The following is a 57,671-nucleotide window of genomic DNA, read 5'->3' as shown; positions in this document are numbered from 1 at the left end:
AGTGAAGCCGCCGAGGCCGACGATCTTCGCGCCGAGTTCGTGAGCCAGCTTGCAGGCCGCGCGCACGGTTTTGCCGGCGGCGGCGAGGCCGCGCGGCGAGTTTACCTGTTCGGGCAGAAATGAACAGAGGATCATCTTGCCACGAACAACCGAGCCGTCGGCCAGCGGCACGACGATGTCTTCTTTCGCGGCGCGGGCAGGAGTCATTTCAAAGAGTTTGGTCAGCGCCGAGACACCTAGTGTTCGCTTCGCGGAGACACCAGGTGTCTCGGCGCGTTCAATCGCGGCAAGATGTTCGTAGCTGGCCGGGTGGCCGAGCAAGGCGAATGTAATGCTGGACATTTTTTGGACAATGGACGCTTCGCAAGCGGATTTAGTAGATGATATTTTATCCTTTTATCTGTTCAATATGTTCAATCCGTTGACCCAAACTCCCCGGCCAGGTAACGCGCTTTGCAGTCGAGGCGTTTGAGTTTGCCGGTGAGGGTGGATTGGATGGATTTGGGTTTGAGCAGGATCACGTCACCCGCCGGGTAGCCTGCCGCCACTAAAGTTTGGCGGAGGCGCAAGCGTAGAGCATCTTGATCTTCATCAGGATCAAATTCGGCTAACACAACCAATCGCTCGGATGCCGTCCCGGCATCTTCAACACCAATGGCGACTACGCGCTCGGCGCGCACGCCTGGCACGGCGCTGGCAATTTGCTCCACGTCGTCAGGATAGTAGTTGCGCCCGCCGACGATGATGACTTCCTTCTTTCGGCCCGTGAGGTAAAGTTCGCCGTCGGCGAGGTAGCCGAGGTCGCCGGTCCAGAGCCAGGTATTGCGTAGTGCGTATTCCGTTGATTCTGCGTTTGCATGGTAGCCGCTCATTAAACTCGGACTGCGGACGATGATTTCGCCGGTTCGGCGTTCGGGCAAGGTTGAGCCGTCGTCGGCGACGATGGCGACTTCGACGCCCGGCAGTGGCGGCCCCACCGAGGCCAAGAGGCGGGTGTCACCGGAGTGAGCAGGTCGGGCTTCGCCATCGGCCAGTTTAGCAAAATCCACTTCATCAAACTTTGGGTCGCGATCCAGCGCGGGCATCGTCACTGCCAGAGCGGCCTCGGCGAGTCCGTAGGTGGGCGTGAAGCTGGCGGAGCGAAACCCGGCGGCGGCAAATTTTTCGCCGAAGGTTGCGAGGCTGTCGCGGGTCACGGTTTCTGCGCCGACGAGGGCGACGCGAACGGCGCTGAGGTCGTAGCCGGTTGCGTCTTTGAGGCGTTTGGCGCACAGGGCGTAAGCCGAAGGCGGGCCGCCGGTGATGGTGGCTTTGGTTTCGGAGAGTGCTCTGAGCCACGAGGCCGGGCGGAGGACGAATTCTTCTGCCGGGATGAGGTTGACGAGGCCGCCGGTGTAGGCCGGGGTGAGCAGGAAGCCAATGAGGCCCATGTCGTGAAAGAGTGGCAGCCACGAGACGGCCCAATCTTTGAAGCGGTCGTAGAGGGCGAGCGAGGTTTGGAGGAGGGCGGTTTGGGCGAGGAGGGCCCGCTGGGTGAGGAGGACGGCTTTGGGGTCGCCCGACGTGCCGGAGGTAAATTGAACGAGGCCGAGATCATCGGCGGTGGAGTGGCTGTCGTAGTTCGGCGTCATTGCTTCGGCCTGCCCTTCGGCGAGAACGGCAATGTGGCTGAACTGTGGAAGTTGAGCGAGTTTGGCTTGGTCACTTGGCACAACGAGAGCTTTAGCGTTGACGAAGCGGATTCGGTCGGCGAGCGTGGCAAGATAAGGATCGTCGGCGGCGAGGCGACGAGCGGGAGCAACCGGAGCCGGGACAACGCCGGCCATGAGCGCGCCGAAGTATGCGCCCACGAAGGCGTCGCAGTTGGGCAGGGCGATGATGACGGCCTCGCCGTGTTTGAGGCCGCGCTCGGCGAACAAGGCCGCCCACTGCGCCGACCATGTCCACGCTTCGGCGAAAGTGCGCTGTTTTTCGACAACCCCTTTTTTCAGGATTCGGGTGAAGGGCTGGTCAGGGATGGTTTGGGCGTGGCGGGCGAGGGTGGAGGGAAGAGTGCCGGGTGTGGCGTGGGGCGTGGAGCGTGAAAAGGTCATTCCAGCGATTTGCTTTGAGTGAGCAGGCGATGATAGCCGGTGAGGATTTCAGGCTTCTCCAGTGCTTCGGCAAATTGGCTCACCCAATTCTCAATGTAGTCTTCGTCCAGTTTGCCGCGATGGGCGATTAACAATTCTTCCAAATCTATCAAGTCTTTGCCACGCCCGGCGTAAGATTTTTGGATGATCAGATCTTCTATCGAGCAAACCCAGGCTTTCCAACCGCCCAGGTCGCGTTGAGAAGCTCGCTCTATGATCAATTCTTCGTATCCAGGCAAGGCCAGAAGAAAATCTACGATCACGCCTTCGATGACAACATCAACGATAAAGGTGTTTTCCGGGACATGTTTTCTGGCGCGATCAGGGAAAGCGGCTCGCAAAGCGGCGCGAATGGCAGGGTAGTTGGAGTTGGGGACGAGCAACTTTAGATCAACATCATCGGTAGTGCGCATAAAGCCCCATTGCGAAACCGCAACACCGCCGATAATTGCATAACGGTAGCCGCGTGCTTCAAGCCAGTCAATTGCTTTTCGCAGGGAAGGTTCAAGCCCTTTTTCCATGCGCCCGCCTCCAGGCCTCGAATTTTTGCATCTTAGCGTAGTATTCGACCCACTCTGTGAAAGCTTGTGCCTGCTGTCGTTCACTCTGAGGCGGGGCTATCTTCTTGGCGAACTCCCAGAGATCAACATACCGGTGCCAAAGTTCGGCTGGCGTCAATTTGTCGGCGTCTCGCACGCGGTCAAGCAATTTGGCATCATTCCATTGCTTGAAGGATTCATAAGTCTTGCGATAAAGCTCTTTGTCGAGTTGCATGCCGTGATTCTACTCCTGAACCCTCACTTGTACGACTCAGCCTGCAACGTGAACAGCCGCGCATAAGTCCCGCCCAGCGCCAGCAGATCGCCGTGCGTGCCTTGCTCGGTGATGTGGCCGTTTTCGATAACGAAGATGCGGTCGGCCATGCGGACGGTGGAGAAGCGATGGCTGATGAGAACGGCCATCTTGTCGGCGGTCAGCTCGCGGAACTGCTGGAAGACCTTGAATTCGTTCTCGGCGTCGAGGGCGGCGGTCGGCTCGTCGAGGACAATTACTTCGCAGTCGCGCATGAAGGCCCGGGCCAGGGCGATCTTCTGCCACTCGCCGCCGGACAGATCGCGGCCTTTGGAGAACCAGCGGCCCAGCATGGTCTCGTAGCCTTCGGGCAGGGCGGCGATAACGGGATCAGCGCCGCTCTTTTCCGCTGAACCGACGATGCGCGGGCGATCTTCCAGCGATTCGATCTGGCCGAAGCCCACGTTCTCGAAGGCGGCCAGGTGATAACGCACGAAGTCCTGAAAGATCACGCCGATTCGCTGGCGCAATTCACGCAAATCGTAGTCGCGCAGGTCAACGCCGTCGAGGAGGATTTGGCCCTCAGTGGGGTCGTAGAGGCGGGTGAGGAGTTTGATCAGAGTCGTTTTCCCGGCGCCGTTCGGACCGACCAGAGCGATCTTCTCGCCGGGTTGAATCTTCAGGGTCACGTCGTGCAGAGCATAATCGTCGTGGCCTTCATATTTGAACGAGACGTTGCGAAACTCGATGCCGTGCCGGATCTCAACCGGGGCCGGTTGGGGATTGGCGGCAACCACCATTTGTGGCTCAAGCTCCAGAAAGGCGAAGAGGTTGGACATGAAGAGGCCGTTTTCATACATGTCGCTCAGCCCGTAGAAAATGGCTTCGAACATGCCCTGGCTGGAGCGGGAGATAGTCAGGTAAAGAGTCATGTCGCCCAGGGTGATCAGCCCGCCCACCGCCCGCCAGACGATCCAGGCGTAAGCCGTGTAAAAAGAGAGCGTCGCCAGCAATCCCCAGCCGAGCGAGGCCACGCTCCGCTTTTGGGCGATGGTCTGATCCTCGCGCAGGAACTTCCAGAACAGGTCGGCGTAGCGGCCCAGCAATGGCTCGCCGAGGCCGAAGAGTTTGACCTCTTTGACGGCTTCGTAGTCGGTGAGCAGATGCTCCAGGTACATGAGCTTGCGGGCTTCGGGCGCGCGCCACGACAGCACGCGGAAGTTAAGTTCGGCGTAACGGCTTTGGGCAATGAAGGCCGGGATGGTGGCGGCGAACAACAGGAGCGCCAGCCACGGGCTAAAACGGAACAGGAGCGCCCCAAACGAGATCAGAGTGATAACGTTTTGAATCAGGAAGAAGCCGCCGTTGACGATTTGCAAACTGCGCCAGTCGGCCTCGCGGCGGGCGTTCTGCAGTTTGTCGTAGAACTCGGCGTTTTCGAAGTGCGAGAGGTCGAGGTCGAGCGCTTTGCGAATAATGCGCGAGTTGATGCTCAGGTTGATGCGGGCGTGCAGAATGTGCTCGGCCAGACTACGAGCCTGGCCGTTGGCGGCCTGAATGAAGAGCAGGATGAACTCGATGATCAACAACGGCAAGACGGCTTGCAGACCCACTTGAGGGTCGGTACGCAGATTGACAGCCGTCACCACCGCATCCACGATCAGCTTGCCCACCCACGCTTGAGCGGCGGGGAGCGCCGAGCCGATCAACGAGCAGGCCGCCATCCCTAAAGCCGAGGCCGGGTGCGCGCCCCACACCACCCCAAACGCCCGGCGGACGTTGAACGCCGCATCCTTGATTTGCGTCCAGCGGACTGTTTTTTTGTTTTCGTTCTCAGAGAAGAAGTGGATCATGCGGAGATTGTAGCATGAGGGTGCCACATTGCCCGGCTGGACGTTTGGAGAGGAGATTGGAGGTTAGAAATCGTCCGGCGGCTCGCCGAGCATCATCAGGTAATTGAAATTGCCCTCCCCGGCGGTGCGTATCAGTTGGCGGACGATGGCTTCGGCGTTGTCATACGGCCCGGAGATGAACAAGGGCTTGCCGTCTTTGCCAAACTCTACCTTGCCACTCCGGGGGTGCGTCTCCGGCGGGTCAAGCACCCATTGCGAGTCCCGGAAGTCGCGCTGAGGCTGGAAGCCGAATTTGGCCGCATACTCAATGCCGCCATAGACAATTTCGTGGGCCAGCGCGGGCGAGATGCTCATCGGCGGCCCGGCGCTGCGATATATGTGAGGAAGAGCGTCGTGGCGAAATTCACTCGCTGGAATATCGGCGTTGCAATAGGTGTCCTTCAATCCCAGGCATAACACGTCCACCAAGTAGTTGCCAAACACGATGTTGCCGTTGGGCTGGCGGCGGGCGACGACGACAACCGCCAAACCGCCCTCCCCACTCTGCCAGTCTTTCTGGGCCCAACAGCCTTCAATGGGGTAATTGCGCGCGTGGCGGACTTGGTACAAGGCCGTCACCGCCCCAAGCGCCCGCTCTCGCTTGTGAGAAAGTTTCTCCTTTGTGCGCTTCTTGAGCGCTTTATCTTGTTTTTTCTTTTGGCCTTTTTTCATCGGGTTATCTCCTGAAGCGAGTTGAGCGCTTTCGGCTCGCAAGAAAGATAACACGGATTTGGCGAATTTAGCTGAGTGCGCTCCCTTTAATGCAAAAACCCGCTGTTTTCGCCCCTAGAACATCCGGCCTACAAAATGCCCCCCCGCTAGCGCATTCCCGCATTTTAGAGTATAGTTTCGGCCACTTTCGTATCCGAACCACTTTCAACAAAGGAGCACAACAATGGCAAAAGGAATGAATAAATCCGAATTTGTGGCGGCGCTGGCCGAAAAAGCCGGGCTTGAGAAAAAGCAGGTGAATGCTGTACTTGAGGCAATCTCCACGATTGCGACCAGCGAACTCAAAAGCTCGGGCGAAATGACCCTGCCCGGCCTGGTCAAACTCACGGCAGTACACAAGCCCGCTCAACCCGAGCGACCAGGCGTCAATCCATTCACCAAGCAACCCATCACAATCAAGGCTAAACCAGCCACAACTGCAGTGAAGGCCCGCCCCATCAAGGCCCTCAAAGACGCAATCGCCTAACTCAGCAAAAACGCCCCGAAATTTCGGGGCGTTTTTGATTCCAGTCTTTGATTTGCCCGCAGTTGCACTGCGGGCGACAGTGCGACTGTCACCTAAACACAAAGTTTCTGGTGAAGCCGTCACTTGTTCCCCGGCCCGTAATCTTCGATCACCATTTTCGCTACGTTCCGCCCGATTTCGACGGCGAAGTTCGTGCCGCGATCCCAGGGGTAGACCTGACTCATGCTGGCAAAATACAGGCCTTTGAGCGGCGTACGAATCGCCGGGATGTTTTGCGAGTGATTGACCGGCGGCACGGGCTGAGCGTACGGCGTTTTCCAAACCCAGAAACTTTTGATCCAACTGCGATCAAAGTTAGGATTGAAGCGTTTGAGGGCGGGCAGGAACCGCTCCAGCAGTTCATTGTCCGCCAGGCGGAAATACTCGTGGTCGGAGTCGAGGTAATCGCCGCAATAAACAAGGTTGTCGCCGCCGTAATGAGTGGGGCCGATGTAGTTAGTGTGCTCCACCAGCGCCAAAAATGGGAAACCGGCTTCTTTGGGGATGTTGTGCCAGTAATACTTGGTGAGCCGCCGCGTGAGCGACAGCACCATCACTACCGCGCCCATTGATTTCAGGTTGAGCAGTTTCTGGGCATATTCGCTAGTCAGGTCAGGGGCAAGCCGGGCCATGGCCGCCGGCGATGAAGTGGAGATGACCAGGTCAAACGTTGCCCCGGCAGAGACGGTTTCTACGTTGAAGCCGCCGTCAGCGCTTTTCTTGATTCCCGTCACTTGGCTGTTCAACCAGATTTGCGCGCCCTGCTTCTTCACCACTTCGGCGAGCTTATCTAAAAACGCTTGAAATCCGCCGATGAAGGTGCCGAGGCGAGTGGTGCGGCTGTGCAGGCGCGCCCACAGCCAGGCCATGTTCACCACCTTCAGGTTTTCTTCGCCAAATTTGCTTACCAACAGGGGCCGCCATAAAAGCTTGTAGACGTTTTCGCCGAACCAGCGGCGTGTCCACTCGTCGGCGGTCACTTTTTCCAGCGGTTGCCACCAGGGCGAGAAACGCAGGTAAGCGCCAGCCAGGCCGAAGCGGATCACGTCGGGAATTGAAAAGTGCCGCAGGAGAAACAGCGGCATGTTGGTGAACATCGAGTCGAAGGGGTGGAATTTGCCGTCGTAGTAAATGACGGTGTACGGGCGCGGAAAGACGACTTGGTCGCGCCAGCCCAATTCGTCAATCAGGCCGAGGATGCTTTTGTCTGATTGAAACCAGTGATGGTAGAACTTTTCGAGCGACCATTCCCAGTGTGAGGCTTTGAACCCGGCGGCGAGGCCGCCGACGTTGGGCGCGCCCTCAAAGAGAGTGACGTTGTGCCTGGCTTTGGTGAGGTCGTAGGCGGCGGCCAGCCCGGCCGGGCCAGCGCCGACGATAGCGATTTTCATGATTGACGCATCTCTCTGAGCAGGCTTATAATCAGCCTTGTAAGCTTGCTTTGCAAGTTCCCCCCGGTGAAGTCGTGCCCGACAGATGGGCGCGGGTTGGGTTTCAGGTGCTAGGAGCCTGAATAAAAGCATCCCCAACTAGCCGGGGCGGTTTTATTTCCCCGTGAAGTCTATCAGTTTAGCCTTGTCGTGCAAGTAGCCAAGGAGGGCATTGTCGCCAATGTGCTCGCTTGCCGTCGCGCCTGCCAGCATATCGGCTACTTGCAGGCCGTCTTCTTCACGCGCTGGCCTCACCCGGATATCTTTGAGCAGGGTTGAGCCAACGCGTCGCAATTTGTCTGATACGGCAATTCGTATTCTTTGCTGCAGAGCAACTTCGTCTCGACTTCCGTCAATGAGCAAGACCGCGTTATCAATCGACTCGGCAGGCATTTCGGCAACAGTTTCGGCGACGAAGTGCGCTACCAGGTCGTCGCCCCGCATTTTGCGCCAATCCTGCCCAAGAGCAGGTTTGTCAACTCGCAACGCAACAGCCGTAATATCTGTTTGAGCCAGCAAAGAAAAAAAGGCGGGCTTGATCAGTTCTGAAGCGTTCTTGAAGTGGAAATAGAAATTGCTGCCAAGCCTATAGTCATCGCGAAGCTTTTTCAAAGGTTCCGCAAAACCGGCAGTAGTAGCAAGACAGGCAAAAGCAAGAAACTTGGACGAACCTCGATTGAATTTGAAACCGGGGTCGCCTGACCAATCCATGTAAAGTGTCTTCATCGCAGCCTCCTGATAAGATAAACAAAATAAGGAGGCAAAAGTTGACTACGAACTTGCTCCGACAACTTCACACCTCAAAACAGGCGGCTTTCAAACCCCTTCTTTGGCCTCTCTCACCTCGGCCAGTTCTGTTTCCAGATTGCTCCACGACAAGCTCTCTTTGCCAAAGTAATACAGCCCCAGCGCGGTGATGGGGAGCCAGAGAGCGGCGTGCAGGACGATGGTGTAACTGGCGGCAATGTCGCGCGGCACGCCATAAGCCGAAAGCACGGCGATGCCCGGCGCATCGAATGTACCCACGTAGCCGGGCGCAGACGGAATCGTGGTGGCCAGGTTGACGATGCCGTTCATGAGCATGAGGGTGAAGAAGGGAACGCTGAAGCTGAAGGCGTGCATGACAAACCAGTATTTCACCGTTTCCAACAGCCAGATGACGACCGAGGTGGCAAAGACCATGAAGATGTTGACTGGCGAGCGAAGCGATTCCAGGCCAGTCCAAAAGCTGACGACCATTGCTGGATACTGCCCACATAGCCCGAGTCGCCGGAGACGGCGGCCAGGGCCGGCAGGTTGAAGATGACGAAGCCCAACATGACCACGCCGTCGAACACGCGCTCGATGACGACGGTGGCCAGGCTGGCGCTGACCGGCACGTCTTCTTTGCGCTTGAGGATGTAGGCCCGCAAAAGCTCGCCGATGCGGGCCGGGTAGATGTTGTTGCCCATGTAGCCGACGACGACGACGGGGAACATGGCGCGGAGTGAGATGTGCTTGAGCGGGCGCAGAAGGTAGTGCCAGCGCCAGGTTCGCGCCCACACGGCCAGGAAGTACACGACAATGGCTGGAACGAGCCACCAGTAGTTCGCGCTCTGCAGGGCGGCCCAGGCCTGGCTCAGGTCAATGCCCTGAAGCGCAATCCAGACAAAAACGGCGCTGACGGCCAGCCCGAGGAAGAATTGCCAACGTTTCATTGAAAGTTACCACGCGCAAAAAAGCGGGGCCAAGCCCCGCAGGATGAAGAGATTATACTCCACGATTAAACAAAACGGGCGAGGTTGTGGAACCCCGCCCGGTCTGATGGTTGTATTCAGTTTTTAGGCGGCTTCAGCCACCAGTTCAGGCAACATTTTGTCGAGCAAACGTTCAAGGGCCATTGTGTGGCTGCAACAATTGTGCATCAAAAAGTACTCGCAGTCGCAATGCCATTTCCCATTATCGAAACTCACGGCGTGGTCGTTGTTGTCGCCGTGGAACTTTACTGAAAAACTTTCGAAGCGAAAGCGGTGGCGCTCCTCAGCATAGCGTTTGGCCTTCTCAATTTTAGCGATCCGATTGTCCATCATGTGAATTTTCTCCTTCCGTAAAGTGTGAGGTGGGATAGAAACAAAAAAGCACGCGGATACAGAACTCCCGCGTGCTTTTAGGTTGCAGCAAACTCCAGTGAGGCTTTATCTCCGGGCATAGGCTTTTTCCTTGGCTCCTTTGACAGTTTGCAGTATAAACAAAGTGACCCCAGGTGTCAAATGACGTTTGGCCTACGCCGATAAGTATTTCATGAGCAATCTTTGTTCATTCAGCAACTACCTTTGAGATAACGGCGCCAGCCCGACAATGATGATGACAATTGCGCCCAGAACGGCAAACAGGCTGTTCCGATAACGGATTGTGTCGATCTCCTTTTTCCAGCGCGAGGGCAGGTGGGCGGCAATGGCGGCAAAAATCATGGTGATGGCGTGCTGGATTCGGTAGGGCGCAAAGCCGGCCCCGGCAAACCCCGTCCAGAACATGTAAATCAGGCCCAGGGCGACTTGCAAATCCATCATTCCACTGAAGACGGCGGCTAACCCGTTGTCCAGCCGGTCGAACCGGGCCGCCCGCCGCCAGCCCGCGAGGAACCGGATCACGGCGGCCAGGGCCGCGATCAGGATCAGCCAGCGCACGAGGGAATGAAGAACCAGTAAAAAGTCGGGCATAGAACCTCCTGAGAATAAGGCCATTGTATCCAGATTCGGATGGAATGATAGAAAATTGCGTTGTCCGACAACTCGTTGACTCTACTAGTAAAATCACTATACTTGTTCTCATCCTCATCTAATTTATACCAAGCGAAAACGAAAGGCAGGTGATACGGCCAAGATTTCCTGCGCAACGCTCACCCAAACGGCAAGTCGGATGTCACATTTTATCTACACCCTTAGGAGGAGCAAGCAGTGAACACCAAATTGATTCATAAAGTATTGGCCGGGTTGGCAATGGTCAGCCTGTTGCTGGCCGCCTGCGGCCCGACGCCCACCCCGGAAACTGTGGAAGTCACCCGCGTGGTGGAAGTGCAGGGAGAGACGGTGGTGCAGGAAGTGATCATCACCGCCACTCCCGAACCGGTCGTGGAAGCCGGCGGGCCATTGCAGACGATTGGCGACGGCGAAGGCGAAGTGTCAATCGTGGCCTGGGCCGGCTATATTGAAAATGGCTCGACCGACCCGGCCTATGACTGGGTGACCGGCTTCGAGGCCGATACCGGATGCAAAGTCAACGTCAAGACCGCCGGCACCTCGGACGAAATGGTGGCTCTGATGAACGAAGGCGGCTTCGACCTCGTCACCGCTTCGGGCGACGCCAGCAACCGCCTGATCGCCGGCGGGCGGGTGCAAGAGATCAACATTGATCTCATCCCAAGTTGGGGCACGGTGGACGAGCGCCTGCAAAACGCGCCCTGGCACACGGTAGACGGCAAGCACTACGGCGTGCCTTACCAGTGGGGGCCGAACGTGCTCATGTACAACACCGAAGTCTTTGGCGAGCAGCCGCCCACCAGTTGGAACGTGGTCTTTGAGGAGACGACACTGCCCGACGGCGAGTCGAACAAAGGCCGTGTCCAGGCCTACGACGGCCCGATTTACGTGGCCGACGCCGCGATGTACCTGATGGCCCACAACCCCGAGCTTGGCATCAAAGACCCGTATGCCCTCAACCGCGATCAGTTCAACGCCGCCCTTAATCTCTTGCGGCAACAGCGAGAACTGGTAGGCCGCTACTGGCACGATGCCTTCATCCAAATGGATGATTTCACCAACGAAGGGGTGGCCGCCTCCAGTTCCTGGCCCTTCCAGGTTAACTTCCTGCAGTTCAGCAACGTGCCGGTCGCCAGCATCGTCCCCGAAGAGGGCGCTACCGGCTGGGCCGACACGACTATGATGCACGTGGATGCCCCCCATCCCAATTGCGCCTACAAGTGGCTGGAGCATTCGCTCAACCCCAAACTGCAAGGCGACCTGGCCGCCTGGTTTGGTTCGGTGCCGGCAGTGCCCGCCGCCTGCGCCGGCAACGAATTGCTGACCGACGCCGGCTGCGCCACCAACGGCTTCGAGAACTTCAGCAAGATCAACTTCTGGAAGACGCCCACCACCGACTGCGGTGACGGCAAACAAGACTGCGTGCCGTATTACGAATGGGTCACCAGCTACGTGGCCGTGATCGGCGGACGCTAACCCACGACCACCGACGATAGACGATGGACGAAAGTCTATATCCGTCCTTCGTCTATCGTCCTTCGTCCAACTCCGTGTGACTGTTTCAAACCTTTCTTCCATTCCCGCCGTCCGTTTCATCAACGTCAGCCGCCATTTTGGCGAGGTGCGCGCCGTTGACGGCCTCAACCTCGATATTCTCGACGGTGAATTTTTCTCCATGCTTGGCCCGTCCGGCTCCGGCAAGACCACCTGCCTGCGCCTGATCGCCGGCTTTGAACTGCCCACTTCGGGCCGCGTTGAACTGCACGGCCAGGAGGTGACCGACCTGCCGCCTTACGAGCGGGACGTGAACACCGTCTTTCAGGACTACGCCCTCTTTCCGCACATGAGCGTCGGCGAAAATGTTGCTTACGGCCTCATGATCAAAAATGTGCCTAAAGCGGAGCGCGAGCGGCGGGTGGACGAAATGCTCGAACTGGTTCGACTGCCCGGCCTGGCGAAACGCCGGCCTTCGCAACTTTCTGGCGGCCAGCGCCAGCGGGTGGCCCTGGCCCGCGCCCTCATCAACCACCCCCGGGTGCTCCTGCTCGACGAGCCGCTCGGCGCGCTCGACCTGAAACTGCGCCAGCAAATGCAAATCGAACTCAAGGCCATCCAAAAACAAGTCGGCGTCACCTTCGTCTTTGTCACCCACGATCAGGAAGAAGCCCTGACGATGAGCGACCGGCTGGCCGTGTTCAATCGCGGCAAAGTCGAACAAATCGGGTCGCCCGCCGATGTGTATGAGCGGCCGGCCACCGCCTTCGTGGCCGGGTTCGTCGGCATCTCCAACCTCATCAACGGGCAAACCGCCAGGGCCATCACCGGCTCGGCCAGCACCTTCTCCATCCGGCCAGAAAAGATTCACATTCGTGACGTGAATGCGACGGCGTCGGAGAATGAGTGCGCCACGCCGGGCCGCATTCGCGATGTTGTGTATCTGGGAATGCACACCCGCTATCTGGTTGAAATGGAGGGTGGTGGTGAGTTAACGGTCGTTGAGCAGAACCTGCACGCGACCTCGATGGACGTGCTGGCCGCCCGTGGCCGCCCGGTGAAGCTGGTGTGGGAGCGTGCCCACAACCGGCCGGTGAGTGTGGAGATTAGAGATTAGAGAATTGGAGATTGGAGATTAGAGGTTGGAAATCAGCATCCGGCGTCCAACTTCCAACATCCAACTTCCAGCTTCTAAACTCATGGCAACGACTCCCGCATCTCAAAACGATCTCTGGCGGCAACTTTCTACCTTTTTCTACCGCCGCCCTGTCTTATCCCTCATCTTTTTATTAGCGCCGCCTTTAGTCTGGCTGGGCGTGGTCTATCTCGGCTCGCTCTTCGCCCTCGTCGTCCAAAGTTTCTATCACCTCGACGGCTTCACCGGCCTCGTCATCCGCGAGTTCACGCTTGCCACCTACGCCGAATTATTCACCCCGGCCAACTTCGATGTCACCCTGCGCACCGCCGGCATGGCCGCCACTGTGACCGTCGCCGCGGCGATCATCGCCTTCCCGCTAGCCTACTACATAGCCCGCTACGCAACCGGGCAAACCAAAGCCTTCCTCTACCTGGCCGTCCTGCTTCCGTTGTGGTCGAGCTACCTCATCCGGGTTTATGCCTGGAAGCTGATTTTGGCTAAAGAAGGGATCATTAGCTGGCTCGTCACCCAAGTGGGCCTGCAGGGGGCGCTGGACTGGGTGCTCGGTCTGCCCGTCATCGGCGGCCCGTCCCTGTCGGTGTCGGCCCTGGGCATGTTTCTGGTCTTCGTCTACGTCTGGCTTCCTTACATGATCCTGCCCATCCAGGCCGCGCTGGAGCGCGTGCCAAAGTCGTTGATCGAGGCGGCGGGAGACCTGGGGGCGCGGCCCGGCGAAACCTTCCGCACCGTGATTCTGCCCCTAGCCTTTCCGGGGGTGGTCGCCGGTTCCATCTTCACCTTTTCGCTCACCCTGGGCGACTTTATCATCCCAGGCGCAATCGGCAACTCCAGTTACTTTATCGGCCAGGTGGTGTTAGTACAACAAGGAACAGCGGGCAACATTCCGCTGGCCGCCGCCTTCACCGTCATTCCAATGGTCATCATGGGCATCTATCTCGTCATTGCCAGAAAGCTGGGGGCCTTCGATGCGCTCTAAACTCAACACGGCTTCGTGGGGCCTCAAAGCCGCCGCAGTGGGGGCGCTGGTCTTTCTGAACTTCCCCATCCTCATCATCGCCCTCTACGCCTTCACCACCGACGAGACTACCTTCAGCTTTCCGCCACCCGGCCTCACCCCCGCCTGGTTTGGCGTGGCCTGGACCCGGCTGATGGACGGATGCACCTCCTTCCTGAATTGCGACACCGAGCTTTGGAAGGCGCTCTCGCTCTCGTTTCAGGTGGCGGCCTCGGCCACCGGCCTGGCCCTGGTGATGGGGAGCCTCACGGCCCTGGCCGTCCACCGCAGTAAATTCTTTGGCCGCGAAACCATCTCGTTTCTGGTCATCCTGCCCATTGCCTTGCCGGGCATCGTCACCGGCATTGCCCTGCGCTCGGCCCTGAGCCTGATGGACATTCCCTTCAGCTATTTCACCATCGTGGTCGGCCACGCCACCTTTTGCATCGTCACTGTCTACAACAACGTCATCGCCCGCCTGCGCCGCACCGGCTTTTCGCAAATCGAGGCCTCGATGGACCTGGGAGCCAACACCTTCCAAACCTTCCGCTACATTCTTCTGCCCACCATTGCCACCGCCCTGCTGGCCGGGGGCATGCTGGCCTTCGCCCTGTCGTTCGACGAAGTCATTGTCACCACCTTCACCGCCGGGCAACAAGCCACCCTGCCTATCTGGATTTTCAGCCAACTGGTGAGGCCGCGCGACCGGCCCGTGACCAACGTCGTGGCCCTGTTGGTCGTCAGCCTCACCGCCATTCCCATTCTGCTGGCCCACCGGCTGACGACTCGCGATTCGTTCAATTAAAACTTTGACTCGACGGTGTGTAATCTTGTAAAATGGCCTTGACATGCTATCCGGGCCACAAGAATGATTGGATCTTCCGATCCGATTCGTAGTATTCGATGTAGTTGGGAGAGAGGCGGACCACCTTCGCCATTCTCAGAGCTTTGGTTTTGAAGCCGGGCAGGCGGAGCAACCGTTGCAAAAAGGTGGGGACTTCGCGGATGCGCTCTTTGGGCAAAGCAACTGCCACAACACAGTAGGCGTTGTGAGGCTGAACTTTCTTCCAGAAATCGGCGGTGTTGATTGTGACGAAAGTAGGCCGAGCGGCCTTGCGGAGTAAAGCGGGAATAGCCTCGTCCTTGATGAGGGAGCCAGGGCGCAACGTCGTAACTGACACGACCTGCCCGTGATACCAGCCAGCAATTGCCGTCATCAGCCGCTGGTCATGCAGGTTCTCGTCAACGACGATCATGACACTGGCTGTAAAACTTTCGCAAAGCGAACGAGGGCTTTGTCGGCCAGGCGAATTGCTTCTGATACGGCTTCCGGGGTGAGCCGGCTACGCGAATAGGCCCGGACGACCTGTTCAACCGTTTCGCCTGCGGCGATTAGGGATAAAATAATGCTCACTTCCAAGCGTGTATATTTGAAAGTCGGTCGCCCACCACACACGCCCGGCGCGGCCACGACGTGCTTGCCAAGCGGGTAGTATTCATAAGATTCATCCCTGTACACTTCTCGCACAAGTTTTTTCTTTGAGTTTTTAGGATTAGTTGATCTTGTTTTAGTCGGTTTCACCGCCGTTGCCTTTCTGCTACAGCTAAACCAATTATACGTCACGGAGGAACTATATGCCTAACGGATACAACCAAAAGATTCTGCACGTCAACCTCACCACCGGCCAACTGACGGTTGAGAGACCATCCGAAGGTTTCTACCGCAAGTACCTCGGCGGCTCGGCCATGGGAATGTACTACATCCTGCGTGACCTGAAGCCCGGCGCCGACCCGCTCGGCCCCGACAACGTCCTCACCCTCATGCTCTCGGCCCTCACCGGCGCGCCCATCTCCGGCCAGAGCCGCATGACCGCTAACGCGAAATCGCCTTTAGTGGACGGGATCGGCGACTCGCAGTGTGGCGGCTTCTTCCCCGCCGAGATGAAGTTTGCCGGGTTTGATGGCATCGTCGCCAAAGGCAAATCCGAAAAGCCGGTTTACCTGTGGTTGCACGACGGCCAGGCCGAACTGCGCGACGCCTCGCATCTGTGGGGCAAAACGACCTCCGAAGTGGACGACCTGCTGAAGAAGGAACTGGGCGACAGCAAAGTTGAAATTGCCCAGTGCGGCCCGTCGGGCGAAAAGCTCTCGCCGCTGGCCGCCATCATCAACATGGCCAACCGGGCCAACGGGCGCACCGGCCTGGGCGCGGTGATGGGGAGCAAGAATCTCAAAGCCGTCGTCGCGCGCGGCAAGAGCAAACGCCTGCCAACTGCCAACCCCAAAGCCATCAACGAACTGGCCAAGGCCGGCGCGGGTGGCCTCGAAAGCAACGCCGACGTGCTCGGCCTCAAGATGCACGGCACGGCCTCGGTGCTCTCCTTCCAGAACTCCATCGGCACCCTGCCCACTTACAACTACAATGCCGGCCAATTTGAAGGCTTCGAGCCGATCTCCGGCGAAGTGATGACTGAAACCATCCTCAAAGAGCGCGACACCTGCTACGCCTGCACCGTCAACTGCAAGCGCGTCGTCGAAACCGAGTTCAATGGCCGCAAAGTGGAGCCGCGCTCCGGCGGCCCCGAATATGAAACCCTCTCCACCTTCGGCTCGTACTGCGGCGTCAGCGACCTGCACGCCGTCTCCTACGCCAACAAAGTCTGCAACGAGTACGGCCTCGACACCATCGGCGCGGGCGCGACCGTGGCCTGGGCCATGGAGTGCTACGAGAACGGCGTGCTCACCGAAGCCGAAGTCGGCTTCCCGCTCAAGTTCGGCGACGCCGAAGCCATGGTCAAAGCCACCGAAATGCTGGCCAAGCGCGAAGGCTTTGGCAACGTGCTGGCCCTCGGCTCGCGCCAGGCCGCCGACAAACTGGAGAAGGGCCACGACTACCTCATCACCGTCAAGGGCGCTGAGGCTCCGGCCCACATGCCACAGGCCAAGCGCAGTCTCGGTTTGATCTATGCCGTCCTGCCCTTCGGCGCGGATCATCAATCTTCGGAACACGACCCGATGATCGAAGAAGGCGCGTCCGATCTCTACCTGGGCCGCCTCAAAATGTTGGGCTTTGATCACACCCTCGCTCCGCGCTCGTTCGACGACGAGAAGGTGCGCTTCGCCATGAAGACCCAGCACTTCTACTCCTTCCTCGACTCGGCTGACCTGTGCCAGTTTGTGTGGGGCCCGGCCTGGACGCTCTACGGCCCGCAAGAGTCGGTCGAGCTTATTCAAAACGTGACCGGCTGGAACGACTTTTCGTTGGACGAATTGATGGCCGTCGGCGAACGCCGCCTCAACATGATGCGCGCCTTCAACGCTCGCGAAGGCATTGACCGCAAAGCAGACAAACTGCCGAAGAAATTCTATAAAGCCCTGCAGGGCGAAGGCCCAACCGCAGGCGTAGCTCTCACGGAGGATGAAATGAACAAAGCACAGGACGCGTATTATGAGATGTCCGGTTGGGACAAAACCACCGGCAACCCGACTGAAGCCACGCTGAACCGGCTGGGACTCGGTTGGGTGATGATGGCCGAAGGCCAGAACGGCGACGAGACGGCCATGCCGTCCGGCGGCGAGCCGATGTCGGCCCCCATGCCGACGATGCCCGATCCGGCTCCAATGCCAATGGCCGAGCCGATGCCCGCCGCCCCGGCCAGGAAGCGAGCCGCGCCCAGGAAGAAAGTTGCCAAGAAGAAAGTTGCGGCTAAGAAGAAGCCAGCCGCCAAGAAGAAAGCCGCGCCCAAGAAGAAGGCGGCAACAAAGAAGAAGGCCGCCAAAAAGCCGGCCAAGAAAAAGGCGGCCAAGAAGAAGAAATAAAATTTGATATGTAGGGGCGCGGTGACCGCGCCCCTACAAAATTATGCAATGTCCGATCTCAACGCCTTCCTCGAGCGCGAACACAAACTGTTCATCAACGGTGAATGGGCCGCTTCGCGCGGCGGCTCGCGTTTTGCCACGTTGAACCCGGCCACCGGCCAGCAACTTGCCACCGTCGTTCAAGCCGACGAGTCGGATGTTGACCAGGCGGTGCAGGCGGCGCGTGCCGCGCAACCCGGCTGGGCCAACATGCCGCCCGCCAAACGCGCCCAGATCATCTACAAGCTCGGCGAGTTGATCTCGGCGGAGCGCGACGAACTGGCCCGGCTCGAAACGATGGACAACGGCAAGCCGCTGTTCGAGAGTAGTCGCGGCGACCTGCCGCTGGTTGCCGAGCATTTTCGTTACTACGCCGGTTGGGTGACAAAATATGGCGGCCAAACCGTGCCGGTGTCCACGCCGGGGATTTTGAATTACACCTTGCGCGAACCGGTCGGCGTGGTCGGCGCGATCGTGCCCTGGAACTTTCCTCTGCTGATCGCCAGTTGGAAAGTGGCCCCGGCCCTGGCGATGGGCAATGTTGTCGTCCTCAAACCTGCCGAACAGACTCCGCTCACCGCTCTGCGATTGGCCGAACTCGCCATTGAAGCCGGCCTGCCGCCGGGCGTGCTGAATGTATTGACCGGCGACGGGCGAACCGGCGCGGCCATCGTGGCTCACAACGGCGTGGATAAGATCAGCTTCACCGGCTCGACCGAAGTGGGCAAGAAGATCGTAGCCGCTTCAGTGAGCAACCTCAAGCGGGTGACGCTCGAACTCGGCGGCAAGAGCGCCAACATCATCTTCGCCGACGCCAACCTCAAGCGGGCCGTGCGCGGCGTGACGGCTGGCATTTTCTACAATCAGGGCGAGCTTTGCACGGCGGGCAGTCGTGCCCTGGTTGAGCGGAGTATCTTCGATCAGTTTCAGGCCATGCTCGTCGAGGCGGCGCAGAAAACGAAAGTGGGTGACGGGCTGGCCGAGGGCACGCAGATGGGGCCGCTGGTGAGCGAAGAACAGTTGGAGCGCGTGCTGGGCTACGTGGAAAAGGGGAAGGCCGAGGGCGGAACCCTGGTGACGGGCGGGAGCCGGTTGGACCGGCCCGGTTTCTTCCTCTCCCCGACCGTGTTCAACACCGAGAACCAGGAGTCGGCCATCGTCCGCGAAGAAATCTTCGGCCCGGTTGCCACGCTCATTCCATTTGACTCAGAAGAGCAGGCCATTGCCATCGCCAACAACTCAAACTACGGTTTGGCCGGCGGGGTGTGGACGGAGAACCTGGGCCGGGCGCATCGCGTCGCCGCCGCCATTCGCGCCGGCACGATCTGGATCAACACCTACAACAACTTCGACCCGGCCAGCCCGTTCGGCGGCTACAAGCAGAGCGGCTGGGGCCGCGAGATGGGGCCGGAGGCGCTGGACTTGTATACGGAAGTGAAGAGTGTGTGGGTGAACACGAAGCAATGAACAATGAAGAATGAGACAATGAACAATGGGGCTGCGATTTGTTGATTGTCTCATTGTTCATTTCGTTCTATACTCGCGGCATGGCTACGCTTCGCGTCCGGGCCGCGTTTTGTTTCATGATTCGGTTATACAATCTGCGTTAGGGTAAAATACATATATGACCCCGACAGACCTGGCTCCTTACCGCGCCTTCTGGCGCAAACTGGCAAAGGCCGAACTTACGCCCGAAATGCGGGCCGCCGCCGAGAAAGCGCGCGCCGAAGCCAAACGCCTCGCCCAAATTCTGGCCGACGAGTACAGCGTCGAGCGGGTGTATCTCTTCGGCTCGTTCGCCTGGGGTAAGGTGATCCGGCCCGATTCGGATATTGATCTGGCGGTGGAGGGGTTGCCGCCGCGTCAGTTCTTAAAAGCCTATGGTCGGCTTGAAATAGCGACGCAATACGCATTTGATTTAGTGCCACTGGAAAACGCCTCGCCCAGGTTGCGCGAACAGATTCTGAAGTTGGGAATGTTGGTGTATGACTCTTCATCCAAACAAGGCGCTGGCTGAGGCGTTACGCAACGAGATCAAAAGCCTGCTTTGGCCGTGACTACGATCAATTCTCCAATCTCTAATCTCTAATCTCCAACTCCTATGTCCGACACCGCCCTCAAACACGTAGACTACCTCACCAACACCATCGGCCCGCGCGGGAGCACCACACCGGAAGAGAAGAAGGCCCACGAATACTGCAAGGCCACCCTTGAACAGTTGGGCTACGAAGCGCACTGGGAAGAATACAACTCGGCCACTTCGGGCTGGCTTCCGTTCGCGTTGGCATTCGGCATGATGGCCCTGGCCGTCGTCATTTATTATTTCACCGGGCGCTCACCCAACACTTCGATGGGCGCATTGGCGGCTTCGATCATCGGCCTCATCGCCGTCAGCTCCTTCTTCTTGCAAGTTCTTAAATACGACAACCCGGTGCGCTGGTTCCTGCCGGTAGCAAAAAGCCAGAACGTGTGGACTGTCGCCAAACCAACGGGCGAAGTCAAAAAACGCGTCGTCATCACCGGCCACGTGGACACACACCGCACGGCGCTGGCAATGCAGTCGGTGGGGCTGTGGCAAGTTTTTCAGGTGCTTACCAATTTGGCCGGCGTGGTCAACGTCGTTCTGCTAGCCCTGTTCGTCTACGGCATCTTCAATCCTGATCCGCTTCTGCGCGACATTGCGCTCTACGTCTCGGTGATACTCGTCGCCGGCTTGGTATTCACGATCCAGCCGGACACCACGCCCTTCGTCAAAGGCGGCAACGACAACGCTACCGGGGCCGCCGCCGTGCTGGCTCTGGCCGAACGACTCAAGCGCGAACCGCTGGCGAACACCGAAGTCTTTTTAGTCAACACCGGCTGTGAGGAAGTTCATCACTACGGCCTGGCCGACTGGATCAAGCGTCACGCCGAGGCCGACGCGCCCGGGGCCAGTTACCTGGTGCTCGACAACATCGGCGGCAAAAACTCGGAACTGAATTATGTGATCGAAGAAACGCTGATGTTCCCGCAAAAGTCCGACGCAGGCCTGATCCAGATCGCCGAAACCGTCGCCAAAGAAAACGCCGACCTGCCCGCCAAACCTTTTGTCTATCGCGGCCTGGACTCAGAGCTTTCCACCTGTGTTCGCTACGGGCAAAAGGCGCTCGGCCTGCTGAACTTCGACCCGCAGACCAAGATGCCGCCCTACTTCCACACTGCACGCGACGACTTCGACAACGTGGACCCCGAACTGCTGGACAAGTCGGAGCGGTTTGCCTGGGCGATTATGCAGAAGATAGACTCGCAGGCCGGGTAAGTCGGGTGGCAGGCGAATTTAAAATAACAGCGAGCCAGGGTCGTGGTAGCCCGGCTCGCTGTTTTGATTCGGCAGCGTGTTAGCGGTCTTCGCCGACGTGGTACGGCACTTCGGTGATGATGATGTTGTGCAGGCCCAGCAGACCGAATCGCAAAAGCAGAGCCGTTTGCATGTGCAGAAGGTTGTGCCATTGCCTGGAAGGGACAAACTCCGGCACGATGATGGTCAACACTTCGCTTGACTGGCGCTGGGCGGCAACGCTCTGGATGTATTCGAGCAACGGCTCAACCAACAACCGGTATGGCGACTGAATGACGTGCAACCGGACGCCGTCGCCCCACCTTTCCCATTTGGCCCGAATCTTCTCCTCTTCGGCGGGGTCGGTGGCAACGTGAACGACGGTGACGTCGTCGGAGACGGCGCGGGCGTAGCGCAAAGCCTGTAGCGTGCCGCGATGGATGCCGCTGACGGGAACGATCACCCGGTGGCGGCGGATGCGAGGCGGCGCGCCAAACGAGTCCAGCGAGAGATCGGCGGCCAGGTCTTTGTAGTGATGATGGATACGGAAGAAAATGAACACCAGAGTCGGGATGAGCAGGACGACGATCCAGGCCCCGGAGGTGAATTTGGTGACGGCAAAGACGATCATCACCACGAACGTAGCCACTGCGCCAAAGGCGTTGATAGCGATCTTGATCTTCCACTTGGGATCGTAACGCAGGACGGAGCCTAGTTGCGTCCATTCTTCGCCGGGCTTGAGTTTACTGCACCGCCACCAGCGCACGGCCATGCCGGTCTGCGAGAGGGTGAACGACATGAAGACGCCGATGGCATACAGCGGGATGAGGGCGGTCGTCTGCGCGCCAAAGAGGACGATCAGGAGCGACGCAAAGCAAGCCAGGGTGACGATGCCGTAGGTAAACACGAGACGGCTCCCTTTATAGGTCAACTGCTTCGGCAGGAAACCGTCACCCGCGTGGAGAGCGGCCAGGCGGGGGAAATCGGCGTAGGCGGTGTTGGCGGCCATGATCAAGATCAGCGTCGTGCCGGCGAGCAGAATCAGATAGAGCGGGTGGCCGTTGCCATAGATTGCCCGGCCTAGTTGAGAAAAGATGGTTTCGGTATGCGATGGAAGCGCGCCAATCTGTCCGGCTAGAAAGGTCATGCTGAAAAAGATGACCGAGAGAATTGCCGTCATGGCGATGAGGGTCGCTCCGGCGTTCCGGCTGCGCGGATTTTTGAAAGCCGTAATGCCGTTGCTAATAGCCTCCACGCCGGTGAGGGCCGTGCAGCCGCTGGAGAAGGCTTTGAGGATGAGGAACAGGCCGAGGGCTTGAATTTCCTCGTGGTGCATGGCCTCGACGCCAGTGACCGGGGCCAGCGTGCCAGTGAAATACCGGAAGAAGCCGACGGCAATGGTGAAACCCGCCATGCCCAGGAAGAAATAGGTCGGGATCGAAAACGCCAGGCCCGACTCCTTCACACCGCGCAGATTGATGAGGGTCATGATGAGAATCATTCCCAGGGCAACCCAGACCCGATAAGGGTAAAGTTCGGGAAAGGCAGAAGTAATTTGGGCGACGCCCGACGAGATGGAAACGGCAACGGTGAGGATGTAGTCGGTGAGCAGGGCGGCCCCGGCAGTTTGGGCCGGGCCTTCGCCCAGATTGTCGCGAGCCACAATGTAAGCGCCGCCGCCGTTCGGGTAAGCATGAATCGTCTGCTCGTAGGAGATAGTCACAATGACGAGCAAGATGATGATGGCAATGGCGACAGACAGGGAAAGGGTTAGGGCGGCGGCGCCTGCCGCAAACAACACGATCAAAATTTCGTCAGTGGCGTAAGCGGTGGACGAGAGGGCGTCCGAAGCGAACACGGCCAGCCCGATCTTTTTGCTGATGGTCTGATGCGGCGCGTCGGCGGTGTTCAGGCGCGGGCCGATGAGCAAGCGTTTGAATGATTCGAAAGGTGACTGTTTGATGGTGATTGAGGACATGAAAATTGCCTTTGGTTGTACAGATTAGACCCGGCGGGTCTTTGCTAGTTGATAAGAAAATGCCAGGCACCGATCAGGCTGTATTCGATCAGCACCGAGGCCGACATGAGGATGATGGAGGCGGTTCCTCTCGTCATCTGGTGAATCAGAATTTGAAGGGCGGTGAAGCCAAAGAGAATGAGGAAAGGAACAGCGCCGGCAATGAGGCGCGAGGCCGGATTGACGTGATCGGGAGGCAGGTGGGGATAGAAATCGGTCAGCACGCACACCGATTCGTTTAGCTCTCTGGCGATCCAGTGGCTGAGCGGTTTGCGCCGCATTCCCCATTGGGCAAGGTGTTGCTCGGCGTGGCAGACAATCAGGTCGCTGTAGCGATGAATACTGCGAAGAGCCTGGAGCCAATCTGCGCCAATCTCGAGTTTGATTTCGACGTGGACGGTTTTGTCGCGGGCGAGGGCGGCCAAAGTTGCCAGGCGGCGACGGGCGCGCGGCCCGGAACCGGCATTCCTGCTGAGGCCGAGCAGTAAAACGCTGAGTTCCCGGCGCGAGGCCATTGACCATATTTGCCGCGCAAGTAGGGACTCGTCGGTGTCGGCGTCGGGAATGAGGATGACGAGGCGGCGCACTGTCGGCGCAAAACGGCTCGTGGGAGAAAGCAGTGTCGCGGCGGCCTGGGGCGTGGCGAGCGATGTTGAGTCGAGGGATGCCGGGCGGAGTTGCGCCGGCGCAGGCCGGGCGGCGACGGGTGGGGCGTGATTCATTAGCCTCAAGACTACGTGCGCCAGATAAATTGGCAGGAAAAATTCCGGCCAATTGCATAAAGGACAAATAAAAACGCCCCGTTTCGGGGCGATTCTAAGAGTCTATCCGAAAGACCCTTAGGGTCTTTCGGGTTATTCAGATAGGCACTAAAGGAGATGGCCGTTCACTCTTCAATCATAAACCGGTAGCCTACGCCCGGCTCGGTGAGGAGATAATGTGGCTGGCGCGGATCGTCTTCAAGCTTTTTGCGTAGTTGGCGCATGTACACCCGCAGGTATTCAACTGAATCGACTTCCGCCGGGTCCCACACGTGGGCCAGGATGCTCTGGTGGGTGAGAACACGGCCGGCGTTGGCGGCCAGGTAAGCCAGTAGTCTAAATTCGGTGGCGGTCAGTTTGATCTCAACTTCATTGAGTGTCACAACGTGACCGGCGAGATCGATCACCAGACTACCCGATTTGACTACCGTCGTTCCGGTTTTGCTCTGTATCCGGGCCGAGTGCCGGAGCGCGACTCTCAATCGGGCCAGGAGTTCTTCAATGCCAAAAGGCTTGGTGAGGTAGTCGTCGGCGCCTTTGTCGAGCGCGGCCACTTTGTCGCGTTCACTCTCACGGGCCGAGAGCACAATGATCGGTGTCAGCGTCCACTCGCGCAGGCGGGCGCAGACTTCAGTGCCGTCAATATCGGGCAGGCCCAGGTCGAGGATAATCACGTCCGGCGGATTGGCCGCGGCCAGGGCCAGGCCTTCTTCGCCCCGGCTGGCGGTGCTCACCCGAAAATGCTTTTCGGTGAGAATGGTGCGCAGAGCGCGAAGGATTTGCGACTCGTCATCAATGACCAGGATGTGTGGCTGGGCGCTCATGCTGAGTCGGTTTCCACCGGGAGGGAAGGCGGCGGCATGCCATCAAGTGTAAGAGGCAGGGTAAAGTTGAAGGCAAAGCGGTCGGGCAGATTCTCGGCCCAGATTCGGCCCCCGTGCGCTTCAACAATGCCTTTGCAAATCGAGAGTCCCAGGCCTGTGCCGGTGATGCGGTCGGCGGCGGTGACGCGATAGAACTTGTCGAAGATGCGCTCGAGATGCTCGGGCGGAACCGGCGGGCTTTCGTTGCTCACCTGAACCCGGACGGTGTTTTCACCGTCCGGGCGCGCCTGAATGCTGACGGTCGTTCCTGCCGGCGCATATTTGAGGCTGTTGCTGATCAGGTTGGTGAACACTTGCTCCATCTGCACGTAATCCACCGGTGCCCAGGGCAAATCTTCCGGCATATCAATTTCCAGCCGGTGATTCCGGGCGGCATCGTGCATCCGGCCAATGACGCCGCCGATGATCTCGGCCAGGATATTCCACTCGCGTCTGGGTTTGAGCGCGCCCGATTCGATGCGCGACATGTCGAGCAGGTTGCCGACGAGCCGGTTCATCAGATCAACTTCTTCGTCAATTGCGCCCAGCAGATCCGTCCGGGCCAGCGACTCCCAGGCCACGTCGCCGCTACGCAGACTCGTGGCGGCGGCCTTGATCGTAGCCAGGGGCGTCCGCAACTCATGGGACACCGACGACAAGAGCGAAGACTTCAGTCGATCACTTTCCTCTAATACTTTCGCCCGTGTTTCTGCCTGAGCCAGGCTAGCGCGTTCGACGGCCAGCGCGCCCTGGTTGGCAAAAGCGTGCAGCAGCCGCTCATTGGCCTGACTCAGGGTTTGGATGTGATACAGGCGAATCTCACCTACGTGGCCACGAGGTGTCGCCAGTGGGATGACCCGATCCGGCTTGTTGCCCGACAAGTCTGCCCCGGCGGGCCAGGCACGTGTCACCGGCAAGGCGCTTTCAGAAGGTTGGACGACAATTTCCGCTGACGCTGAGTGAAGGACTTCGCGCAGATGTTCGCCCAGAGTGCGGGCAATCTCGTCGTTTTCGCGGAGGCCGGTTAGCGCCGTGCTCAACGCATAAAGGTGCGTCGCTTCGCGTTCGCGGGCCTGGGCCACCGCCCGGCTCGATTGGGCACGCCCCACCAGCTGGCTGATGGTGACGGCGACGATGAAGAAGACAATGAGGGCCAGCACATCTTGCGTATGGTGAACGCCGAAGGTGTACAACGGCTCAATGAAGAAATAGTTGAATGCCAGAAATGCGCTGAAGGCCGCCGTCAGCCCCGGCCAAAGTCCCCAGACGGCGCTGACCCCAACCGGCAGCAGAAAGAAGAGAGCAATGATGGGCGTGCTGAGGCCGTCGCGCAAAAGGTGTAAGACACCTGTGGTGGCGGCAATGGCCAGGACGGCCAGAACGTAAAACAACAGTGAAGACAGGTGAAAGCGGCGAGTCATGATATGTAACGAGGCCTATCATACGCCGCAACAATGTGACCGTCAAACGCCGGCTTTGCATTTTGGCTTTTAGTGTGATTCTGGTAGAATCCGGTCTATCTTTCCCGACCTGGGCGGCCCCTGACGGCCAGCCTTTAATCCGAGCATGCCATCTTGTTAGCCCTCTTTGGCAGTCCCTTCGTTCACCGCGACTTCGCTCGCAAGAAGTGGACTACCGGCGACGCTTGAGTTTCTCCCCCGGGCAGTGTCCGCCACTGCCAGCCTCTCTGTTCGGCTCGCAATCAGTTCAATCAAAAATAACAAGAGACAAGGGACAAAACCATGAATCGCCCATACGCTCAAACCCGCTCAACCTTTCAAAAAGCCCGCCAGGTGATGCCGTTCGGCGTCAGCTCCAACTTCCGCTACAACGGCGACGACACCTTTGTCGCCAAACGCGCCGAGGGCGCTTACATCTGGGACATGGACGACAACCGGTACATTGACTACCGGCTGGCCTTCGGCCCGATCATCCTCGGCCACGCCGACAAGCGCGTCACCAGCCGCATCATCGCCGCGCTGGAAAACGGCAACCTTTACGCTCACACTCATCCGCTCGAAATTGACGTGGCCGAGCGCATGATCCGCATGTGCCCCGGCGTGGAGAAAGTGCGTTTTGCCAACTCCGGCACCGAAGCCACCATGCACGCCCTGCGCATCGCCCGCGCCTACACCAACCGCGAAAAGATCATCAAGTTCGAGGGCGGCTACCACGGCTTCTATGATTACGTCCTGTGGTCAACCGCTAACATGCCTGCCGGGTCGGGCGGCTCGCCGCGAAGCCCCGTCCAGGTTCCGCAAAGTTCCGGCATGCCCAGCCCCACCCGCGATTTAATCCTCATCACCCGCTTCAACGACTTCGAAGGGCTGGAGCGGTTGATGAAAGACAACGCCCACCAGGTGGCGGCCATGCTTGTGGAACCGATGCTGGGCAATGTAGCCGGGCTGATGCCCGAACCGGGCTTCATCGAACACATCCGCAACCTGTGTACAAAATACGGCGTGGTGATGATCATGGATGAAGTGAAGACCGGCTTTCGCATTGCCAAAGGCGGCGCAGGGGAATACTTCGGGGTCAAGGCCGATTTGTACACCTTCGCCAAAAGCCTGGCCAACGGCTACCCGCTGGCCGCCATTGGCGGCTCGAACGAAGTGATGGGCGTGATCGCGCCCGGCCAGGTGGCTCAGGGCGGCACCTACTGCGGCAACGCCGTCGGCACGGCGGCGGCCTCGGCTACGCTCGAAATCCTCGAAACGACCGACGCGCTGGACACGGTGGCCCAGCGGGGCAAGCGCCTCATGCAGGGCATGGGCGAGGTGCTCACCGAGGCTGGAATCCCTCACGCCGTTCTCGGCCACCCGGCTATGTTCGGTTTGCTGTTGGAGCCGAAAGTGGAGAAGCCCAGAGAGTTTCGCGACGTGATAGGGAGCAACCTGGAACTCTTTGAGGAGGTTGCCCTGCATATGCTCGACCTGGGGGTGGATATGGAACTCGATCCGCGTGAGCCGTTCTTCATGTGCGAAGCGCATTCAGAGAAGGATGTTGAGGAGACGCTCAACAAGTTCAACGACGCGGTGAAGAAGGCGAAACACTAAGAAAAATCCCAAACACCAAATCCCAAAGCGGCCAGCCTGTACAGGCTGGCCGCTTTGGTTGGACAACGGATTTAACGAATGAGAACGGATTACATCAGTCAGGTAAATCCGTGTAATCCACTAAATCCGTTGACCTGATAAGAAGCCAAGCAAAATCTCGTTGAACTTCTCCGACTGGTCAATCGGCGTGGCGTGGCCGGAGTCGGGGATGATGACCAGTTCGGCGTGGGGCAGGCCGCGATGCATTTCCTTCTTCACGGCCAGCGAGACGGTAAGGTCGCGATCTCCGGCGACGATGAGGGTCGGGCACTTGACGCGATGAAGGCGCGGCAGAGCGTTGAAGTTGAGGCAGGCTCTCAGCGTGGCCCGATACGGCCCTTTGGGGTTGCTGGCGATTCGTTGAACGGTGAGACGGCGAATTTCATCCTGCTCCGGTTTGGGGAACATGGCCCGGGCCACCGGCTCGGCCACGTCTTCCATTTTGCCAAAGTTCAGCGCCCACACCCGGCGGAGGAATCGCGCGAATCCATTCAGGCCCGCAGGCCGAATCTTGGCAAAGCTGTTGACGCAGACAAACGACCGGACTCGACTCGGGTGGGCAATCGCCATTTGTAAACCAATACAGCCGCCCATCGAGAGGCCGACGACGTGGGCCGCCTCGATTTTGAGATCGTCCAATAGTTCGATCACGTCATCAGCCATTTGCGGAATGCTGTACGGCCCGGGCGGCTTGGCGCTTTGGCCGTGGCCGCGCGCGTCGAGGGTGAGCACACGGTAGCGCGGCGCGAGCGCGGGCAATTGCAGAACCCAGTCGTCGCCCGACGACCCCATGCCGTGAAGCAGGAGGACGGTTTCAGAGTGAGTTGGGGAGTGGAGGGTGTAGTGAAGCTTCATAAAACCCCAAAACCCCAACTTCCAAAATCCCAAATCCACAACGTTGGGATTTTGGGGTTTTGGAATTTGGGATTTTATTCGTAGTGCGCTTTCAATTCTGCGGTTGGCACCACTATTTGCCCATCTGCCGGGTCGCCGACGAGGGCGATCTCGTTGGGCTTGGTGTGGGCGTAAAAGGCGGTGAGGGCCGAGGCCAGAGCGTCGAGTTGATCGTGGGTGCGCAGGCCGTTGAAGTTGAGCGTGCCGCGCAAAAGGTGGTGACGGGTGATCTCTTCGAGGATGTCCATCGAGTCGGGCAGGTGCAGGCCTTCTTCGCAAAGCAACAACTGGCGTTGCAGACGGCCTTCGAGCGTGTCTTTGCGATAAGGCACGTGGCCGAGCCGGACGGTGAATGTGGCATGCGGGTGAACTTCAAACAGTTGGCGGAGCGCGGTCGAGTCGGGCGCGAAGGTTTCAAAGCCCTGCTCGCGCAGAAGTTCGTATAGCTTCCAGCCGGCCTGCATCCAGGTCGGGGCGTTTTCCACCTCGCCGGGCGTGCTGTAGAGTTTGATGTTGCGGCGGCGAAGCTCATATTCGCACACGCGATACTGTGACCAGGTTTTGCTTTTGGCCGAGAGGTCGTAGCGGGCGCGGACTTCGGGCTGGGCCATCAGCCCCCGGTTGGGCATGAGGGGCGCGTCCACGGCGCAGAGCACCTCGGGGTAAGACGAAAGCAACTCCGGCAAATCGGCGGCTAACCCTTCGCCCTCGGCCAGGATGTTGAGCCTACCGTCGAGGATGGCGTAGTTGAGGGGGCGGCGTCCGGCGGTGGGATCGATTCCCAAGTAAACCATGGTTAGAAGTATATCCCCTTTGGCGATAACGGGAAACTGGTTTATACTTTTGCCAGCGTCGGCCAAAGGTTCAGGCATGCCTGGCATGAACTTACTCCACGAACTCAGTTGCGTCAACTGCGGCGCCGTCATTCGGGTGATGGCGATGCGCGGCTCGGTGGTGTCGTGCGACTACTGCCACACCAGCTTTCGCATTCCAACCTCCATCACACCCGAACCTGACCTGGGCGACCTGCTGTTGGGCGCCGACTTTCGCGACCCGGCCATGCCCGGCTGGCTGATGCTCAACAAAGACAAGCTGGAGTTTCGCCCCGGCACCCCGGCCGAGGTCTGGGCCACCTTGCCCGCCTCCGACCGTATCCATCCCATCATTCGCACCCCCGGCCTGTTCGATGACTTTGACGTGAGCGTTTCGGTGCGCTTCGTGAGAGGCTCTTACGATCACGTCAGCGCCGGGCTGGAAGTGCGCTCCGGCGACGACGGCGATTACGTCGTCCGCATTTCGACGCAAGGGACGTTCAACCTGGGCTGGCATCGCAAGACGGACTGGGGCGGGGCCATCGTCAACTGGACGGAGCACCCGGCTCTGCGCCCGCGCCTGGGTGAACCCAACCGCCTGCGGGTGATGATGCGCCACGACCAGCTCCGAATTTATTTCAACGGCGTGCTCGCCACCTCACTCCACGACTCCAAGTTCCGCTCCGGCGTCATCCGCCTCGTGGCCTCTCCCTCGGTTCACGAAACGCTTGTCATCGCCTTCTCTGATTTGCAGTTGCGCGACGTCAAATAATTTTCTCGGCAGTACACTGCCGCCAACCCTCGCACCCACCGAAACACCCGCGCCGCCCAGCGTTACGGCATGGTCCTGTAGGCGACTTTGAGAAAGTCCTGCGTGTAGCCCCTTTTGGCCTTGTGCTGTATATTTCCCGGTGCTATAGTCGGGGCGCACTTTATAGACACTGGCTCCTCGCTCGACGAGGGAATGGAGGCTATTTATGAAAGCACGCGCAATAGTGTTCGTCATCAGTGGTTTGGGGTTGGCTGCCATGCTGGCCTTGTCGTGGGTGGCTGGCGGCGCAACGGCGCAAGCCGCCCAGCTTGAAAAGGCAACCGCCGTCAGCGGTGAATTGATCACCGTGACCGTCAAATCGGGGGAGAGTCTGGCGACTTATGCCAATCGCTTCGGGGTGAGCGGCTCTGCTTTACTGGCCGTGAATGATTTGGACAACGCCGACGTGATCCTCCCCGGCCAGATCATCGTCATTCCCGTCATCAAAACATTCACCCCCAGCCTGACCACACCGTTCTACTACACCGTCCAGCCGGGTGATACGCTCTTTTCCATTGGCGCAAAGTTTGAACTGCCGTTCGACGTGATCGGCGCCGCCAACGGTCTCGCCGATTCAACCGTCACTGCCGGCAAGACGATCCTGATCCCTGCCGGGCCGCACGTTCACATTGTGGCGAAAGGCGAAAACCTGGAGACGGTCGCCCTGCGCTACAACGTGACACTGGCGTTCATGCAAAAGGCCAACCCCAGCGTCACCAACCCGTCCCAACTTTTTATCGGCCAACTGATTCACATTCCCATTATGTACGGCGCGAAGCCATTGCCGATTCCAACCGGGACGCCTGCCCCGGCCAGCACGGCCACGCCCACACCAACAGCCGCCGGCACGGTTGTGGCCGGCAACTTCATCACTGTGGTGGCCCAGGAGGGCGACAGCCTGCCGGTTTACGTCCGGCGTTACGGCATTTCGGCCTCGGCCATTCTCAATGTCAACGCCGAACTGCGGTTGAACCCCGACGATATCTTCCCCGGCGACGTGATCGTCATTCCGATCACCGTCTCTTTCACCCCCAGCCTGAGCACGCCGTTCTTCTACACCGTGGCTCCGGGCGACACTGCGCTTTCAATCGCCGCGAAGTTTGAGGTGTCGGTTGATACGCTCATCCTGGCCAACCCTAAGTCGTCGTTTGCGGCTGGGGCGACGATCCTGGTTCCAGCCGGGCCGCATGTGTATATCGTCAAAGCCGGTGACACGCTGGAAACAGTGGCCTCGAGATACCTGGTCACCACTGACGCCCTTCTCAACGCCAATCCGGCCATCGCCAACATTGGCTTCCTCTTCGTTGGCCAGAAGATCACCATTCCAACCCAGTTTGGCGCCGTGCCGATTCCGTTTCCGTAAAGCGAACAGATCAACAAAAAAGCGCCCGGCCAGTTTGCTGGCCGGGCGCTTTTGTTTGATCGGCCTAACGAGACGCCAACTCAAACAGGCTGGCCTCGAACGGCGCTAACGTGATCTCGCTGACTCCAGGGTCGCCGCCGATGTGAGTGGAAAGGACGCGCCGCCATTTGCCCGCCGGAACCGGCGCTGTGGTGTGATGGCCGAAGAAGTTGAGAGCTACCAGCATGGTTTGCTCTTCAGTCTCGCGCAGGTAAGTCATGGCGTTCACGGGCCGCTCGGCCAGCAGGCGGTAGCGCCCCCGCCGCAAGGCCGGCGACTGGCGCCGCAGGCGAAGCAGGGCGCGATAAAAATTCAGGACGGAGTGCGGATCGGTCTTTTGCGCGGCCACGTTGAGGGTTTTATACGACGGCCCAACCGGCAACCACGGCTTGCCGCTGGTGAACCCGGCGTTGGGCGAGTCATCCCACTGCATCGGCGTGCGCGCCGAGTCGCGATCAAAAAAAGGCCAGTACTTCTTGCTGGGCGGGTCCACCAAATCTTTGCGGGCCAGGCGCGGGCTGGGCATGCCCAGTTCTTCGCCGTAGTAAAGAAACGGCGTGCCGCGCAGGGTGAGCAGGAGCGTCGCCGCTACTTTGGCCCGGGCCAGGGCAAAGGGGCCGCCGCCGTGCCGGGTGACATGGCGCGGGTTGTCGTGGTTGCTCAGGACGTAACATGGCCACTTGTCGCCGTCCGGCCCGAGCGCGGCGTCCCACTTCATAATGGATTGTTGAAAGGCGCGCGGCAGCCACGGCTGATGGGTGAATTCAAAATTGAAAGCCATGTGAAGCTGATCGCGGCCCAGATAGCCGGCGATGGCCTGCGGGTCCTGGTTCTCAAAAATTTCGCCCACCGAGCCGCGCGTCGGGTATGAATCGAGCAGGCGGCGGAACTCGCTGTAGATGTCGTGCAATTCCGGCTGGTCGTAATCGTAAATGTGCTTCTGCCGGAACCAGGGTAAGACAATGCGCGGGTCGAGGCTGAACCGTTCCGGGTTGTCGCGGAATTGGGCATCCTTGAAGTAGGCGTTCACCACGTCGAGCCGGAAGCCGTCCACGCCCCGCTCGAGCCAGAACCGGATCATGTTCATCATGGCCGCTCTGGCTTCGGGGTTGCGCCAGTTAAAGTCGGGTTGCTCTTTGAGAAAGATGTGGAAGTAGAATTGCCCTCGCGTCTCGTCCCACTCCCAGCCGGAGCCGCCGAACATCGAAGCCCAGTTGTTGGGCGGCCTGGGGCCGTTCCCGCCCGGCGCTTTGTCGCGCCAGATGTACCAGTCGGCTTTGGGGTTGTCGCGCGAGGAGCGCGACTCTTTGAACCAGGGATGCTCGGACGAGGTGTGGTTGATGACCAGGTCCATCATCACCTTCAACCCGCGCCGGTGCGCTTCGGCGATCAGCGTGTCGTAGTCGGCCCGCGCGCCGAAGATCGGGTCAATGTCTTCGTAATCGGCAATGTCGTAGCCGAAGTCGTGCATGGGCGAGACGTTGATGGGCGAAAGCCAGAGCGCGTCCACGCCCAGGTCGGCAATGTAGTCGAGGCGCGAGATGAGGCCGGGCAGGTCGCCGATGCCATCGCCGTTCGAGTCCATGAAACTGCGCGGGTAAATTTGGTAGATGACGCCGTCGCGCCACCACAAAAAATCAGGCTGGGTCATAATGCAAGCTCTTCGATGATGCGTTGGGTGATGGCCGATGATAACACAATCGAAGTCGTCGTCTGGCCGTATTGATAAATCCGTTTCATCCCTCATTATGCTGGCTTTTGGCGTTGTGGCTTTGGCAAGTTTTCTGAACGGCGTCTGAGGCCTTAAACGCAACACGCAACACGTGGGCCGTGTTGCGTGCTGAACGCCGATTTGCGTCGCGTTTTGGCGTCTAACTATTCTGCAGTCGCAATCGTCTTACGACGAAGAGGATGGCGATGAGCACCAGCGCGCCAATGAACAACCCCGGCCCGCCGAACTCGTCGGCAAAGCCGGTGTTGGGCAAAGCTGTGGGCGTGGGGGTGAGATCGCCGCTGCCGCCGCCGAAGATGTCAGGCGTGCCTGTGCCGGCGCGCGTGGGCGCGCGGGTGAAGGTCGGCGTCACCGTGCCGCCGCCTATTCCAGCCACGGCGGTTGTCGTCGTGCCGCCGCCCACTCGCGTGGGCGTGCCGCTTCCAGCGCCGCCGCTGAGGCCCTGCTGAACACCTGTAGGTGTGCGGCTGGGCGTAAAGGTGGGGCCGGGCGTGTTGGTAATTGTCGGCGTATCGGTGATCACGGTAACGGCGATCACGGGCGTGTTGGTGATCAGCGGCACATCGGTCTCGGTGGGTGGCGGCGTGTCGGTGGGCACGGGCGTGTTGGTGGCCGGGTTGGCCGTCAGGAAGGCGCTCGTCTCCACCTGAGCATTGGTTGCAACGATAGCAACCGCCGTCGCATCGCGGTTGGCGTTCTGCCGGGGCGCGATCAGGAACAGGTACAGGCCGATGCAGATCATACCGACGACGAACAGGCCGCCGAAGGCAATCGCCACAATGACGAAGGTGCGATTGGACTGCTCAGGCGCAGAATCTTCCTCTTCTTCCTCTTCAGGCTCAATTTCGGAATCGGGATCAAAGTCTGTCATGGGTGTTTACTCTCCTCAATATGATTAGCCGAGTAGTATACTTATTAATTGAAAGCGCGCCACAAGGCCCGGCCAATCACTCGAATACCTCCAAATTTGCCAGTGGAATCAATTCGGCCTCCCGGCCTTCCAGTTCCACGTAAGCGCCCGGCGCTTGCAGGCCGCTGGGCAGATTCTGAGGCCGCTCCACCAGTTGTTGAAGGATGCCCACCGCGCCCTGGTGCGGCGGCCTTAACACCCTCACCCGCCGCCCCACCACCAGCGGCCCGCCTTCGGTTGGAGCCGGCGGCGACCCCGGCGACGGAAGGGGGATGATGAGTTCAGGCCGGTGGCTTGTCCAGCGGTCGGCAGGTCGGCCATCTATCATCGCCTCACGCCCGTCGTGGTTGCTAAGCAAACTCCAGGCGGCTTCGCTCATGGTCGTTCCGCCAAAACTTTCGGTGATGATCACCGGATACGACAACGCCCGAAGGGTGGAGATGAGCGAGGCCGGGACGCTCCCCAACACCATGCCGCGCACCTTCACCGTCTCTGCGCCCCGCAACGCTTTTTGGTCGGCAGTGCCGCCCACCAGAATCATGCCCTTGCTTCCCTCGTCGAGGGCCGAGGGATTGATGGCCTGATCGGGAGCAGTCGTGGCGGCGCGCATAATGCCATAGCTCTGACGGCCTGAACCCCACATGCCCTGCACCAGCGCGCCAGGAACTGCGATGGTTGCGCCATGCTCGGGCACGATGTTGGTCACAGTCCCGGCGAACATGGCGCGCAGTTCGATGCCGCCGCCCGCCGCCGCAAACAACAATTTCCCGTTCACCACATCCACCATCACGCCATTGACTGGAGCTTTCACCGAGAGGTTGCTCAGGCCAAGCATGATGGGGCGCACGGCCAGCACGGCGCCCTTCTCGACAATTTCGCCCGGCGGCACCTTGACGTAATTTTCAACTTCGGCGGCCGGCACTTGCAGGCGTTGAGTCAGGTCGTAAATATAGTGCCGGGCCACTGTGTCGGCGCGAGCCAGGAGGGTCGTGGCTTCGACGCGATCGCCCTCCTGCACCAGCAGTTCGCCGGGGCGGGGCAACATCCGGTCGCGGCTGATGGTGACGAGGGGCAGAACGTGAGTGGTGGTTGGAATATACATTGCAAGATTTGGGCCAACTTGGGAGTTGGGTTTTGGGATTTATATGCCGTACTCTCCCAACCTGGCGCACCACCTGCTCACGGCGTCGCGCTGTTTCTCAGGGGTGGCCGGGAATTCGATGGGGCGGCCACGGGCGTCAATAATCACGCCCACTTCACCGCCGGTGATCGTCATGGTCTTGGAAACGCCGGCACCAAACCCGGCATCGAAGCCGCGCAACGGTTGAACGGTGAGTTTGGCTTCCTGGCCGGGCGGCAGGCGCAAGACTTCGAGCGAGCCGTAAGGCACTTTCATATCAACAGCCTCGCCCTGCGTTGGGTTGAGTTTTACGCGCACCACATTCTGGCCGAGGCGAGCCTCGCCCACCAGCGACACGACCACGCCCAGACTGGCGAAGCTCTGCGACTGCAACACCTGCGCGGCGGCAATGGGGTTTTGCATGGCCGCCGCCCCGACAGCGGGCAGAAGGTTGTGCATATCCAGCATTAGCGTAACCACGCCGGTGGGTTGCAGTCCGTCAACCATCATCAGCGCCGCCTGCCCAAAGCGAGGGGCACGCCCCAGAACCGCGCCACTGCCAATGATGGTTTCAAAGGCCGGCATCAGGCCGCCGTAAGTGGCTTTGACCTTGCCGGCCCAGGCTGGCCGGGCGGTGGCAAACGTTGCCTGCAAACACTGGCGAGCCAGCGCGTGCTCCAGATAAATCTCGCGCAGTTCGTGCGGCACGGTGGCCGGGGCCAGGCTCTTGTTGTAAACGTAGTCGCGCACTTCGTCGTCGGAGAAATCTTCGGGCAACCAGCGCGAAATGTGATCCAGCTTAGCCTGGCTCAGCAGGCGCAGGGCGCTGTGGCCCACGCCCACGTCAGGCCGCACGGTGAGAACCAGGTCGTCTCCGGTCGCGGCGGCCATCACCGTAGACATCGAGCCGACATCCACGCCCAGCGTGCTCTTGTTGCCGGACGTTTCGCTCATGAAGCGAATGACGTTGCCGAAGGCGGTGGCGGTGGGTGTGACGCTCCCCGTGCCCCACTGAGAAAGGTCGGTGTAACCGCCAAAGCTGGCCAGGCGGATGTGTTCGTAGAGCCAGGCCAGTTGGCGGCGGGCCGGGGCAATAATCTCGTTGTCGAGTTCGGGCCGGAGGTTGTCGGCCACGAACACCTCCGACAGGCCTTCGAACATGGCTTTGATTTTGTCCTGCATCGCGCCGTTGCCGGCAAAAAGAATTTCAGGCCGCGTGCCTTCAGGCATGCGGCGCGAGGCCAGGGCCACAGTCTCGGCCAGGCGCAACACGGCGCTTTGCGATCCGTTTTCGGTGCCGCCGGCGATGATGACGACTTCGGGCTTGGCCGCCAGCAGGGCGTCCAACTGTTGCGCTTCGCGACGGCGATCCCCCAGCCCCAGCGCTTCGCCGACCAGAGCATAAGTGGAAGCCGCCAGCCGGTGGGCGCTGGACAATGAGATGTTGGGCATCAGCCCCACCACCGCTACTCGCAGTGGATCGCCGACGCTGGCCGTGGCGGCAAAAGAATCCACCCCGTTGCCGTCGGGCGCGGTAGGAATGATCACCCGATCATTGGCGTCCACGAAGGCGCGGCCCGTCACCTTCTGCAATTCTTCCAGCGCGTGGTGCAGTCCTTCTTCCACGTTGGCGTACGGCGGCTCGGCGGTGGAACGGGCTTCGCCGCCCGCCACAAAGCGGAAGTCGCCGCTCACAATATCAAACAGGGCGGCGCGGGTGGTGATGTTGCCAATATCAACAACGAGGATCGAATCAGTAGGGGCGGTCGTCATGATGAAGGGTCAGGTGATTCTTCAACTCGGTATAAAGCCAAATAGTTTCGCCATCTCCAGCGAGAATTGATAAAGAAAGCCAATGCGTTCGACAAAGAGAGCCATCGAGGCGGCCAGCGCGCCCACGTAGAGCGCGGCCAGGGTGACGGTGATGACGCCCTGGCCGCCGAGAGCCAGAACGCGCACCCAGGCCGGGCGCTCCACCTTGCCGCCCGGCAGTGACCGCCCGCCGTAGAAAAAATACATCAGGGCCAGAACGGTGCAGAGGACGATGAGGGGCAAGTTGATCGCGTCAGCCGGATCGCCTGAAGCAAACGGGTTGACCCAGGCCGCCGTCACCTGCGGAAAGAGCGTGCCAGTAACGGCCCCGCCCACCGCCACCGCCGCGCCCACGCCGACCACGAAGGCAATCACAAAATTGCCAACCGGGGCCGAGCGAGGGTTAAGCTTGAACAGCAGGAGAAAGCTCAGAAGCGAGAGGACGATCAGCCGAATCAGCGGCAGAGGATCGTTGGGGCCGGTTTGATTGGCCGCGGCAGTTTGAATCGCCGGAAGCCAGCCGGAAAACAGCCGGGGCGCGATCACCGATTGAAAGACTACGACACTGACATAACCCGCCGCCACGCCGACAAATACGTGCAGGGCAATACGATACAGCGGGTTGTCGCCGAGGATGTAACTGAAAACCAGAAGTGTAAGCAAAAAAGCAACTGCGTTGCCGACGAGTTGTTCAAGTTCAGGGGTCATTTTTTCTTCCTGGCTTTGGAAGATTTTCCGGCCCTGGCCTTCTTGCTCTTGGCGCTTCGCTTGAGTTCGCTTTGCGGCTTGGCGTTTTCTTCAGGCGCCGGCTCGGGTTTGGTGCGGGCCGCGCTCGGCCCGGCGGGCCGCCGGTTCATGAGCAACATCACCACGCCGACCACAGCACCCAGGGTGAGGATCGCGCCCGCTACGTTTAGGCCGTAAGCATAAGCCGCCCACATTTGTGGGGACACAACTCCGCCTGCTCTGGCGGCATAGAGCAAGCCGCCCGCCAGGCCGCTCACGAGGGCTATTAATTGTTTCTTCTCACTCTTGTAATAAGGGTGGAGCAGTGGTTCGGCGGCGGCGCTGGCCACGGCGGCCATCTTTATACCGGTGGCCGGTTGCACCTGCTCCAGCCAGGCCTGCGCCGACTCGGCAGAAGAGGTGGCAATGATGATCAGGCTGAAGTTGCCGTAGCCGGCTTTGATGGCATGGGCCGGCAACTCGAGAGCAAATTGCTGAAGGCCCGACGCGCCGCCGGGAATGTAGCCCAGATGAAAATATGTCTTGCCGGCATCTTCCGGCGGGAGGCCAACTTGCGTTGCCACCCGATCCAGCACTTCCCGGGCCACGCCTGCGCCCGCCGGTGAGGTGCTGGCGACGGCCACCGGCACGCCGCGCCGCATGAGGTGTGCGATCACCGCCTCGACGCCGGGGTTGAGTTCGCCCGTGTAGGCCGGTTCGTATTCAAAGGCGATCAACACCGGTTGATCAACCGGCAGGCTTTCGATTTCAGTGTAAAGGGCGCTGATCGGCGCTGGCAGGTTAGTCGGATCGGGAGGCGCGAATAAACCGGTGATGTCGCCAAACGCATAAGGCGTTAGCGCCACGGCCACCATTACCAGTCCAATGAGCAGACGAACGAGGTAGTTGTAGTTGAAGCGCGATTTGCGCTTCGCGTCGGCCTTGGATTCCTGAGTCTCTTCGCTGACGATGGAACGGAAGAGTTCGGCTTGCTGGGCTTCGACATCGCTCACCACAAAGCGGGTGACGACGGCGCCCGGTTTGCCCGGCACGGTGATGGCCGACTCGGCGGGCAGGATGCCGCGCATGCCGGCCAGCGGCCCGGCAGTTTCTTCGCGGTCGGGCGCAAGGTCAATCGTCGGCGTGTTGAGGTCAATGGGCCGCATGGCTTGCAACCATGAAGGCAGGTTGCCCCGGGCCAGGTTGGCGGCGCGGGCGGCTCCCTCAACAGGTTCGGTGAAGGGCAGGGCTGTGGCGGCAGTGGCGGTGGCCCCGGAGGCCGGGGCCAGCCAGGCAGGCATGTCGTCAGGCTTGAGGGCTTCGGTCTTATCAGACTCAACGGCGAAAGGCGGCGCGGCATCCAGGCCGGAGGGGCGCAGGTTCGCCAACCATGCCGGTAGTTCGGCAGGCAGGTCGCCGGAGGCGCTACCGGCGTCTGCAGGAGATTGCCCGGCTTCGTCGAAGGCGATGGCCGGCGCGCCGCTCGAAGGAGGCGCTGAGTCGGAAGGAGTCAATTGGCTGAGCCACGCCGGTAATTCGCCGGACGAATCCGGTGGTGTTGGGGGCGTTGAGGCCGGCGGCGCAGGCTCCAGGTCTTTGAGCCAGGCTTGCATTTCGTCTTCCGAGCCGACGAGGGCCGGGCCGGTTCCGGTAGGCGACTGCATTGAGAATGTGTCTGCCGCCTGGCTAAGCATGCCGGTGGCCTTCTTGGCTGACGACTTGGGAGTCTCGGGTTTGAGTTCAGTGTCGGACGAGATCACCCAATCCGGCTCCGGCAAGTCTGTCGAGGCCGAGGGTGTTGCGGGCGAGCCTGCTGGCGGCTTAAGCCAATCGGGCAAGTCAACATCCGAGCCGGGCGGATTTTCGTTCAGCCAGTCGAGCGTGCCAGTGCGAGTGAGAGGCGGCTGGCCGGGCGCTGGCGCGCCCAGCGTAGGCTGGAGCCAATCGGGCACATCCTCTCCCGACGCTTCAGCGGGCGCGCTGGCGCTCAACCAGTCGAGGGTGCCGGTGCGAGTCAGCGCCGAGGGCGGTTCATCGGAAGGCGGAGCGGAGCCTGAGGTGAGTTTGCTGAGCCAGTCGGGAATGTCGGCAGTGGGCAAAGACTCGGCCGGCGGTTGTGGCGGCGCAGGCGGTTCTTCGGCCTGCATCCAGTCGAGGGTGGCAGTGCGGCTGAAAGCGCTTGGCGGTTGATCGGACGGTGGAGCCGAGCTTGAGGTGAGCTTATCGAGCCACGCCGGCAGCTCCGATTCGGATGGCGACGGTTGAGCCGCCGCCGGCAATGCTGGGCCGGACTCTGCCGGGGCGGGTTTGAGCCACGCCGGTAGTTCGGCGGGCAAAGATGAGTCGGAGGCGGCGGGCGGTTGAGGCGCGGAAGGTTCATCCGATTGCAACCAGTCGAGTGTGGCTGTGCGGCCAAAAGCACCGGGCGGCTGATCGGTAGGCGGCGCTGAACTTGAGGTGAGGTTGTCGAGCCACGCCGGTAGTTCGCCGGGCAGGGCCGACGATGAGTCGCTGGCGGCAGGCGCGCTGGCACTGCTCAACGACTTGAGCCAGTCGGCGGCATCGTCGGCGGCGGGCGGGGTTGGCGTGGTCGGCACAGCCGCTTCGGGAGTTGAACCGAGCCAGTCGGGCAGGCTGGCCGTCTGCATCAAGGGTTGTTCGCCCGTCCGCTCTGCCGCCGGCGGCGCGTTAAACGATTTGAGCCAGTCGTCGCTGTCGTCTTCTTCCGGCGGCGGCGGCGCGGCGGCCATGCGGGCGAAGTCGGAGAGGCCGAGTTGAGGCTTGGCTTGCTCTGGCTCTGCGCCAAACGACTTAAGCCAATCGTCGGAGTCATCGGTCTCGCTGGCCGCCGACTCCGCCGGCTTGGAGGCTGTGGCAGACCAGTTTGAGAAACCGCTGGGCTTGGGCGGCTCGGCGGATTGCGAAACGCCAAACGACTTAAGCCAGTCGTCGCTATCGTCTTCTTCCTGCGGCGGCAACGCGGCGGCCATGCGGGCAAAGTCGGAGAGGCCGGGCGTTTGCGCCGGTTGCTGCGGCTCGTCGTCCAGCGCCTTGAGCCAGTCGGTAGCGCCCGCGAAAGCCGGGCCGGAACTGGCGGCTGAGTCTTCAGGCTCGGCAGAGGGCGCGTCACTCAGGCCGCCGAGGCGCGAGCGCAACAAATCCTCGCTCAACAACTCCGGTTCCTCAACCGCGCCGGGGCTGGCTGAGTCCTGGCCGCGCAACTGAGAGAGCCAGTCGTCGGCGCCCGCGGCTGGTTCCTGTTCCGATTCGGCGGCATCGTTCTCGCCCAGCCAGTTGGGCAGGCTGGCGGTTTGTTTGAAAGGATCAGCCGAAGGCAAAGAGGACGGCTCTTCACTCCGAAGCTTCTTCAACCAGTCCGAGTCGGACGGTTTGGCCGCCTCGGGCGCGGGTGGCGCCGGCGTTTTTGGCTTGTCCCAGTCCGATGGAAGTTTGAGAGCCCCGGTTTGAGGCAGAACCAGCGGCTTGAGGCGCGCCCCGCAGAACTGACACTCGTCGAGCGTGTCGGGGTTCATCTTGGCGCACATGGGGCAACGCAGATCGGCCACGTTACTTTATTCTCCGTAGGGGTGGTCGGCCCCCAGAATTACGCGCAGGCCGGTGGCAACGGTGCCCAGGGCAATGCCCAGCAAAATGCCGCGCGCGCCGCCGACGGCTGGAACCTGAGTCACCCAGTCGCGCAGGGCGGCGAGGCCGTCGAAGCCGGGCAAATTGATCGGAGCCAGTCCGGCGATCAAAATCAAGGTGACGATGATGAACAGCACTGCCGGCCCGTTGCGGCGTTTGTAGATCAGCCGCGCCCCGGCCAGCACCATCACCACCACCAACAAAGCGGCCAGTGAGGCTTCGACCGGAGTTTGAATATAAAGGAATGCAAATCGCGTGCCTTCGCGGGCGGCGCTGGCAAAAGGATCGGGGGTCAGTATGGCCAGCAGGCCCAGGCCCAGCATGATCACCAGCGCCAACAGGAGGAAGATGCTGTAAGCCCAACCACTGCTGAAGAGGCTGATCTTGCGAAGGTGAACAAAGGCCAGATTGAGCACGCCGAGCAACAAGGCCACCGCGCCCAGCGTCGCCGCCCACTCCACCAACAACAACCGCAGATCAACGTTGCCCGGCAGGGTGACGGGTGGAATGAAATAAAGGGCGAGCGTGGCCAAACCGGCCAGAACGGCAACGGCCACTGGCAAACGCAATTTCATATCAGTCCCAAAATTTTGGCGATCATGCCGCCGACGACAGCGGCCACAACCACCAGGCGCAACACGTCCTGCATTTGCAGGCTGGCGCGGTGCGCGGGCTTGCCGCCGGCCAGGTAAGCGCCGCTGGCAAACATATCTTCGCCAATTAGAGCGTGGTCGCCAGACACGTAAGCCAGCGCCTGGCCCTGCGTGCTGTCGGTGCCGATGATCTGGTGCGCATTCTGGCTCAGGCCGGCGTCGGCCATCAACGCCACTTCGCGGTCATAACTACCGATGAGCAAACTGGTGGAGACGCTTTCATCTTTGAGGGTCGTCATCACCCCGGCGGTGTACGACATCGTCGTCGGGCCGGCCAGGCGGCCTGCCAGATGATCGTAGAGGTCTTCGGCGTTTTGTTGTTTGTAGACTCGGCGCAGAGTATCCTGGGCCAGAATCGTGGAAACGCCGTCGCCGCTGGTGACGATGGGCGGTTTGTCGGAAATGGTGGCCGCCTCGGCGATGGTTTCCAGCACCGACAACCCGGCCAGGGCCGCCACCGTGTTTTTTCCACCCACCGCGCCCGACCCGAGCGAGACGTGAACGCGCTTGCCGCTCTCAACCGCCTCGCCAACTTTCTGCGGCAAGTTCTGGAAGGCCTCGATCTCGCGCAGGGCCGGGGGGCGGCCCGAGCGCCGGGCCAAAAACCAGAAGAGGAGGATGAGCAGGGCGGCGAAAATCACGCCGCCGAGTCCGAACGTGGCTTCGAGACTCATGATTGGGTCTCCGTTTCGTCGGGGCCTTCGAGCCGGGCGGCCAGGGAGTCAATGGCGGCGACCCCGGCCTCGTCGGTGAAGACCGAGAGGGCCGGTTGGGCAATCCGCAGGCTTTGGGCGGCGAGAAAGGCCGTAGGCGAGCCGGGCCGCATCAATTCGCGCCAAAATTCGCCCAGGCCCAAACTCTCGAATCGTTCCTGCCAGTGCTGAAAAACGTTCATTTTGTTGGAGTATAGCACAAGGGCGCTGGAAGGCAACAAGGGCAGGGGGTACCTGGTGATTACCCGCAAATGCTGCGGGGACGCGGACGGGGAGCTTTCGAGATATGGGTAATCATTGCGGGGTACTTTGAGGCAGAAACATTTGGTGTCTGCATTAATTCAGGTCTATAATCGTCGCACTTCACTCTGGAGGAGCGCCATGACTTATTCCGTGAAAGACATTATGACCAGCCCGGTGATCATCGTCGAGCAAGAGGACACGGTGGCCCATGCGCTGACGATCATGCGCCGCCACAACATCCATAGCGTGATCGTGGCCCCGCCCAAAGCCGGCGAACCTTACGGCATCATCACCAGCACCGACATTCGCGACAAAGTGGCCGCCCACGACCGCGACACCCGCACCTTGAAATGCAAAGAGATCATGAGCGCCCCGATCATCACCGCCCGCATTGAATGGTCAATCCGGCAGTGCTCGCAGAGGATGGGCGAACTCAAGGTGCATCACCTGCCAGTGGCCGATGACTTTGGCAAGCTGATCGGCATGGTGTCGGCGACCGATATTTTCATGGCCGTGGAAGAAAGCGGCTGGGAAGATTAAAGCCATGAGCAAAGTCAAACTGATCTTCAATCCAATGTCCGATCGCGGGCGCTCCGGGCAACGCGCCTCTGACTTGCGAGCCATCGTGGAAGAACACGGCGGCGCAGAGTGGGTGGGCACGGAATATCCGGCGCACGCCACCGACCTAGCGGCCAAAGCCGGGCTGGAAGGTTTCGACACGGTGGTGGCGATGGGCGGCGACGGCACGGTGCACGAAGTGATCAACGGCCTGATGCGCGTCGCCCCGCAACACCGGCCCAAACTAGGCGTGGTGCCCATCGGCTCCGGCAACGATTTTGCGTTTGGCGCGGGCGTGCCGCTCGACCCGGCTGAGGCTGCCAAGCGCATCTTCACCGGAACGCCCAAAGCGGTTGACGTGGGCCTGATTCGCGACAACAACGGACGGCTTGAATACTGGAACAACACGGTCGGCATCGGCTTCGACGCTAAAGTGAATATTATGAGCCGCAAGATCACGAACATGTACGGCTTCATAATGTATCTGACGGCGGTGATGATGACGATTGCCCAGGATTACGAATCGTCGCATTCCAAACTCGCGTTCGACGACGGGCCAACGATTGAGCGCAACATGCTGATGTTGACGCTGGGCAACGGCCCGCGCGAGGGTGGCGGCTTCCGCACCACGCCCGACTCGAAGGTGGACGATGGCACGTTTGAGTACGCCCTGATCGGCCACGTCAACCGCCTCACCATCCTCGGCCTGTTGCCAATGGTGATGAACGGGACTCATCCGAAGTCCAGGCACGTCACGATGGGCGCGTTTCGCAAACTACGCCTCGAGGCCGACCGCGCCCTGCCCATTCACACCGACGGCGAACTCTGGTCGCCCTACGAAGTGAACACGAGGACGGTGGAGGTGGAGATGATGGCGGGGGCGGTGCAGTTGTTAGTGTAGTGAACAGTGAACAGTAAACGGTGAACAGTGGCCGACTATCACTGACAACTGTTCACTGTTCACTGATTACTCAGCCCATGCCCGACCTCGAACACATTTACCTCGACTACGATTTGACTCTGCTGAAAGCTGTTGCCGAGCAGGCCGGCGTTGAGTTGAATGCTTCCAACGCCCGTGCCGCCGCCCTCGAGTTGGCTACCGCTCTCAAAATTCCCGACGCCCTCGATCTGCTCCTCACCCGCGTCCTCGGCGACCCCAACCTTGACTCTCTGCCCGAAGCGCCCGATCTCCAGGCGCAAACTCGTTTAGCCCTCGAGGCGCTCATTCAAGCCGAAGGCCGCCTGCCCGCCCCGCCCTTCATCCGGCGCTTTGGCGAGCCACGCCCGCTCGGCCCGGCGGCTCTGGCCCGCGAGCGCCCGTGGGAGTCGCCGCTCAACGCCGGCGAGGCGCTGTACTTCAACGGGCTGATGGGCCGCGCTTTCATGGAGACCGACTCGGGGCCGCAGGAGTTTTTTTTCATTCCCAACGATCTGCTCCCACTTCTGCCACAGGTGGAACCGCCAGCGGCGGCTTCCCCGGCTGAGGCGGTGGCCCCGTCTGAGTCGGCTTCGGCTCAACCGGCCAGCTCGGCGCTGGTGGACGATGTTGTCACCGTTCTGGCCGCCATCCAGTTGAGCCGCCCGCTCGACGATCACCTTTCATCTCATCTTCGACTCCCGGCGCTTGATCTGTGCCTGGCCCTGCTGGCCGATCTCAATTTGCTTCTCGATCACAAGCTCAACCCGGAGCCGGTGAAGGAATTTTTGCGCGCCTCTCGCGGCGAGCAACTGCGAAGGCTGGCCGAGGCCTGGCGCGACTCGAAGGCGTGGAACGACTTGTGGCATGTGCCAACACTGCGCACGGAACCGGGTGCGTGGAGCAATGACCCGGTTGCCACGCGCGCATTCGTGATTCGTTTGTGCGCTGATTTGCCGGCAGGCGAGTGGCGTTCGCTTGAGTCGTTCGTCGGCTTTGTGCGCGAGCATCACCCGGACTTTCAGCGGCCTGCGGGAGACTACGACTCGTGGTACATCCGCGACGCCGGAAGCGGCGAATATTTGCGCGGCTTCGAGCACTGGGACAAGGTGGATGGGGCGCTGTTGCGCTATTTGATTAGAGGGCCACTGCACTGGCTGGGGCTGGTGGATAAAAGCGAGTCATCGGATGCGTTTCGTCTGACGCCAATCTTTGAGGTTTTCACGCACGCAGGCGGCGAGTGGAAGATTGCAGATAAGCCGAAGCCGATGATTGCCAGGGGCGACGGCGTTCTGCTGGTGAGCCGCAGCGCGAATCGCTACGACCGTTTTCAGGCGGCCCGCATCGGCGAATGGCTGGCCCCCGGCCCGCTGACCGGCGACGACGCCTATTCCTACCGCCTCACCGGCAACTCTTTGCAGGTCGCCGCCCGGCAGGGAATCACCGCCCGGCACATCACCGCCTTTTTGCGCCGCGCCTGTGAGCATGTGCCAAAGCACTTGATTGACATGGTCGAGCGCTGGGGACGCAACGGCATTGAAGTTCGGGCGGCGCAGGCGCTGGTTCTGCGGGTGAGCAGTCCTGAGGTGTTGGAAACCTTGCGCCGCTCGCCGCAAGCCAGCCGCCATCTTGGCGAGACGCTCGGCCCGACGGCGGTTGAGGTGAAGAATTGGGAGAAGTTGCGCGAGGCGATGGCAGCGTTGGGGTTGGCGGCAGAGTTGCAGACGTGATCAACAAGGACTTTACGGATCAGTAATATAAACTTGCCGTTAGAAATAAAACGCCGCCCACCATGTCCTCCCTCGACCGTGTCCTGACCCGCTTCAAAAAATCTTTCGGCGGCGCGGAACCGGCTTTCGTCGCCCGCTCGCCGGGCCGCGTCAACCTGCTCGGCGAGCACGTGGACTACAACGATGGCTGGGTTCTGCCGGTTGCGATTGATCGCGCCGCCTATCTCGCCGTCGGTCGTTGCGACAGCGTCCTCGTCTCGCTCGGCGCGGCTGATCTCGATGACAGCGTGACGTTTCGCGTCACTGAAACGGCGGCTAAACAAACAGTGACGGGTAGCCCGTTGCCGGACTGGGCGCTGTATCCGGCAGGCGTCGCTCACGCCCTCATCAACTCAGGTTTGGCCGTCTCTGGAATGGATGCCGTGCTCGGCTCGGACGTGCCGCGCGGCGCGGGCCTCAGTTCGAGCGCCGCCGTCGAGTTGGCCTTTGCCGTTGCCTGGCGCGAACTTGGCGGCTGGCAGAAAAGTGGAATGGGATTGGCTTTGCTCTGCCAGAAGGCGGAGAACACTTACGTCGGCGTCAACTGCGGCCTCATGGATCAGTTTGCCTGCGCCAGCGGCCAGGCCGGTTACGCTCTGCTCCTCGATTGCCGGACTCTGGAGTGGTCGCCGGTTCCCCTGCCGCCCGACGTGGCCATTGTCATCGCCGACACAACCAAGCGCCGCGAACTGGGCAAGTCCGAGTACAACAATCGCCGGGCGGCGTGCGAAGAAGCCGTGCGCGTCTTGGCCGCCGTCCTTCCGGACATTCGCGCCTTGCGCGACGTGAGCGCCGCCAACTTCGACAAATACTCACACCTGCTCGCGCCCGAAGTCGCCCGAAGGGCGCGCCACGTTGTCGAAGAATGTGAGCGCACGGTGACCGCCGTCGAGGCGCTTCGTCGGAACGACATCGCCGCCTTTGGCTTCGCCATGAACGAGTCGCATCGAACGTTGCGCGATCTCTACGAAGTGAGTTGCTTCGAGTTGAATGTAATGGTGGGCATCGCCCAAAGTTTGGAAGGCTGTTACGGGGCGCGGCTGACCGGCGCGGGTTTCGGCGGTTGCGCTGTGGCTCTCGTGGCGGCCAGCGTCGTTGAAGACTTCAAGCACCAACTGGCGAAACATTACGAGGCCGCCACCAGCCTCAAGCCGGAGATTTACGTGTGCAAGGCTTCGGCGGGGGCTGAGATCGTAAGGTGAACTTATAGTATTGCCCTTGAAAAACTATCACCCCGCGAAGATTTTTCACCGCGAAGGCGCAAAGGACGCAAAGAATTTTAGGGAACCCTTTGCGCTCTTGGCGTCTTCGCGGTGAGATTTTTGGTTGCCGCAGGAAGCTACATTATGCAAGTTGGTGAGATAACATCATAGGAACGAACCTTCACCGAAGAGGACATCCGCCTCTTTAGCAAAGTGTCCGGCGACGAAGGCGTGCATCACGTGACGCCGGACGAGCAGGGGCGCTTGATGGCTCAAGGATTGCTGACCGCCACCCTACCCACCAAGATCGGCGGCGACTTGAACTATATCGCCCGCGAACTCAACTTCCAATTTCATCGCCCGGTGTTCGCCGGCGACACCATGCGCTGTGAGGTGAAGATCACCGAACTGGAACAGGCCGAAGGACATATCCGAATGTCGGTTGAGTGGGTCTGCCGCAACCAACATGGAAAAGAAGTGCTCACCGGGCAGGGGCGAGGGGTGATTCGAAATTGAGCCGAATGACGTCCCAAAGGCTTTAGCCCAAAAGGGATTATACTGCCCGTATATTCCTAGTTCGGCCCTCCTCACTGACCATCGTAAACAGCAGTGCCATCTCGCCGTTGAAACCAAGTGTGCGCAAGGTATAATTTGTTTTTGGGAGAATCCGATATGCATCTGTTTGAAAAAGCCTTGAGCGTTTGTGTCGAAAACATCGAATTCGAACTCAGGGGATATGCTTCAGTTGAATGGTCGAATTTTCTGCTTAATCCTCGCCGTTTGCGTGGCAGCGACTTTCTCATGCGCTGGTCACAAGGCGTATGGAGCGAAGAACGAATCACCCATGCCGTTAATGAAACCAATGAGTTTTTTGCGATACCTTATGGCCCGAGTGGAACTGCACCAGATAATGATGTCAGAGCATTTGAACTCTATTTTGAGCGGTTGGAAGCAGCTGGCTTGGGTGCAATTAAGCGTCCTGACTTGTTAATTTTCAGCAAGACAGACCAGCGAGCCATTGAAAAATTGATTGACAATCTTGGCGGCTTATCCGAACTACCCTTCACTGTTGAAGATGACAAGAGCATCAAAGAAATGTTGTCGAAAGTCGTTGTCGCCGTAGAATGCGAAAACAGCCTTTGGAAAGGGCAACTCATGCCAAATTACGGCGCTGAATTGAAACCACAAAAACGATTGGGCGGCAAAGTGGGTCTGAAGAAAAACGCAGTTCTGCCCACAATCATCTTGAAGGAAGAAGACCGCGAACCATTGCAGGCGTGGCAAGACGCCAATGAAATCCCCATTCACATTTGGCACGTTTTCTATGATATGGCATTCGGCATTGCTTTTGACAAGGCGCAAAAGCTAATTGAAGAAGGTTACACCCAACCGACTGAGCAAACTTTTCAGGCTCCAGGTGGTGCAACGACCAGAAAGTCCCTTTACAAATTCTATTACCACTATGGTTTCCCGCTAGGTGATGCTCATGAAGAACCACAACTCATCGCTAAGCACATAGTCGATAAGAATGGTCACATCCTGCCTTATGTTCATTTTGAAGGTGGAACAATGTCTTTGAGAGACGAAGCAGTAGATATTCTGCGAAAAATGGCAAATGCAAAAGATTAACTCTTACAAAATACCTGCGTCAGGTGAAGCCAGAGAGCTGCTCCGCAAAAAAGGGCAGTTCTGGACGCCTGATTGGATTGCCGAAGCAATGGTTGATTATGTGCTTGCCGACGAAGGTGGCACATTGTTTGACCCTGCCGTAGGCGCAGGGGCATTTTTTCGAGCAGCAAAAACTACAGCAAAAGAAAAAGAGATGTCTGTCAATCTTTTAGGTATGGACATTGATCCAATCGCATTAGAGCAAGCCATTGAGCAAGGGCTGAGTAGAAACGACATCGCGGGAGTCAAAATCGGCGACTTTGTCTTTCAGCCTCCGCAAGAAAAGCTATCTGCAATTGTTGCTAACCCACCCTATATTCGGCACCATCGTATATCGGCGGAAACTAAAGAACTACTCAAGCGATTAAGCCTGCAAACCGTAGGGGCTATTTTGGATGGGCGCGCAGGGTTGCACGTCTATTTTCTGATTCGCGCCCTGACTTTGCTAAATGAAAATGGGCGGCTGGCTTTCATTATGCCTGCTGATACATGCGAAGGTAAATTTGCACATGACCTGTGGCGTTGGATTTCAGCAAACTATGCCTTGGATGCCGTAATCGCTTTTACTCCCAACGCTTCTCCATTCCCAAATGTAGATACGAATCCGCTCATATTCTTTATCCGCAAAGCACCGCCAAAAGAAAATTTTTTGTGGGTCAAGTGCCACGAGTTACAGACTGAAACTCTCAAGATGTGGGTTCGCTCAGGCTTTGAGATGACGCCTACAAACGGATTAACTGTTACTCAGCGGAAACTATCCGAAGGTCTGAGCACGGGCCTATCAAGACCGCTAGCAACGGGGAAAGCAAGCAAATATATCCTAGGGGATTTTGTGCAAATAGTTCGTGGTGTTGCGACTGGGGCAAACGAATTCTTTTTTATGACCAATGAACAGATAAAGCAAACCGGTATTTCAGATTGCTATTTCACAAGAGCGGTTGGACGAACAAGAGATGTGCCTACCGAAGAAATTACGCAAGCAACCTTAGATTTACTTGAAGCCAAAGGAAGACCCACATTTCTACTTGCTTTGAATGGAGACTCTTTCGAGAACTATCCTGAAAGCCTGAAAGAATATCTAAAAAAAGGCGAAGCCCTCGGATTACCACAAAAGCCGCTCATTTCGCAGCGAAAGCCTTGGTATAAGACAGAGACACGAATCGCGCCGCCTTTTTTGTTTGCCTATTTGGGGCGACGAAATTCAAGGTTTATCCGCAACGCGGCAAGGATTATTCCTCTCACATGTTTTCTGTGCGTCTACCCCAAGAGTGACGACAAGGAACATGTTGACCATCTCTGGAAAATTCTGAATCATCCTGATACGGTAGCCAATCTGGCTATGATTGGAAAATCATATGGTGATGGCGCAGTAAAGGTTGAGCCGCGTTCTTTGGAGAAATTACCTATTCCTGAAAATGTAATTGAGCAATCAGGTATGCAAGCACAAATGCGATTATTTGAAAGCAAAACACCCTATAAAACTTAAGCCCATTTCAATGGCACACCGAGAACGCAAAGTTTGTGCATTGGAAGAAATAGCTGTGTTACAATTGCGCCACTGACTGTCCCAACGGTCACGGAGCTACCAACCGTGGCCGTTTTGTTTGCATCGAAAAGAATAACGGATTCGTGGAATTTAACGGATCAATCCGTTCGCTTCGCGTTCCACGAATCCGCGTTCTCCATCTTATCGCATGATGATCTCACCCGAAACAACACTGGCCTCCCCTCTCGCCGAGCAAATCGCCGCCCGGCGCACCTTCGCCATCATCTCCCACCCGGACGCGGGCAAGACCACTCTCACCGAGAAGCTCTTGCTCTACGGCAACGCCATTCACCTGGCCGGGAGCGTGCGCGACCGCCGCAACCAGCGCAGTACCCGCTCCGACTGGATGGCGATTGAACGCGAGCGCGGCATCTCGATCACCTCGACCGTTTTGCAATTCCCGTACAAGGGCCGGGTGATCAACCTGCTCGACACGCCCGGCCACGAGGATTTCTCCGAAGACACCTACCGCACCCTGGCCGCGGCCGACAGCGCGGTGATGGTGCTGGACGCGGCCAAAGGCATCGAGCCGCAGACTCGCAAACTGTTCGACGTCTGCCGCCAGCGCGGCCTGCCCGTCTTCACCTTCATCAACAAGATGGACAGGCCGGCCCGCGACCCGCTTGACTTGTTGGACGAGATCGAAACCGTGCTCGGCATGCAACCGGTGCCGATGAACTGGCCGATTGGCGACGGCCCGGGCTTTCGCGGCGTGTGTGACCGGGGTGCCCGCCTCGTCCACCTCTTCGACCGCACCGCCCACAACCAGACCGCCGCTCTCGAAACCATCCTCGCCCTCGATGACCCGCGCCTGACCGAGCACCTCAGCGCCGACGAGATCGCCGCCCTTCAAACCAACCTGTCACTGCTCGACGGGCTGGGCTTTGAATTTGATCACGAACTGGTGCTGGCCGAAGCGCAAACGCCTGTTTACTTCGGCAGTGCTCTCACCAATTTTGGTGTCCGCCTCTTTTTAGATGCGTTTGTGGAGCAAGCCCCCACTCCCCGGCCTTATAAAAGTGACGGCGGCGCCGTTAAACCGGATCGGCCGGAGTTCTCCGGCTTCATCTTCAAGATCCAGGCCAACATGAATCCGAATCACCGCGACAGCGTCGCTTTCCTGCGCGTGTGCTCGGGCCGCTTCGAGCGCGACATGAGCGTGCATCATTCGCAAAGCGGCAAGGCCATTCGCCTGCCCCGGCCTTACAAGTTCTTCGCCAACGAGCGCGAACTGCTCGAAGAGGCTTTTCCGGGCGACATCATCGGCTTGCCCAACAACGGCAGTTTCGCCATCGGCGACACGCTGGTGGCGGGCGAGCGCTTCGCCTTCGCGCCCATCCCGCGCTTCCAACCGGAGCACTTTGCCCTCCTGCGGAATAGCGATATTGGCAAGCAAAAGCAATTTCAGAAGGGCTTGCGCCAGCTGGAGACCGAGGGGGCCATGCAGGTTTTATACGACGTAGACGCCTATCAGCGCACCCCGATCCTGGCCGCCGTGGGGCAGTTGCAGTTTGATGTGGTGCGGGCCCGGCTGGAGGCCGAATACACCGTGAGCACAATTCTGGAGCCGCTGCCGTATCGTCTCTCGCGTTGGATGGACGGTTCCACCGAGGCCATAGACCGCCTCCCCTGGGGCCACGGCCTGCTCAAAGCCCGCGACTCTCAGGAACGCCTGGTTGCCCTCTTCAAGTCGCAATTCGATTTGGATTACTGCTTGCAGAAATTCCCGGAAGTGAAGTTTGAGGCGTTCGGTTAAAAAAGACTTCCGAAGTCTCCAAGACTTCGGAAGTCTTTTTTCACGTCAACTTCCAATTCGGCCTGATGTCCATGTCAAGCGAGTCGCGCTGACCGGCCAGGTAGCGCCAGTGACCGGCGGCGGCGATCATAGCCGCGTTGTCGGTGCAGAGGACGAGGGGCGGGAATCGGACAGGGAGATCGCCAGCTTGTTTTTCCATCTCGGCCCGCAGAGCCTTGTTGGCCGACACACCCCCGGCCATGAAAATGGCTGTGGCCTTGTGCGCGCGGGCGGCGGCGACGGTCTTCTCGACAAGAGCCTGCACGAGGGCAGCCTGAAAACTGGCGGCGAGATCAGGAATCGGCACCCCGGGTGGAGGCGGCTCCTCGCCGGGTCGCAGAGTCGGCGCTTGCCGCTTGAGTTCGTACAGCACCGAGGTCTTGAGTCCACTGAACGAAAAATCGTAAGGGCGATCCGTTTTGGCGCGGGGAAAGTTGTAGGCCAGCGGGTTGCCGTCTCGCGCAACTTTTTCGACGTGGGGGCCGCCCGGATATGGCAGGCCGAGCATGCGCCCCACCTTGTCGAAGGCCTCGCCGGCGGCGTCGTCAATCGTGCCGCCGAGGCGGGTGTAGTGCAGGTGATCTGTCATCAGCACCAACTCGGTGTGGCCGCCGGAGACGATCAGGCACATCACCGGAAACCGCACCTCGCCCGCGCCCTCGATCAGCCACAACGAATACAAATGACCTTCGAGGTGGCTTACGCCGACGAGGGGCAGGCCGCGACCGAGCGCCAGTCCTTTCGCCACGTTCACGCCGACCAGCAATGACCCGGCTAGCCCCGGCCCGCGCGTGACGGCGATGGCCTGAATATCGTCGAGCGTGACGTTTGCTTCGCTCATCGCCTGGGTGATGACGGGATGGATGGTTTCAATGTGCATTCGCGACGCCATCTCCGGGAACACGCCGCCGTACTTGGCATGCAGATCGGCTTGCGACGAAATGATATTCGACAGAATCTTCCGCCCGTCTTCGACGACGGCGGCAGATGTTTCGTCACAGGAAGTTTCGATGCCAAGAACGCGAAGGGTCATCAGGGTTGGACTTCCACAAAAACTCCAAGCGGGACACTGTCGCCAAACAGGTTGCCCGACTCGTCGTAGGCGTTCGCTCGGCCAACACTTTCTTCCCACAACCCGACAAACAATTGATAACGCCCTGGCGGCGCATCAGGCGCAATAACGAGTTGATGGTCATCGGCCAGATAATGCGTCGTCGTCCAATGGGTGGCGGGCAACCCGGCAGGGTTGGCCTTGTCGGCCTGGCCCACAAGGTTGCCATTCTCATCGCGCAAATGGACGAAGACGTGATAGTTGACCGTCGGCGTTTGCGCCGCCGCCCAATAAAGCGTGAGGGGAACGGCCTCGCCAGGGTGAGCGACGATTGACGGGGCGGAGAATCCGAGCAGGTCAACCTGATCGCTAAAGAGGGCGAAGTAGCGATGCGAGGTCAGCGGCAAACGGACGCCATAAGGATTGTATTGAAACCAACCGAGATGATCAGTGGTCCCGGTCGTGGTCAGGGCAACTTCTGTTGCTACAATAGTCTCCCGATCGTCCACGACCGTCTCGACGCCTTCCGGCGAATACATCAACACGTTCAAGCGGGGTGTCTGACCCGCCGGATAATTTTCCGACACCGGCAACAGCAGGCGATTGACGACGGTATCGTTTTCGCGCCACAAATCAATGGACAGCGACAACCCGTCTGCCTGCCCGAAGACCTGGCCCTGATCGTCCACCAGCCGCACCGAGAATGAATACAGTCGTGTCGGGTTGGCCTTGTCAATTCGCCAAAGCAGTTTGATCGGCACGGTTGCGCCGGGTTGCAAGAGCTTGTCGAGACTTACGCCAAGAATGCGCGCGCCGCCGGCGAAACGGGAAAAGTTTCGCGGATAAAGGTCAATTGGAAATGACGGCGGCCCCTCCAGCACTACCCAACGAAACATCGAGTCGCCATTCACCAGTTCGCCCGTCAGGTAGCCTTCGCCGAACAGATCAGGGATGGCCACCCCGCCGTAAGTGCTGACGAGAATCGCGCCATTGGGTGGAATGGGCACGCCCTGATATGGATTCATAATGATGGCCCGCGAAGGATAGCCCTCGGCAAAGATTCTCCAGAACTGCGTTTGAACTCTGGTGTCGTATTTGCCTTCTTGAGTCTCGGTTAGAAAAATGAGTTCTCGGTTACCCCCCGTCTCGCGCCAGGTTCGTATGGCCGAAAGAAAAGTGTCCAGCGGCGCATTGAAGCGTTTGAGATTGCCGGCCAATTGTTGATCGCGAATGGTGGCCACGGTCAGCCAGGCCTGCATTCCGGCAAAGACGACGACGGTCAGTGTGACCGCCCACCGCGACAGTTTATGCCATTGAGCCACGTCGGCCAGGAAAATTGCCAGGCTGGCAACAGCTCCAAACATGAGTGGCATGATGTAAAAGGCATAGACTTTCACGGGCGCAACAAAGAAAGCCGCCATCGGCCACGAGCCAAGCAAACCGATGAGCAGGAATGGCACCCGGTTTTTCTCGCGCCAGCTTTTCACGAACATCATCACGACCGCAAGCAACGAAAGGAGCGCCTGCGCCCGGAAGATCTGACTGGTCCAGACCGGCGGCCACCAATGTCCGGCCGCCACGGAGGCCGCCACCGGGCCGGTTCCCATGGCAATGCTGGGAGACTGTTGGCGTCCAACCGAGGCCGATAATTCTTCAAACACCAATACCATCTCCTGAAAGTTCACGTTGCTCCCCAAGGCGATGTCCTTCGCCACGTTTGCGGTGGCCGGATCGCGTGTGACATAAATTTGGGCCAGGCCAATCAGCCACGGGATCATGCTGATGGCAAACAAGCCCCAGCCAAACAAGGTGGCCCGCAAGATCATTGAGCGTTCTGAGGGCGCTCCCCGCCAGGCAATTGCCAATAATAGCAATGAGAGAACTCCGATGGAGGCGTAAGCAAAGTGCGGTTGAATGACAAAACTCAACATCAGCCAGTGGAGAGCGATCATGCGCGGGCGGCGCTCGTAATACCCGAGCAGGCCGGTGAGCACCCAGGCGGCAATGAACGGCTGGGCAAAATCGGGATTCCACACCGTTCGGCTCCAGTCCACAGCCAGGGTGTGGCTGGCCAGCAAGAGGCCGCCGATCAATCCGGCGCCAACCCCGAAGTACCGCCGGAGCGCGTAATAAAAAACAGCTACAGCCGATATCCCAAATACACCTACCCACAGCCGCCCCAGACGCGGGTCGCCGGAAAACAAATAGGGGAGCGCGGCAAGGTACGTGCTGAAAGGAGAGTGGATCGGAATGATGGCTGAATGTGAAGCGTTCGAGCCCCACGTCCATTGGCCATAGCGACCCAACATCATCGTCGTCAGATGCATCGGCACTTCGTCACGGGTGAACTGATAAGCGCCGATATACGCCCAACGCAAAGAGGCGGCCAGAACCAGAATACCCAACAAGGCGGCTTGCTCGGTGCGAACCCAGCGCCAAATTTTTTGAAGCATTTTCATGAGCTATTGTCTCGCCAGCGGAATCACCAAATCCTTCCGAAACTCGCCAATCGTCTCCAGCGTGTTCGTGGCCGGGTTAAGCCACAGGAAGTCTTCGATACGCACGCCGAAGCCCAGGTCGGGAAAGTACAACCCTGGCTCGACGGTGATGGCGATGCCCGGTTCGAGGATGTCGGTGTTGCCATCGTATTCCGAGAGCGCCGGTCGTTCGTGAATGTTCAGGCCCACACCATGCCCCAGGCTATGCACGTAGCCCTCGGTCGTCTTCGGGTCTTTGCGAACCGTTGGGTGACCGCGCGCTTCAAAGAAGTCATTGGTCATCTTCTGGTAGCGCGAACACGGCGCGCCGGCCTGCATCGAGTCGGTGGCGATGTTGAAAATCTCCAACACGTCATTGTAGACTTTCTCCACTTCGGGCGGCGCGAAGCCAACGCACCACGTCCGGGTGAAGTCGAAGAAGTAGCCGCCCCCGGCCTCGCGCGGAAAGATGTCGAACACAATCGTCTTGCCCAGCGCGATCACGTCGGTCTCAGTGCCGCGCGAGTGCGGCACGCCTGCGTCTCGGCCAACGGCGAAGATGAAGTCGTCGGGATGCTCGATGTTCAAGTCCGTGCTCCAGCGCCGGATCTGCCGTTTGACATCGCCGACGGTCAAGGGCGAGCCGTCGTCTTTTAAAAGTGCCCCGTCTTTTGTCTGGCGGCTGGCCAGGAAGTTCCAGGTGTTCTCGACCACCGCCATTGTCTTTTCGGCAACCGCCCGGATGCGAACCACCTCGTCGGCGTCTTTGGTGTACCAGGCCCGATCCATGATCGTGTTGTTATACTCGCCCACGATTTGAACGTCAGGCCGGATGGTCATCAACTCGCTCCACAAGGCAAAGGCCGCCCCTTGTTCCTCGCGGCCATAGACGCTCACCCGGCCCTTCACGCCCAGCTCGTCGAGCATCAGGCCCATCAGCCGCGCCCGCGCCCGCAGGCGGTTGCCCTTCTCTTCGTTGAGCAGTTTTGGCAAGCTGAATTGATTCTGATTAACAACACGCAAGCCAGACTTGGCCGCTTCGTCGCGCTCCATCGAGTTGGCGAAGATGACGGGCGCTTCGCCGCGCTTTTTGATCACCACCGTCATTTCGCCCAAGCCTGCGCCGTTCACCATGTAATACATCGTCGGGTTGCCATGCGAAGAGCCGGTGACGAGCAAGGCGTCAAGGTTGCGTTCGGTCATCAAACGGTCAAGGTCGGATTTCATTATTTGGAGTTCCTTGTCAGGATGATAGTTAGTTCGTGTCCAAGAAATCACTTTTCAACATAAGGCAGCGGGACCCCGCGCCGATGCTTGATCAAAAATTGCGCGATGGTCGCCAGATTATTAGCAATGACTCCCCAGCCCACCCAGCGTTCCATCCCGAGGTCGCCATGAGCCAGACAGCGATCCAACCCCCGCGCCCGACGCAACTGGC

At 59.5% G+C, this 57,671-nt stretch carries 49 protein-coding genes and 2 pseudogenes (1 of these 51 running past the window's edge); 20 read left to right on the top strand and 31 right to left on the bottom strand.

Annotated features, from left to right (window positions below; genetic code table 11):
• The 6 genes from HYZ49_08145 to HYZ49_08120 all read right to left on the bottom strand — a co-directional run.
• On the bottom strand, positions 1–342 hold the 5' end (the start) of the coding sequence (locus tag HYZ49_08145; GenBank protein MBI3242247.1) for a hypothetical protein. It extends 732 nt beyond the left edge of the window; the window shows 342 of its 1,074 coding nt (coding positions 1–342); its start codon is at positions 340–342; the stop codon falls past the left edge of the window.
• A gap of 71 nt (positions 343–413) precedes the next feature.
• Positions 414–2,093: an AMP-binding protein gene (locus tag HYZ49_08140; protein MBI3242246.1), complete on the bottom strand. Its 1,680-nt coding sequence runs from the start codon at positions 2,091–2,093 to the stop codon at positions 414–416.
• On the bottom strand, positions 2,090–2,653 hold the full coding sequence (locus HYZ49_08135; protein ID MBI3242245.1) for a nucleotidyltransferase: 564 nt from the start codon (positions 2,651–2,653) through the stop codon (positions 2,090–2,092). The genes HYZ49_08140 and HYZ49_08135 overlap by 4 nt, the downstream gene beginning before the upstream one ends.
• Positions 2,637–2,906 (bottom strand): hypothetical protein, encoded by a 270-nt coding sequence (locus HYZ49_08130; GenBank protein MBI3242244.1) that lies wholly within the window; start codon positions 2,904–2,906, stop codon positions 2,637–2,639. The genes HYZ49_08135 and HYZ49_08130 overlap by 17 nt, the downstream gene beginning before the upstream one ends.
• A 23-nt stretch (positions 2,907–2,929) precedes the next feature.
• A complete protein-coding gene (locus tag HYZ49_08125; GenBank protein ID MBI3242243.1) occupies positions 2,930–4,777 on the bottom strand; it encodes an ABC transporter ATP-binding protein in 1,848 nt (615 codons plus the stop codon).
• Positions 4,778–4,840: 63 nt separating this feature from the next.
• Entirely contained in the window at positions 4,841–5,488 is a 648-nt protein-coding gene (locus HYZ49_08120) for a hypothetical protein (protein MBI3242242.1), read from the bottom strand.
• 223 nt (positions 5,489–5,711) lie between these two features.
• Here HYZ49_08120 and HYZ49_08115 point away from each other — a divergent pair, with 223 nt between their 5' ends.
• On the top strand, positions 5,712–6,014 hold the full coding sequence (locus HYZ49_08115; GenBank protein ID MBI3242241.1) for an HU family DNA-binding protein: 303 nt from the start codon (positions 5,712–5,714) through the stop codon (positions 6,012–6,014).
• A gap of 119 nt (positions 6,015–6,133) precedes the next feature.
• On the opposite strand, the gene HYZ49_08110 is transcribed toward HYZ49_08115, so the two are convergent.
• The 5 genes and pseudogenes from HYZ49_08110 to HYZ49_08090 all read right to left on the bottom strand — a co-directional run bounded on the left by HYZ49_08110 (position 6,134) and on the right by HYZ49_08090 (position 10,182).
• A complete protein-coding gene (locus tag HYZ49_08110) occupies positions 6,134–7,444 on the bottom strand; it encodes an NAD(P)/FAD-dependent oxidoreductase (protein ID MBI3242240.1) in 1,311 nt (436 codons plus the stop codon).
• Positions 7,445–7,597: 153 nt separating this feature from the next.
• The gene (locus HYZ49_08105) at positions 7,598–8,209 is read right to left on the bottom strand and encodes a DUF3800 domain-containing protein (protein ID MBI3242239.1); all 612 of its coding nucleotides are present in this window, start codon (positions 8,207–8,209) and stop codon (positions 7,598–7,600) included.
• Positions 8,210–8,299: 90 nt separating this feature from the next.
• A pseudogene (locus tag HYZ49_08100) lies at positions 8,300–9,180 on the bottom strand (flippase-like domain-containing protein).
• Positions 9,181–9,303: 123 nt separating this feature from the next.
• Positions 9,304–9,552, bottom strand: a complete 249-nt coding sequence (locus HYZ49_08095) for a hypothetical protein (protein MBI3242238.1) — start codon at positions 9,550–9,552, stop codon at positions 9,304–9,306.
• Between the two features lie 237 nt (positions 9,553–9,789).
• The gene (locus HYZ49_08090) at positions 9,790–10,182 is read right to left on the bottom strand and encodes a hypothetical protein (GenBank protein ID MBI3242237.1); all 393 of its coding nucleotides are present in this window, start codon (positions 10,180–10,182) and stop codon (positions 9,790–9,792) included.
• A gap of 279 nt (positions 10,183–10,461) precedes the next feature.
• Between HYZ49_08090 and HYZ49_08085 the strand changes: the two genes are divergently transcribed.
• The 4 genes from HYZ49_08085 to HYZ49_08070 all read left to right on the top strand — a co-directional run bounded on the left by HYZ49_08085 (position 10,462) and on the right by HYZ49_08070 (position 14,673).
• Entirely contained in the window at positions 10,462–11,697 is a 1,236-nt protein-coding gene (locus HYZ49_08085) for an ABC transporter substrate-binding protein (protein ID MBI3242236.1), read from the top strand.
• 76 nt (positions 11,698–11,773) lie between these two features.
• Positions 11,774–12,832: an ABC transporter ATP-binding protein gene (locus tag HYZ49_08080; protein ID MBI3242235.1), complete on the top strand. Its 1,059-nt coding sequence runs from the start codon at positions 11,774–11,776 to the stop codon at positions 12,830–12,832.
• A gap of 82 nt (positions 12,833–12,914) precedes the next feature.
• Complete coding sequence (locus HYZ49_08075) at positions 12,915–13,850, top strand: ABC transporter permease (protein MBI3242234.1); 936 nt, start codon at positions 12,915–12,917, stop codon at positions 13,848–13,850.
• Positions 13,840–14,673, top strand: a complete 834-nt coding sequence (locus tag HYZ49_08070; protein ID MBI3242233.1) for an ABC transporter permease — start codon at positions 13,840–13,842, stop codon at positions 14,671–14,673. The genes HYZ49_08075 and HYZ49_08070 overlap by 11 nt, the downstream gene beginning before the upstream one ends.
• Positions 14,674–14,719: 46 nt before the next feature.
• Here the strand turns inward: HYZ49_08070 and HYZ49_08065 are convergent, their stop codons facing one another.
• A complete protein-coding gene (locus HYZ49_08065) occupies positions 14,720–15,124 on the bottom strand; it encodes a hypothetical protein (protein ID MBI3242232.1) in 405 nt (134 codons plus the stop codon).
• Positions 15,121–15,450 carry a DUF433 domain-containing protein gene (locus HYZ49_08060; protein MBI3242231.1) on the bottom strand — a complete coding sequence of 110 codons (330 nt, stop codon included), beginning with the start codon at positions 15,448–15,450 and terminating at the stop codon, positions 15,121–15,123. The genes HYZ49_08065 and HYZ49_08060 overlap by 4 nt, the downstream gene beginning before the upstream one ends.
• A gap of 53 nt (positions 15,451–15,503) precedes the next feature.
• Between HYZ49_08060 and HYZ49_08055 the strand changes: the two genes are divergently transcribed.
• The 4 genes from HYZ49_08055 (at position 15,504) to HYZ49_08040 (ending at position 21,024) form a co-directional block, all read left to right on the top strand.
• Positions 15,504–17,687 carry an aldehyde ferredoxin oxidoreductase family protein gene (locus HYZ49_08055; GenBank protein MBI3242230.1) on the top strand — a complete coding sequence of 728 codons (2,184 nt, stop codon included), beginning with the start codon at positions 15,504–15,506 and terminating at the stop codon, positions 17,685–17,687.
• A 48-nt stretch (positions 17,688–17,735) separates the two neighbouring features.
• Entirely contained in the window at positions 17,736–19,193 is a 1,458-nt protein-coding gene (locus HYZ49_08050; protein MBI3242229.1) for an aldehyde dehydrogenase family protein, read from the top strand.
• A 157-nt stretch (positions 19,194–19,350) separates the two neighbouring features.
• Entirely contained in the window at positions 19,351–19,743 is a 393-nt protein-coding gene (locus HYZ49_08045) for a nucleotidyltransferase domain-containing protein (GenBank protein MBI3242228.1), read from the top strand.
• A gap of 84 nt (positions 19,744–19,827) precedes the next feature.
• Positions 19,828–21,024, top strand: coding sequence for a M28 family peptidase (locus HYZ49_08040; GenBank protein ID MBI3242227.1), 1,197 nt, complete (start codon positions 19,828–19,830; stop codon positions 21,022–21,024).
• 79 nt (positions 21,025–21,103) lie between these two features.
• Here HYZ49_08040 and HYZ49_08035 read toward each other — a convergent pair whose 3' ends face one another.
• From HYZ49_08035 to HYZ49_08020, 4 genes are all read right to left on the bottom strand, one after another.
• Positions 21,104–23,020 carry an APC family permease gene (locus HYZ49_08035; GenBank protein MBI3242226.1) on the bottom strand — a complete coding sequence of 639 codons (1,917 nt, stop codon included), beginning with the start codon at positions 23,018–23,020 and terminating at the stop codon, positions 21,104–21,106.
• A 44-nt stretch (positions 23,021–23,064) separates the two neighbouring features.
• Entirely contained in the window at positions 23,065–23,781 is a 717-nt protein-coding gene (locus HYZ49_08030; protein MBI3242225.1) for a hypothetical protein, read from the bottom strand.
• A 164-nt stretch (positions 23,782–23,945) separates the two neighbouring features.
• Positions 23,946–24,644 carry a response regulator transcription factor gene (locus HYZ49_08025; GenBank protein MBI3242224.1) on the bottom strand — a complete coding sequence of 233 codons (699 nt, stop codon included), beginning with the start codon at positions 24,642–24,644 and terminating at the stop codon, positions 23,946–23,948.
• The gene (locus tag HYZ49_08020) at positions 24,641–26,104 is read right to left on the bottom strand and encodes a DUF4118 domain-containing protein (protein ID MBI3242223.1); all 1,464 of its coding nucleotides are present in this window, start codon (positions 26,102–26,104) and stop codon (positions 24,641–24,643) included. Before HYZ49_08020 ends, HYZ49_08025 begins: the two co-directional genes overlap by 4 nt.
• Positions 26,105–26,425: 321 nt before the next feature.
• Between HYZ49_08020 and HYZ49_08015 the strand changes: the two genes are divergently transcribed.
• Positions 26,426–27,739, top strand: coding sequence for an aspartate aminotransferase family protein (locus HYZ49_08015; GenBank protein ID MBI3242222.1), 1,314 nt, complete (start codon positions 26,426–26,428; stop codon positions 27,737–27,739).
• A gap of 120 nt (positions 27,740–27,859) precedes the next feature.
• Here the strand turns inward: HYZ49_08015 and HYZ49_08010 are convergent, their stop codons facing one another.
• Positions 27,860–28,633 (bottom strand): alpha/beta fold hydrolase, encoded by a 774-nt coding sequence (locus HYZ49_08010; GenBank protein ID MBI3242221.1) that lies wholly within the window; start codon positions 28,631–28,633, stop codon positions 27,860–27,862.
• A gap of 74 nt (positions 28,634–28,707) precedes the next feature.
• Positions 28,708–29,466 (bottom strand): DUF429 domain-containing protein, encoded by a 759-nt coding sequence (locus tag HYZ49_08005; protein ID MBI3242220.1) that lies wholly within the window; start codon positions 29,464–29,466, stop codon positions 28,708–28,710.
• An 85-nt stretch (positions 29,467–29,551) separates the two neighbouring features.
• Here HYZ49_08005 and HYZ49_08000 point away from each other — a divergent pair, with 85 nt between their 5' ends.
• Both HYZ49_08000 and HYZ49_07995 read left to right on the top strand, forming a co-directional pair.
• Entirely contained in the window at positions 29,552–30,256 is a 705-nt protein-coding gene (locus HYZ49_08000) for a hypothetical protein (GenBank protein MBI3242219.1), read from the top strand.
• 205 nt (positions 30,257–30,461) lie between these two features.
• Positions 30,462–31,658, top strand: a complete 1,197-nt coding sequence (locus HYZ49_07995; GenBank protein ID MBI3242218.1) for a LysM peptidoglycan-binding domain-containing protein — start codon at positions 30,462–30,464, stop codon at positions 31,656–31,658.
• Positions 31,659–31,722: 64 nt separating this feature from the next.
• Here HYZ49_07995 and HYZ49_07990 read toward each other — a convergent pair whose 3' ends face one another.
• The 9 genes from HYZ49_07990 to HYZ49_07950 form a co-directional block, all read right to left on the bottom strand.
• On the bottom strand, positions 31,723–33,348 hold the full coding sequence (locus HYZ49_07990; GenBank protein ID MBI3242217.1) for an alpha-glucosidase: 1,626 nt from the start codon (positions 33,346–33,348) through the stop codon (positions 31,723–31,725).
• 220 nt (positions 33,349–33,568) lie between these two features.
• Positions 33,569–34,300, bottom strand: coding sequence for a hypothetical protein (locus HYZ49_07985; protein ID MBI3242216.1), 732 nt, complete (start codon positions 34,298–34,300; stop codon positions 33,569–33,571).
• 76 nt (positions 34,301–34,376) lie between these two features.
• Positions 34,377–35,441 (bottom strand): hypothetical protein, encoded by a 1,065-nt coding sequence (locus HYZ49_07980; GenBank protein ID MBI3242215.1) that lies wholly within the window; start codon positions 35,439–35,441, stop codon positions 34,377–34,379.
• 39 nt (positions 35,442–35,480) lie between these two features.
• Positions 35,481–37,232 carry a glutamate mutase L gene (locus tag HYZ49_07975; GenBank protein MBI3242214.1) on the bottom strand — a complete coding sequence of 584 codons (1,752 nt, stop codon included), beginning with the start codon at positions 37,230–37,232 and terminating at the stop codon, positions 35,481–35,483.
• A gap of 21 nt (positions 37,233–37,253) precedes the next feature.
• Positions 37,254–37,979, bottom strand: coding sequence for a hypothetical protein (locus HYZ49_07970; protein MBI3242213.1), 726 nt, complete (start codon positions 37,977–37,979; stop codon positions 37,254–37,256).
• Positions 37,976–41,563, bottom strand: a complete 3,588-nt coding sequence (locus HYZ49_07965) for a hypothetical protein (GenBank protein ID MBI3242212.1) — start codon at positions 41,561–41,563, stop codon at positions 37,976–37,978. Before HYZ49_07965 ends, HYZ49_07970 begins: the two co-directional genes overlap by 4 nt.
• 6 nt (positions 41,564–41,569) lie before the next feature.
• The gene (locus HYZ49_07960; GenBank protein ID MBI3242211.1) at positions 41,570–42,217 is read right to left on the bottom strand and encodes a hypothetical protein; all 648 of its coding nucleotides are present in this window, start codon (positions 42,215–42,217) and stop codon (positions 41,570–41,572) included.
• A complete protein-coding gene (locus tag HYZ49_07955) occupies positions 42,214–42,969 on the bottom strand; it encodes a hypothetical protein (protein MBI3242210.1) in 756 nt (251 codons plus the stop codon). Before HYZ49_07955 ends, HYZ49_07960 begins: the two co-directional genes overlap by 4 nt.
• The gene (locus tag HYZ49_07950; protein MBI3242209.1) at positions 42,966–43,190 is read right to left on the bottom strand and encodes a hypothetical protein; all 225 of its coding nucleotides are present in this window, start codon (positions 43,188–43,190) and stop codon (positions 42,966–42,968) included. Before HYZ49_07950 ends, HYZ49_07955 begins: the two co-directional genes overlap by 4 nt.
• A 199-nt stretch (positions 43,191–43,389) precedes the next feature.
• Here HYZ49_07950 and HYZ49_07945 point away from each other — a divergent pair, with 199 nt between their 5' ends.
• From HYZ49_07945 to HYZ49_07910, 8 genes and pseudogenes are all read left to right on the top strand, one after another.
• Complete coding sequence (locus tag HYZ49_07945) at positions 43,390–43,791, top strand: CBS domain-containing protein (GenBank protein MBI3242208.1); 402 nt, start codon at positions 43,390–43,392, stop codon at positions 43,789–43,791.
• A gap of 4 nt (positions 43,792–43,795) precedes the next feature.
• Positions 43,796–44,710 (top strand): diacylglycerol kinase family lipid kinase, encoded by a 915-nt coding sequence (locus HYZ49_07940; protein ID MBI3242207.1) that lies wholly within the window; start codon positions 43,796–43,798, stop codon positions 44,708–44,710.
• Between the two features lie 77 nt (positions 44,711–44,787).
• Positions 44,788–46,455 (top strand): helicase-associated domain-containing protein, encoded by a 1,668-nt coding sequence (locus tag HYZ49_07935; protein MBI3242206.1) that lies wholly within the window; start codon positions 44,788–44,790, stop codon positions 46,453–46,455.
• A gap of 62 nt (positions 46,456–46,517) precedes the next feature.
• Positions 46,518–47,696: a galactokinase gene (gene galK, locus HYZ49_07930; protein ID MBI3242205.1), complete on the top strand. Its 1,179-nt coding sequence runs from the start codon at positions 46,518–46,520 to the stop codon at positions 47,694–47,696.
• 144 nt (positions 47,697–47,840) lie between these two features.
• A pseudogene (locus HYZ49_07925) lies at positions 47,841–48,212 on the top strand (MaoC family dehydratase N-terminal domain-containing protein).
• A 156-nt stretch (positions 48,213–48,368) separates the two neighbouring features.
• Entirely contained in the window at positions 48,369–49,325 is a 957-nt protein-coding gene (locus HYZ49_07920; protein MBI3242204.1) for an AccI family restriction endonuclease, read from the top strand.
• A complete protein-coding gene (locus HYZ49_07915; GenBank protein MBI3242203.1) occupies positions 49,321–50,850 on the top strand; it encodes an SAM-dependent DNA methyltransferase in 1,530 nt (509 codons plus the stop codon). The genes HYZ49_07920 and HYZ49_07915 overlap by 5 nt, the downstream gene beginning before the upstream one ends.
• Positions 50,851–51,082: 232 nt before the next feature.
• Positions 51,083–52,666: a peptide chain release factor 3 gene (locus tag HYZ49_07910; protein MBI3242202.1), complete on the top strand. Its 1,584-nt coding sequence runs from the start codon at positions 51,083–51,085 to the stop codon at positions 52,664–52,666.
• Positions 52,667–52,706: 40 nt separating this feature from the next.
• On the opposite strand, the gene tsaD is transcribed toward HYZ49_07910, so the two are convergent.
• From tsaD to HYZ49_07895, 3 genes are read right to left on the bottom strand one after another with little or no spacing between them, the layout of a single operon-like run.
• Complete coding sequence (gene tsaD / locus HYZ49_07905) at positions 52,707–53,738, bottom strand: tRNA (adenosine(37)-N6)-threonylcarbamoyltransferase complex transferase subunit TsaD (GenBank protein ID MBI3242201.1); 1,032 nt, start codon at positions 53,736–53,738, stop codon at positions 52,707–52,709.
• On the bottom strand, positions 53,738–56,215 hold the full coding sequence (locus HYZ49_07900) for a hypothetical protein (GenBank protein ID MBI3242200.1): 2,478 nt from the start codon (positions 56,213–56,215) through the stop codon (positions 53,738–53,740). The genes tsaD and HYZ49_07900 overlap by 1 nt, the downstream gene beginning before the upstream one ends.
• Positions 56,216–56,218: 3 nt before the next feature.
• A complete protein-coding gene (locus HYZ49_07895) occupies positions 56,219–57,460 on the bottom strand; it encodes an aminopeptidase P family protein (protein ID MBI3242199.1) in 1,242 nt (413 codons plus the stop codon).
• Positions 57,461–57,671: the final 211 nt, after the last annotated feature.

The sequence above is a fragment of the Chloroflexota bacterium genome, assembly GCA_016197225.1.
Lineage (GTDB): Bacteria > Chloroflexota > Anaerolineae > Anaerolineales > VGOW01 > VGOW01.
Note: the sequence above shows the minus strand (reverse complement) of the source record. Positions and strands in the feature narration are given on the sequence as shown.

Excerpts from the sequence above, each read along its gene's own strand:
- HYZ49_07985 (MBI3242216.1), bottom strand. The coding sequence starts at position 34,300 with ATGACAGACTTTGATCCCGATTCCGAAATTGAGCCTGAAGAGGAAGAA.
- HYZ49_08035 (MBI3242226.1), bottom strand. The coding sequence starts at position 23,020 with ATGTCCTCAATCACCATCAAACAGTCACCTTTCGAATCATTCAAACGC.
- HYZ49_07990 (MBI3242217.1), bottom strand. The coding sequence starts at position 33,348 with ATGACCCAGCCTGATTTTTTGTGGTGGCGCGACGGCGTCATCTACCAA.
- HYZ49_08005 (MBI3242220.1), bottom strand. The coding sequence starts at position 29,466 with ATGGTTTACTTGGGAATCGATCCCACCGCCGGACGCCGCCCCCTCAAC.
- HYZ49_07895 (MBI3242199.1), bottom strand. The coding sequence starts at position 57,460 with ATGAAATCCGACCTTGACCGTTTGATGACCGAACGCAACCTTGACGCC.
- HYZ49_08135 (MBI3242245.1), bottom strand. The coding sequence starts at position 2,653 with ATGGAAAAAGGGCTTGAACCTTCCCTGCGAAAAGCAATTGACTGGCTT.
- HYZ49_08030 (MBI3242225.1), bottom strand. The coding sequence starts at position 23,781 with ATGAATCACGCCCCACCCGTCGCCGCCCGGCCTGCGCCGGCGCAACTC.
- HYZ49_08040 (MBI3242227.1), top strand. The coding sequence starts at position 19,828 with ATGTCCGACACCGCCCTCAAACACGTAGACTACCTCACCAACACCATC.
- HYZ49_08020 (MBI3242223.1), bottom strand. The coding sequence starts at position 26,104 with ATGACTCGCCGCTTTCACCTGTCTTCACTGTTGTTTTACGTTCTGGCC.
- HYZ49_08045 (MBI3242228.1), top strand. The coding sequence starts at position 19,351 with ATGACCCCGACAGACCTGGCTCCTTACCGCGCCTTCTGGCGCAAACTG.
- HYZ49_08075 (MBI3242234.1), top strand. The coding sequence starts at position 12,915 with ATGGCAACGACTCCCGCATCTCAAAACGATCTCTGGCGGCAACTTTCT.
- tsaD (MBI3242201.1), bottom strand. The coding sequence starts at position 53,738 with ATGACCCTTCGCGTTCTTGGCATCGAAACTTCCTGTGACGAAACATCT.
- HYZ49_07970 (MBI3242213.1), bottom strand. The coding sequence starts at position 37,979 with ATGACCCCTGAACTTGAACAACTCGTCGGCAACGCAGTTGCTTTTTTG.
- HYZ49_07920 (MBI3242204.1), top strand. The coding sequence starts at position 48,369 with ATGCATCTGTTTGAAAAAGCCTTGAGCGTTTGTGTCGAAAACATCGAA.
- HYZ49_07950 (MBI3242209.1), bottom strand. The coding sequence starts at position 43,190 with ATGAACGTTTTTCAGCACTGGCAGGAACGATTCGAGAGTTTGGGCCTG.
- HYZ49_08070 (MBI3242233.1), top strand. The coding sequence starts at position 13,840 with ATGCGCTCTAAACTCAACACGGCTTCGTGGGGCCTCAAAGCCGCCGCA.
- HYZ49_07955 (MBI3242210.1), bottom strand. The coding sequence starts at position 42,969 with ATGAGTCTCGAAGCCACGTTCGGACTCGGCGGCGTGATTTTCGCCGCC.
- HYZ49_08110 (MBI3242240.1), bottom strand. The coding sequence starts at position 7,444 with ATGAAAATCGCTATCGTCGGCGCTGGCCCGGCCGGGCTGGCCGCCGCC.
- HYZ49_07945 (MBI3242208.1), top strand. The coding sequence starts at position 43,390 with ATGACTTATTCCGTGAAAGACATTATGACCAGCCCGGTGATCATCGTC.
- HYZ49_08085 (MBI3242236.1), top strand. The coding sequence starts at position 10,462 with ATGGTCAGCCTGTTGCTGGCCGCCTGCGGCCCGACGCCCACCCCGGAA.
- HYZ49_08090 (MBI3242237.1), bottom strand. The coding sequence starts at position 10,182 with ATGCCCGACTTTTTACTGGTTCTTCATTCCCTCGTGCGCTGGCTGATC.
- HYZ49_08095 (MBI3242238.1), bottom strand. The coding sequence starts at position 9,552 with ATGATGGACAATCGGATCGCTAAAATTGAGAAGGCCAAACGCTATGCT.
- HYZ49_08140 (MBI3242246.1), bottom strand. The coding sequence starts at position 2,093 with ATGACCTTTTCACGCTCCACGCCCCACGCCACACCCGGCACTCTTCCC.
- HYZ49_08000 (MBI3242219.1), top strand. The coding sequence starts at position 29,552 with ATGAACTTACTCCACGAACTCAGTTGCGTCAACTGCGGCGCCGTCATT.
- HYZ49_08050 (MBI3242229.1), top strand. The coding sequence starts at position 17,736 with ATGTCCGATCTCAACGCCTTCCTCGAGCGCGAACACAAACTGTTCATC.
- HYZ49_08115 (MBI3242241.1), top strand. The coding sequence starts at position 5,712 with ATGGCAAAAGGAATGAATAAATCCGAATTTGTGGCGGCGCTGGCCGAA.
- HYZ49_07935 (MBI3242206.1), top strand. The coding sequence starts at position 44,788 with ATGCCCGACCTCGAACACATTTACCTCGACTACGATTTGACTCTGCTG.
- HYZ49_08125 (MBI3242243.1), bottom strand. The coding sequence starts at position 4,777 with ATGATCCACTTCTTCTCTGAGAACGAAAACAAAAAAACAGTCCGCTGG.
- HYZ49_08025 (MBI3242224.1), bottom strand. The coding sequence starts at position 24,644 with ATGAGCGCCCAGCCACACATCCTGGTCATTGATGACGAGTCGCAAATC.
- HYZ49_07975 (MBI3242214.1), bottom strand. The coding sequence starts at position 37,232 with ATGACGACCGCCCCTACTGATTCGATCCTCGTTGTTGATATTGGCAAC.
- HYZ49_07900 (MBI3242200.1), bottom strand. The coding sequence starts at position 56,215 with ATGAAAATGCTTCAAAAAATTTGGCGCTGGGTTCGCACCGAGCAAGCC.
- HYZ49_08055 (MBI3242230.1), top strand. The coding sequence starts at position 15,504 with ATGCCTAACGGATACAACCAAAAGATTCTGCACGTCAACCTCACCACC.
- HYZ49_07960 (MBI3242211.1), bottom strand. The coding sequence starts at position 42,217 with ATGAAATTGCGTTTGCCAGTGGCCGTTGCCGTTCTGGCCGGTTTGGCC.
- HYZ49_08010 (MBI3242221.1), bottom strand. The coding sequence starts at position 28,633 with ATGAAGCTTCACTACACCCTCCACTCCCCAACTCACTCTGAAACCGTC.
- HYZ49_08065 (MBI3242232.1), bottom strand. The coding sequence starts at position 15,124 with ATGATCGTCGTTGACGAGAACCTGCATGACCAGCGGCTGATGACGGCA.
- HYZ49_08130 (MBI3242244.1), bottom strand. The coding sequence starts at position 2,906 with ATGCAACTCGACAAAGAGCTTTATCGCAAGACTTATGAATCCTTCAAG.
- HYZ49_08015 (MBI3242222.1), top strand. The coding sequence starts at position 26,426 with ATGAATCGCCCATACGCTCAAACCCGCTCAACCTTTCAAAAAGCCCGC.
- HYZ49_07980 (MBI3242215.1), bottom strand. The coding sequence starts at position 35,441 with ATGTATATTCCAACCACCACTCACGTTCTGCCCCTCGTCACCATCAGC.
- HYZ49_07995 (MBI3242218.1), top strand. The coding sequence starts at position 30,462 with ATGAAAGCACGCGCAATAGTGTTCGTCATCAGTGGTTTGGGGTTGGCT.
- galK (MBI3242205.1), top strand. The coding sequence starts at position 46,518 with ATGTCCTCCCTCGACCGTGTCCTGACCCGCTTCAAAAAATCTTTCGGC.
- HYZ49_07940 (MBI3242207.1), top strand. The coding sequence starts at position 43,796 with ATGAGCAAAGTCAAACTGATCTTCAATCCAATGTCCGATCGCGGGCGC.
- HYZ49_08105 (MBI3242239.1), bottom strand. The coding sequence starts at position 8,209 with ATGAAGACACTTTACATGGATTGGTCAGGCGACCCCGGTTTCAAATTC.
- HYZ49_08120 (MBI3242242.1), bottom strand. The coding sequence starts at position 5,488 with ATGAAAAAAGGCCAAAAGAAAAAACAAGATAAAGCGCTCAAGAAGCGC.